Source organism: Kitasatospora sp. NPDC051164 (genome assembly GCF_044455625.1).
Classification (GTDB): Bacteria; Actinomycetota; Actinomycetes; order Streptomycetales; family Streptomycetaceae; genus Kitasatospora.
This window is the reverse complement of record NZ_JBITFB010000037.1, coordinates 1-57671: the sequence shown is the minus strand read 5'-3', so window position 1 is coordinate 57671 and position 57671 is coordinate 1. Positions and strand designations below refer to the sequence as shown.

Annotated in this window: 43 protein-coding genes and 6 pseudogenes (1 of these 49 running past the window's edge); 24 read left to right on the top strand and 25 right to left on the bottom strand. The window is 71.7% G+C overall.

Going from position 1 to position 57671, the window contains the following annotated elements; translation table 11 throughout:
- Window positions 1–130 carry the 3' portion of a PLP-dependent aminotransferase family protein gene (locus ACIBEC_RS39170; protein ID WP_360508775.1) on the top strand. The gene continues 1319 nt to the left of window position 1, outside the view, so only the last 130 of its 1449 coding nucleotides appear in the window; the start codon falls outside the window, past its left edge; it ends in the stop codon at window positions 128–130.
- A 609-nt stretch (window positions 131–739) separates the two neighbouring features.
- On the opposite strand, the pseudogene ligA reads toward ACIBEC_RS39170, so the two are convergent.
- Window positions 740–2753: pseudogene (gene ligA, locus ACIBEC_RS39165) on the bottom strand (NAD-dependent DNA ligase LigA); the annotation flags it as partial.
- A 136-nt stretch (window positions 2754–2889) separates the two neighbouring features.
- Window positions 2890–3522, bottom strand: a complete 633-nt coding sequence (locus ACIBEC_RS39160) for a hypothetical protein (RefSeq protein WP_360508772.1) — start codon at window positions 3520–3522, stop codon at window positions 2890–2892.
- A gap of 158 nt (window positions 3523–3680) precedes the next feature.
- On the opposite strand from ACIBEC_RS39160, the gene ACIBEC_RS39155 reads away from it, so the two are divergent.
- Window positions 3681–3944 carry a hypothetical protein gene (locus tag ACIBEC_RS39155; RefSeq protein WP_360507199.1) on the top strand — a complete coding sequence of 88 codons (264 nt, stop codon included), beginning with the start codon at window positions 3681–3683 and terminating at the stop codon, window positions 3942–3944.
- A 114-nt stretch (window positions 3945–4058) separates the two neighbouring features.
- Here ACIBEC_RS39155 and ACIBEC_RS39150 read toward each other — a convergent pair whose 3' ends face one another.
- The 3 genes from ACIBEC_RS39150 to ACIBEC_RS39140 all read right to left on the bottom strand — a co-directional run bounded on the left by ACIBEC_RS39150 (window position 4059) and on the right by ACIBEC_RS39140 (window position 5447).
- Entirely contained in the window at window positions 4059–4799 is a 741-nt protein-coding gene (locus ACIBEC_RS39150; protein ID WP_360507208.1) for a ThiF family adenylyltransferase, read from the bottom strand.
- A 26-nt stretch (window positions 4800–4825) separates the two neighbouring features.
- Window positions 4826–5212 carry a hypothetical protein gene (locus ACIBEC_RS39145; RefSeq protein ID WP_360507211.1) on the bottom strand — a complete coding sequence of 129 codons (387 nt, stop codon included), beginning with the start codon at window positions 5210–5212 and terminating at the stop codon, window positions 4826–4828.
- A gap of 73 nt (window positions 5213–5285) precedes the next feature.
- Window positions 5286–5447, bottom strand: a complete 162-nt coding sequence (locus ACIBEC_RS39140) for a hypothetical protein (protein WP_360507197.1) — start codon at window positions 5445–5447, stop codon at window positions 5286–5288.
- Between ACIBEC_RS39140 and ACIBEC_RS39135 the strand changes: the two genes are divergently transcribed.
- Both ACIBEC_RS39135 and ACIBEC_RS39130 read left to right on the top strand, forming a co-directional pair.
- Window positions 5437–5985, top strand: coding sequence for a tat (twin-arginine translocation) pathway signal sequence domain-containing protein (locus tag ACIBEC_RS39135; RefSeq protein ID WP_360507194.1), 549 nt, complete (start codon window positions 5437–5439; stop codon window positions 5983–5985). The two genes, ACIBEC_RS39140 and ACIBEC_RS39135, sit on opposite strands and share 11 nt — an antisense overlap.
- A 171-nt stretch (window positions 5986–6156) precedes the next feature.
- Window positions 6157–7326 carry a protein-L-isoaspartate O-methyltransferase gene (locus ACIBEC_RS39130; protein ID WP_360507191.1) on the top strand — a complete coding sequence of 390 codons (1170 nt, stop codon included), beginning with the start codon at window positions 6157–6159 and terminating at the stop codon, window positions 7324–7326.
- 331 nt (window positions 7327–7657) lie between these two features.
- Here the strand turns inward: ACIBEC_RS39130 and ACIBEC_RS39125 are convergent, their stop codons facing one another.
- Entirely contained in the window at window positions 7658–7951 is a 294-nt protein-coding gene (locus ACIBEC_RS39125) for a hypothetical protein (protein ID WP_360507188.1), read from the bottom strand.
- Window positions 7952–8022: 71 nt separating this feature from the next.
- Entirely contained in the window at window positions 8023–8382 is a 360-nt protein-coding gene (locus tag ACIBEC_RS39120) for a hypothetical protein (RefSeq protein WP_360507185.1), read from the bottom strand.
- A 279-nt stretch (window positions 8383–8661) separates the two neighbouring features.
- Between ACIBEC_RS39120 and ACIBEC_RS39115 the strand changes: the two genes are divergently transcribed.
- Genes ACIBEC_RS39115 through ACIBEC_RS39105 form a run of 3 tightly spaced genes read left to right on the top strand, consistent with a single transcriptional unit; the run spans window position 8662 to window position 10756 of the window.
- Window positions 8662–9579: an aminoglycoside phosphotransferase family protein gene (locus ACIBEC_RS39115; RefSeq protein ID WP_360507183.1), complete on the top strand. Its 918-nt coding sequence runs from the start codon at window positions 8662–8664 to the stop codon at window positions 9577–9579.
- A gap of 41 nt (window positions 9580–9620) precedes the next feature.
- The gene (locus ACIBEC_RS39110) at window positions 9621–10127 is read left to right on the top strand and encodes a hypothetical protein (RefSeq protein ID WP_396290088.1); all 507 of its coding nucleotides are present in this window, start codon (window positions 9621–9623) and stop codon (window positions 10125–10127) included.
- The gene (locus ACIBEC_RS39105) at window positions 10112–10756 is read left to right on the top strand and encodes a dihydrofolate reductase family protein (protein WP_360507180.1); all 645 of its coding nucleotides are present in this window, start codon (window positions 10112–10114) and stop codon (window positions 10754–10756) included. The genes ACIBEC_RS39110 and ACIBEC_RS39105 overlap by 16 nt, the downstream gene beginning before the upstream one ends.
- A gap of 409 nt (window positions 10757–11165) precedes the next feature.
- Here ACIBEC_RS39105 and ACIBEC_RS39100 read toward each other — a convergent pair whose 3' ends face one another.
- Window positions 11166–12485, bottom strand: a complete 1320-nt coding sequence (locus tag ACIBEC_RS39100; protein WP_360507177.1) for a hypothetical protein — start codon at window positions 12483–12485, stop codon at window positions 11166–11168.
- A 319-nt stretch (window positions 12486–12804) separates the two neighbouring features.
- Between ACIBEC_RS39100 and ACIBEC_RS39095 the strand changes: the two genes are divergently transcribed.
- Window positions 12805–13095 carry a hypothetical protein gene (locus ACIBEC_RS39095; protein WP_360507175.1) on the top strand — a complete coding sequence of 97 codons (291 nt, stop codon included), beginning with the start codon at window positions 12805–12807 and terminating at the stop codon, window positions 13093–13095.
- Between the two features lie 54 nt (window positions 13096–13149).
- Window positions 13150–13314, top strand: coding sequence for a hypothetical protein (locus ACIBEC_RS39090; RefSeq protein ID WP_360507172.1), 165 nt, complete (start codon window positions 13150–13152; stop codon window positions 13312–13314).
- Window positions 13315–13644: 330 nt separating this feature from the next.
- On the opposite strand, the gene ACIBEC_RS39085 is transcribed toward ACIBEC_RS39090, so the two are convergent.
- The 3 genes from ACIBEC_RS39085 to ACIBEC_RS39075 all read right to left on the bottom strand — a co-directional run bounded on the left by ACIBEC_RS39085 (window position 13645) and on the right by ACIBEC_RS39075 (window position 15311).
- The gene (locus ACIBEC_RS39085) at window positions 13645–14034 is read right to left on the bottom strand and encodes a hypothetical protein (RefSeq protein ID WP_396290068.1); all 390 of its coding nucleotides are present in this window, start codon (window positions 14032–14034) and stop codon (window positions 13645–13647) included.
- A 133-nt stretch (window positions 14035–14167) separates the two neighbouring features.
- Window positions 14168–14521 (bottom strand): hypothetical protein, encoded by a 354-nt coding sequence (locus ACIBEC_RS39080; RefSeq protein WP_360507169.1) that lies wholly within the window; start codon window positions 14519–14521, stop codon window positions 14168–14170.
- Between the two features lie 337 nt (window positions 14522–14858).
- Window positions 14859–15311, bottom strand: coding sequence for a hypothetical protein (locus ACIBEC_RS39075; RefSeq protein ID WP_360507166.1), 453 nt, complete (start codon window positions 15309–15311; stop codon window positions 14859–14861).
- A gap of 239 nt (window positions 15312–15550) precedes the next feature.
- Between ACIBEC_RS39075 and ACIBEC_RS39070 the strand changes: the two genes are divergently transcribed.
- Window positions 15551–15757 (top strand): hypothetical protein, encoded by a 207-nt coding sequence (locus ACIBEC_RS39070; RefSeq protein ID WP_360507163.1) that lies wholly within the window; start codon window positions 15551–15553, stop codon window positions 15755–15757.
- Window positions 15758–16242: 485 nt separating this feature from the next.
- Complete coding sequence (locus ACIBEC_RS39065; protein WP_360507161.1) at window positions 16243–16911, top strand: hypothetical protein; 669 nt, start codon at window positions 16243–16245, stop codon at window positions 16909–16911.
- Between the two features lie 37 nt (window positions 16912–16948).
- Here ACIBEC_RS39065 and ACIBEC_RS39060 read toward each other — a convergent pair whose 3' ends face one another.
- Together ACIBEC_RS39060 and ACIBEC_RS39055 are read right to left on the bottom strand one after the other, a co-directional pair.
- Window positions 16949–17122 (bottom strand): hypothetical protein, encoded by a 174-nt coding sequence (locus ACIBEC_RS39060; RefSeq protein ID WP_360507158.1) that lies wholly within the window; start codon window positions 17120–17122, stop codon window positions 16949–16951.
- Window positions 17123–17398: 276 nt separating this feature from the next.
- A complete protein-coding gene (locus ACIBEC_RS39055) occupies window positions 17399–17779 on the bottom strand; it encodes a hypothetical protein (protein ID WP_360507155.1) in 381 nt (126 codons plus the stop codon).
- Window positions 17780–17987: 208 nt separating this feature from the next.
- Between ACIBEC_RS39055 and ACIBEC_RS39050 the strand changes: the two genes are divergently transcribed.
- Window positions 17988–18566 (top strand): hypothetical protein, encoded by a 579-nt coding sequence (locus ACIBEC_RS39050; RefSeq protein ID WP_360507152.1) that lies wholly within the window; start codon window positions 17988–17990, stop codon window positions 18564–18566.
- 636 nt (window positions 18567–19202) lie between these two features.
- Window positions 19203–19464, top strand: a pseudogene (locus ACIBEC_RS39045) (GNAT family N-acetyltransferase); the annotation flags it as partial.
- 54 nt (window positions 19465–19518) lie between these two features.
- Here the strand turns inward: ACIBEC_RS39045 and ACIBEC_RS39040 are convergent.
- A complete protein-coding gene (locus tag ACIBEC_RS39040; protein WP_360507149.1) occupies window positions 19519–20352 on the bottom strand; it encodes a hypothetical protein in 834 nt (277 codons plus the stop codon).
- A 1270-nt stretch (window positions 20353–21622) separates the two neighbouring features.
- Between ACIBEC_RS39040 and ACIBEC_RS39035 the strand changes: the two genes are divergently transcribed.
- Window positions 21623–21886 carry a hypothetical protein gene (locus ACIBEC_RS39035; RefSeq protein WP_360507147.1) on the top strand — a complete coding sequence of 88 codons (264 nt, stop codon included), beginning with the start codon at window positions 21623–21625 and terminating at the stop codon, window positions 21884–21886.
- A gap of 1565 nt (window positions 21887–23451) precedes the next feature.
- Here the strand turns inward: ACIBEC_RS39035 and ACIBEC_RS39030 are convergent.
- Together ACIBEC_RS39030 and ACIBEC_RS39025 are read right to left on the bottom strand one after the other, a co-directional pair.
- Entirely contained in the window at window positions 23452–24408 is a 957-nt protein-coding gene (locus tag ACIBEC_RS39030; RefSeq protein ID WP_360507144.1) for a helix-turn-helix domain-containing protein, read from the bottom strand.
- Between the two features lie 85 nt (window positions 24409–24493).
- Window positions 24494–27220 (bottom strand): AAA family ATPase, encoded by a 2727-nt coding sequence (locus ACIBEC_RS39025; protein WP_360507141.1) that lies wholly within the window; start codon window positions 27218–27220, stop codon window positions 24494–24496.
- A gap of 339 nt (window positions 27221–27559) precedes the next feature.
- Between ACIBEC_RS39025 and ACIBEC_RS39020 the strand changes: the two genes are divergently transcribed.
- The 6 genes from ACIBEC_RS39020 to ACIBEC_RS38995 all read left to right on the top strand — a co-directional run bounded on the left by ACIBEC_RS39020 (window position 27560) and on the right by ACIBEC_RS38995 (window position 44574).
- Entirely contained in the window at window positions 27560–27784 is a 225-nt protein-coding gene (locus tag ACIBEC_RS39020) for a hypothetical protein (protein WP_360507139.1), read from the top strand.
- 408 nt (window positions 27785–28192) lie between these two features.
- Window positions 28193–32308, top strand: coding sequence for an amino acid adenylation domain-containing protein (locus ACIBEC_RS39015; RefSeq protein WP_396290062.1), 4116 nt, complete (start codon window positions 28193–28195; stop codon window positions 32306–32308).
- Window positions 32308–41730, top strand: a complete 9423-nt coding sequence (locus ACIBEC_RS39010) for an amino acid adenylation domain-containing protein (RefSeq protein WP_360507136.1) — start codon at window positions 32308–32310, stop codon at window positions 41728–41730. The genes ACIBEC_RS39015 and ACIBEC_RS39010 overlap by 1 nt, the downstream gene beginning before the upstream one ends.
- A 210-nt stretch (window positions 41731–41940) precedes the next feature.
- Window positions 41941–42990, top strand: a complete 1050-nt coding sequence (locus tag ACIBEC_RS39005; RefSeq protein WP_360507133.1) for a GSCFA domain-containing protein — start codon at window positions 41941–41943, stop codon at window positions 42988–42990.
- A complete protein-coding gene (locus ACIBEC_RS39000) occupies window positions 42953–43648 on the top strand; it encodes a hypothetical protein (RefSeq protein ID WP_360507130.1) in 696 nt (231 codons plus the stop codon). Before ACIBEC_RS39005 ends, ACIBEC_RS39000 begins: the two co-directional genes overlap by 38 nt.
- A gap of 53 nt (window positions 43649–43701) precedes the next feature.
- A complete protein-coding gene (locus tag ACIBEC_RS38995) occupies window positions 43702–44574 on the top strand; it encodes a TauD/TfdA family dioxygenase (RefSeq protein WP_360507127.1) in 873 nt (290 codons plus the stop codon).
- Between the two features lie 78 nt (window positions 44575–44652).
- Here the strand turns inward: ACIBEC_RS38995 and ACIBEC_RS38990 are convergent, their stop codons facing one another.
- The 4 genes from ACIBEC_RS38990 to ACIBEC_RS38975 all read right to left on the bottom strand — a co-directional run bounded on the left by ACIBEC_RS38990 (window position 44653) and on the right by ACIBEC_RS38975 (window position 49438).
- Entirely contained in the window at window positions 44653–45420 is a 768-nt protein-coding gene (locus ACIBEC_RS38990) for a SpcZ (RefSeq protein ID WP_360507125.1), read from the bottom strand.
- A 310-nt stretch (window positions 45421–45730) separates the two neighbouring features.
- On the bottom strand, window positions 45731–46132 hold the full coding sequence (locus ACIBEC_RS38985; RefSeq protein WP_360507123.1) for a hypothetical protein: 402 nt from the start codon (window positions 46130–46132) through the stop codon (window positions 45731–45733).
- Between the two features lie 126 nt (window positions 46133–46258).
- A complete protein-coding gene (locus ACIBEC_RS38980; protein ID WP_360507120.1) occupies window positions 46259–47260 on the bottom strand; it encodes a pyridoxal-phosphate dependent enzyme in 1002 nt (333 codons plus the stop codon).
- A gap of 87 nt (window positions 47261–47347) precedes the next feature.
- Window positions 47348–49438: a phosphocholine-specific phospholipase C gene (locus ACIBEC_RS38975; protein WP_360507117.1), complete on the bottom strand. Its 2091-nt coding sequence runs from the start codon at window positions 49436–49438 to the stop codon at window positions 47348–47350.
- Window positions 49439–49648: 210 nt separating this feature from the next.
- On the opposite strand from ACIBEC_RS38975, the pseudogene ACIBEC_RS38970 reads away from it, so the two are divergent.
- Window positions 49649–49926: pseudogene (locus tag ACIBEC_RS38970) on the top strand (ATP/GTP-binding protein); the annotation flags it as partial.
- Between the two features lie 209 nt (window positions 49927–50135).
- Here the strand turns inward: ACIBEC_RS38970 and ACIBEC_RS38965 are convergent.
- Entirely contained in the window at window positions 50136–51101 is a 966-nt protein-coding gene (locus tag ACIBEC_RS38965; protein WP_360507114.1) for an NAD(P)-dependent alcohol dehydrogenase, read from the bottom strand.
- Between the two features lie 108 nt (window positions 51102–51209).
- On the opposite strand from ACIBEC_RS38965, the gene ACIBEC_RS38960 reads away from it, so the two are divergent.
- Both ACIBEC_RS38960 and ACIBEC_RS38955 read left to right on the top strand, forming a co-directional pair.
- The gene (locus ACIBEC_RS38960) at window positions 51210–51890 is read left to right on the top strand and encodes a helix-turn-helix domain-containing protein (RefSeq protein WP_360507112.1); all 681 of its coding nucleotides are present in this window, start codon (window positions 51210–51212) and stop codon (window positions 51888–51890) included.
- Between the two features lie 252 nt (window positions 51891–52142).
- A pseudogene (locus tag ACIBEC_RS38955) lies at window positions 52143–52253 on the top strand (IS6 family transposase); the annotation flags it as partial.
- A 170-nt stretch (window positions 52254–52423) separates the two neighbouring features.
- On the opposite strand, the gene ACIBEC_RS38950 reads toward ACIBEC_RS38955, so the two are convergent.
- From ACIBEC_RS38950 to ACIBEC_RS38940, 3 genes are read right to left on the bottom strand one after another with little or no spacing between them, the layout of a single operon-like run.
- A complete protein-coding gene (locus ACIBEC_RS38950; protein WP_360507109.1) occupies window positions 52424–52567 on the bottom strand; it encodes a hypothetical protein in 144 nt (47 codons plus the stop codon).
- Between the two features lie 60 nt (window positions 52568–52627).
- A complete protein-coding gene (locus tag ACIBEC_RS38945; protein WP_360507106.1) occupies window positions 52628–53140 on the bottom strand; it encodes a hypothetical protein in 513 nt (170 codons plus the stop codon).
- Window positions 53141–53156: 16 nt separating this feature from the next.
- On the bottom strand, window positions 53157–56675 hold the full coding sequence (locus tag ACIBEC_RS38940) for a CHAT domain-containing protein (protein WP_396290084.1): 3519 nt from the start codon (window positions 56673–56675) through the stop codon (window positions 53157–53159).
- Window positions 56676–56936: 261 nt separating this feature from the next.
- On the opposite strand from ACIBEC_RS38940, the pseudogene ACIBEC_RS38935 reads away from it, so the two are divergent.
- Window positions 56937–57032, top strand: a pseudogene (locus ACIBEC_RS38935) (hypothetical protein); the annotation flags it as partial.
- 258 nt (window positions 57033–57290) lie between these two features.
- Here the strand turns inward: ACIBEC_RS38935 and ACIBEC_RS38930 are convergent.
- Window positions 57291–57551: pseudogene (locus tag ACIBEC_RS38930) on the bottom strand (hypothetical protein); the annotation flags it as partial.
- Window positions 57552–57671 lie beyond the last annotated feature (120 nt).

Below are 57671 nucleotides of genomic sequence, written 5' to 3'. Positions count from 1 at the left end.
CCCCGGCGCCACCATGGATCCGACCGGCGCCCACGACGACCACCTCCGGCTGCCGTACTCCTTCCCTCCGGACACCGCCGCCACCCTGGTCACCCGCCTCGCCACGGCCTGGGCCGCACTCCCCCGCTGACGCGGTCGGAACGGCCGCCGGCACGGGTGAGCATGATGTGCCCCCATGAGGTCGTGGTTCTCCCAGTGCGGGCGGCCCTCCCAGATCAGGTCGGCGGCGCCGCGCTGCTGCTTCTGGAAGATCTCCAGCAGCGGCGGGTGGGCCGTGTGCTCGTAGCGCGCCTCCACCCGGGAGACCCGAAACAGCTCCATGAAGTCCGGGATGGCCTTCTTGTCCAGGCCTGCGATCGCCTGGGCGATGACTCCTCCGCTGCGCTCCAGCTCCTCTTCCCGCCTTCGGGCGATCATTCCCAGGAGGTCGTTCACAATGGCGTCCTTGCCCCGGCCCTCGCGCCTGGGGCTGTGGTGCACGGGGTGCGGGCAACCGTACGTCGCCGACCCTGACGGCAGGCTCTATCCGGTGCCCGTCATCACCAGCGGTGGTGTTCCCGAGTTCGGGGCGGTCGCCGATGGTGTCCGGCCGGACGGCGCATGCGGACCGGAGCTGAGCCGGCCCTGGCCGCACGCGCACTGGTACTCCCCTGCCGGGCTCCAGCGCCGGGGCGCCCTTCAGATTCCCCTGCTGTACCGGACCGCACCGTCGCGTCCGCCGAACTGAGGTAGGACCCGCAGCGAACTCCTCCGGGGTCGCGATCCGGATTCCCAGCTCCTCGGCCTTGGCCTTCTTGGAGCCCGCCTTCTCCCCGGCGACCAGCAGGGTGGTTCGCTTGGACACCGAGGACGAGGCCTTGCCGCCGGCCCGCTCGATCAGCTCGTTCATCTCGTTGCGGGAGAGGGCGGCGAGGGCCCCACTCATGCTGCCCGTCACGACCACGGCCTGACCGGCGAGAGGGCCGTCCCCGGCTTCGGTGTCCCCGTCCTGCGAGGCTGCCGTGGCAGCCGGGACCGTTTCGGCGGTGCCCACGCCCAGCTTCGCGAGGCGGTCCAGGAGCGGGGCGAGCTCGGCGAGCTCGGACGCGATGACGCGGGCCTTCTCGGTACCGATGCCGTCCACTGCCGCCAGCGTCTCGGCGTCCGCGGCGCGGATTGCGGCCATGGAGCCGAAGTGCGCGGCGATGCGGCGGGGCATGGTCCGCCCGGTTCCGCGGATGCCGAGCGCACAGAACACCCGGTTCAGCGGCTGCGTGCGGGCGGCCTCCAGAGCGGCCAGCAGGTTGTCGGTGCTGGTCTCGCCCATGCGCTCCAGGCCCAGGAGCTGCTCGCGGGTGAGGGTGAACAGGTCGGCCACGTCGGCGACGAGTCCAGCCTCGACCAGCTGTACGGCGCGGGTACCGCCGAGGCCTTCGATGTCGAGCTGGTCGCGCCCGGCCGCGTAGATGATGGAGGCGACGGCCTGGCAGTTTCGGCCGCGCACGCACCGCCAACGCTGTTCCTCGCGGTCAATGGCGTCGCCGCATCGTGGGCAGACCTCGGGGAAGGCGATCGGCTGCTCGTCACCGGTGCGCGCCTCGACCACCGGCGCCTCCACCCTCGGAATCACGTCACCGGCCCTGCGCACGAAGACGGCGTCCCCGATCATCAGGCCCCGGCGCTCGATGTCGGCGGGGTTGTGCAATGTCGCGAACGTGACGGTCACGCCGTCAATCACCACCGGCTCCAGCAGCGCCCGCGGGGCGATGATCCCGGTCCGGCCGACGTTCCACTCCACCCCGAGCAGCCGGGTCACCTTGTGCTCGGCGGCGAGCTTGCGGGCCACGGCCCACCGTGGGGCCCGGGAGCCGGACCCGGCGTCCTCCTGGTCGGCGGCGGCATCAGCCTTGATCACCACGCCGTCGATGCCGAACGGCAGCCGCGCAGCGCTTCGATCTCCTCGATGCGCCGCTGGACCTCGGTGATGGCGGTGCAGCGCGTCGGGTGCGCCGCGGCGGTGGCGGCGGTGTTGGCGCCGAGGACCGCCAAGCGGGCGAGGAGTTCAGCGTGGCCGAGCCCGGGAAGGCCGATGGCGTCGTAGGCGAAGAAGGTCAGCTCGATCCGGTACGGGCGGTCCTTGGCCCGCATGGTGCCGGCCGCGCCGTTGCGCGGATTCGCGAACGGTGCGGCGCCATGCTCGATGCGCACCTGGTCAGCGCGGTCGAACTGCTCCTGGGTGAGCAGCACCTCGCCGCGCAGCTCGATGTCGACCGGCTCGGTGAGGCTGGCGGGCAGGCCGAGGACGGCGTCGGCGGCGTGGGTGATGTCCTCCTCGGCGAGGCCGTCGCCCCGGGTGATCACCTGCTGCAGGCGTCCCGCCCGGTACCGGGCCGTGATCGCGAGGCCGTCGAGCTTGGGTTCCACGCACCAGGCGGCGACGGGCCGCCCGAGTCGCCGCTCCAGCCCGGCGGCCCAGGACTCCAGCTCCTCGGCCGAGAACACGTTGTCGAGCGACAGCATCGGCATGCTGTGCGGGACGTCGCCGACGACCGCGCCTCCGGCTACCTTTCCGGACGGCGAGTCGGGCAGCACCTGGTCGGGGTGCTCATCCTCGTAGGCGGTGATGGCCCGCAGCAGGGCGTCGTACTCGTCGTCCCCGAGCGGGGTGGAGCGTGCCCGTAGTACGCGGCGGCGGCCTGCACGGCGGCGGCAACAGCGTCGGCGTAGGCGGACGGGGAGGACAGCGAAGCGGCGGCGTCGATCATGCTTCCCATCGTCCCGGCCGGCACTGACAACACCGCTCCCCCGGTCCGACGGACCACGCCCACCTGCTGAACGGGATCGTGGCAGGCAAAGCGCCTGGGCGCCGGTTCAGGACTTGAGGATGGAGTGCTGGGCGACGGCCAGCACTCACGTCGACCAGTGGGCGTCGTCGATGTCCGGCCGAAGGGTCTCGGTGGGCCTGGCGAAGTCCGGGGCGTACTCGACGCCGTCGCTGCGGATGGAGAGGGTGAGGGTGAGCATCTGGTCGGGTCCCGGCACGAGGCTGACGTAGACGCTGACTCCCCCGGAGGATTCGGCGCTGAACTGGTAGTCCGTACCCTTCTCCGGCTCGCTGGGGGTCCAGATCGGCTTGACCTGCTTGTAGCCTTGCAGCCGCCACTGGTTCTCGATACCGCTCTTCAGTTCCAGGCGGTGGGACGCGCTGATCCTGGTCCGGGCGGTGAGCCGGCGGTCGACGAAGAACAGCCTGCTCAGCTCACCGTTGGGACGCGGCTGGTGCCGCTCGACGGAGTAGCCCGTATCGGTCAGCGCCAGGCCGGGGCTCAGGGTGCCGACCGTGGCCTGGAGAGCCTGCTCGCTGCGCTGGCGGAAGCCGTCCGCGGTGAAGCGAACCTGTTCGGGCCGGGGAGCGGGCGGGTGCGCTTCGTCGTAGCTGATCCACCACCACACACCCACGTGGAGCGCGAGCACGACCCCTACCAGGCCGGCGAGACCCACCGCGGCGCCGAGACAACCCTTCGCCAGCCCCTTGTCGAACACTTCGCCTCCCCTCCGTCCCGCTCCGTCCCATCACCGTAGGCATGGGACCCGGGCCTGCGCTTGAGTACCCGTACTCAAGCGCAGGCCCGGACGGGGCGGGTCCCCCCGTGGCGCACCCACGGCCTGAGCACCTTGGGTGTGACGGCAGGGAAGGGCAGTTGAACGACGAGCTGCGCTACGACCTCGCCGTCGGCCTGGTGGCCGGCAACCCCTACGCCGGTGGCCTGCCGGTGCTGGATGCCGGTGAGCGGGTTACGCCGGCGGCGGTGTGCGCGCCGGTCGCGGCGATGCCCGTCACCGTGCTGAACGACCCCGTGCGGGAGTTGCCCGTGCTATGCGCGGTGATCGACGACCCGCTGGCCCTGGTCGCGCAGGGGTCACGGGGCGGGGGGAAGCCCGCAGTCGGGAAGTTCTTCAAGTAGACCTCGCCGCCGGTGATCCCGACTCCTGCGGCCTCGAGCGCGGACCGCCAGCATCATCGCGGTGACCGTGACACCAAGGCCGTTGCCCCAGCGCAGTGAGCCGGTCACAAGGCGTCACCGCCCCGACTTGACAGCATCATTGGGAATCTCCGTTCGTGTGGTGGTCGTGCTGCAGGAGGGGCAGTGGGGGTTGCGAGGGTGGGTGAGGGGGGTGAGCGGCTGGCCGGTGGGGGCGATGAGGCTGTGCCGGTGGACGGTGGAGGGCGCGAACTCGCGGGTGCCAGTGAGGTGGGTGATCACGGTGTGGGCGGCGTAGGTCCCGGCGAGGCCGGCGGTGACGGCGGTGACGGGGTGTCCGATCGTGCGGGGCAGGGCGACGGTCGGTACGTCGGCGTGGATGCCGGGCAGGCCGTGGGCGATGGCGTCGCCGTGGCGCAGGCACTCCCAGCACGGCCGGCCCTGGCCCGGGACGAACAGGGTGGTGCTGATCACGGGGCCGTGGTAGCCGGGGTCGACCCAGGCGCAGCCGGCTTCGAGGGCGGCGCGGTTGGCGGTCAGGCGCAGGCCTTGGGGTTCGTCGGCGACGAGGATGAGGAGGTCGCAGTCGCGCATCAGGCGGGTGAACTGGGGTCGGCGGGTGATCTGTTCGGGGATCGCGACGATGTCGAGTTCGGGGTGGCGTTCTTTCAGCCGGTCCCACGCGGCGTCGACTTTGGGGCGGCCGATGTCGGTGGTGGTGTGGAGGTGTTGGCGGCTCAGGTTCGATTCCTCGACGCGGTTGTGGTCGGCCAGGACGAGGCGGCCGATTCCGGCGGCGGCGAGGGCGGCCGCGGCGACCAGGCCAGTGCCGCCGATGCCGACGACGGTGACTACGGAGCGGGTCAGGATGCGCTGGAGGTCCCAGCCGGTGCGCCGGCCTTCTGGTCGACCATGTCCAGGTACTCGGCGGTGCGCCGGCGGCGCTGGACGGCGCCGGGCTCGAGGTCGGTGTGCGGGCCTGCGGTGGCCGCGTCCTGAAGGTGCCCGGCCCGGATGAGGTCGGTGAGCAGGCGGCCGATGCGGGCGGAGGGTATGTCGGGGTGGGTGGTCTGCATGGCGCTGAGGACGTCGGCGGTGGTTCGGGTGCCGTCCAGCAGGCGTAGCAGCGGCAGGCGCCATCCGTCGGGGTCGGGCAGGGTGCTCGCGATCCCGGGGAGCGAGCCGATCTGCAGGCGGCCGTCAGGGCGGGTGCTGGGCTGGCGTTCGGTGCGCAGGCGGGGGTTGCCCACGGTGGCTCCTGGGGTCGGGGGGCGGAGCGGGCCCGGCACGAGGGCCGGGCCCGCGGCTCGCTGGCGGCGGTGGCTACTGGCCGGAGACGGTCAGGCCCAGGAGCTCGGAGTCGGCGGCCGGGCGCAGCCCGGTGTCCTCCTCCTCGGTGCTCTCCGGCTCGGCGGCCAGGACGAAGGCGTTCCTGCGCCGCTCCACCGGCCGAGTCGACGCCCAGACCCGGGCTATGCTGCTCATCACCAGCGCCCGCGCCTACGGCGCGACCAAGCAGGGCAGCAGGGCCGCGGACGCGCTGCTGTCCGCCGAGGACGAGCTGACCCGCGGCACGGACCCGGTCGCCGACTACGCCCTGGCCGCCGGGCCGGCCGGCGCCACCATCAGCTCCCACACCGGGAAGACGCTCTCCGAGCTCGGCGACCACAAGAACACCGAGAAGCACCGCCGTGCCGCGCTCACCGGCCGTGACCCGGAGAAGTTCCGGCGCATCCACGCACTGACCCTGGACGAGCTGGCCGGCACCCTCGACAAGCAGAACCACATGGACGAAGCCGTGAGCACCTGGGGACAGGCGCTGACCCTGATGGACGGCATCACCTCGAAGCGCAACACGGAGTCGATCAAGAAGATGCGCGAGACGATGCGGCGCTACCAGGCACGCGGAGTACCCGGTGCGGCCGCCCTATCCGAGCGGGCACGGCTGGCCCTGACGGGCCGAACGGCGGACGCGGAACCGTTCGCACCCCCTTGCCGCTCCTTCACGCCCTCTACCGCGTGATGGGGGCGTGCACGAGGATGGGTGGCCGATCGTTGCACCCGACCGAAGGGGAACCGCGATGGGTGAGCACGAGAAGCCGGCGCCGGATCCCGGGCAGGGGACGCCTCCGCCCGGCAACGCCGATGGGCAGGTCCCGCCGGAGCCGGAGTCCGACGGCAAGCACCGCAAGTAGTGGCCTCCGACGAGGACCTGGCCGGACGCCGGACGTGCCTGGACGCGGAGATGGAGCGGTGCGGGGCGTGGCCGGCCGGGGCGCCGTGGCTGCGCGAGGCCTTCGCCGCGCTGCCTCGGGACCGGTTCGCACCGGACCGGTTGTGGCGCTGGGACGGCCGAGCCTACGTGGCCCTCGACCGCGGGGCGGATCCGGGCGGCTGGACGGACGAGCTGTACTCAGGAATCTACTCCGCGGCCGTCACCCAGCTCGACGACGGCCGACCGTCCTCGTCGCTGTCCGCGCCCTCCGTGGTGGCGGACATGCTGGACAGCCTCCAGGTGGCCCCGGGGCACCGGGTGTGGGACATCGGCACCGGCCAGGGCTGGACGGCGGCGCTGACCTCCTGGCGGACCGGCCCCGGCCTGGTGGTGTCCACCGAGGTGGACGAGCACCTGGCCGCCTTCGCCCGCACCCGGCTCTCCGCCGCCGGACTCGACCCCGTGGTCACGGTCGCCAACGGCACCGCCGGCGGGCCGCCCGGCGGCGGGATGGTCGACCGGATCCACGCCACCTACGCCGTCGAGGCCGTGCCCTGGTCCTGGGTGGAAGCGGTACGGCCGGGCGGCCGAATCGTCTACCCCTGGGGACGGCTCGGGCACGTCGCCCTCACCGTCGCCGACGACGGCCGCAGCGCCCAGGGATGGGTGCAGGGCCTGGCCCAGTTCATGGGCGACCGCCACGGCCCGACCCAGGCCCGCACCGGCAGCGCCGCCTACGCCGCAGTGCGCGGAACGGCCGAACCGCAGGCCCGCCAAAGCGTCGACCGCGACCTGAACCCGCTGGACACCTGGGACCTACGCTTCGCTCTGCGGGTGGCCGTCCCGGACGCGGTGCTGCTCACCGACCGGGACGCCGACGGCCTCAACGCCTGGATCCACGACGGTGACCAGTCGTGGGCCACGCTCGTCGCACGGGGCTCCGGTGAGCCGTCCCTGCTCCTCCAGGGCGGACCGCGCCGGCTCGGTGACGAGGTGCTGGCCGCCTGGACGCAGTGGGAAGAGCTCGGCCGGCCGGTGCGGTACGACTACGGCATCACCGTCACCCCGCACTCCCAGTGGGCGTGGCACGGCGATCCGGACGTCGGTCCGCGGTGGCCGATCGGCCGGCTGCGATCCACCCTGCGGTGACGGCCAGGCACGAGAGGCGGCGCCGGGCCCCGGGCAGGAGACGCCTCCGCCCAGCACGCACAGCTGCCCGCCGACGGATTCGTCGGCGGGCAGCGTGCTGTCAGTCGATGGCGGCGCTGGTCCCGGCCCGAGCTGCGCCTCGTCGTGACGATCCCGAGCCCGATGCCACCAGGGGCTCCATCAGCAGCCCCCTGTGGGGCTCCCCAACTCCGGTACCCGGGCTGTCGCGGCGTCCTGTGGTGACTGGACCGTCTCGGTTCGTCAGCAGGAAGACAGCCAGCACCGCGCCTGCCTTCCCTGGAAGCACGCGCGGACGGGCGGGCTCGCGCCCTCAGAGGTGGACTACCTGCCCTGCGGTGTCCAGCCAGCACCAGTTGACCGGCGCGTGCTGCTTCTTCAGCGCGAGGCGCCCGGTCCCGAAGGCCTTGAGAGCGGCCTCGACGGCGGCGGGCAGAGTGTCGAAGTCCTGCGGCACGGGGACGCGGAGCAGCAGGCGTTGCTTGCGGTGGAGGAGGAGGATCTCGCCGGCCGGGGTGCACTCCAGCAGCTCGAAGTGCTTCAGGGCGAAGGTGCCCGCCAGAGCGCAGGCCCGCAGGATGCCGGACGGCAACTGGCGGATCAGCACCTACAACACCGGTCCGGGGAAGAACTGTTGACGGCTGGTCTGAGCGACGGCTCGGCGAGACCGGTTTAGGGTCAAGGGCATCTCCGAAGTAGGCCCCCAGGCCCGATCCCGTACCGACCTGCTTCCCGCCCCAGCAGGATGGTCGCCGTCCGGCCCCGGTCAGACGACCTGTTCGGCATGGCAGCGCACCGATACCTGCCCTGCCGGAACGCGGTGACCGCCTCGATGGCGGTGACCGCGGTGAACACGGTCAGGGCTGCCGCGAGCCCCTGCCGTGCCGAGATCCGGTTGGTCACCGTCGCCAGCAGGTCGTAGCAGACGTGGGCGATCATGAGCGGCAGGATCGCACCCGACCTGCGGTACAGGAGCACGCATGCGATCGCCCAGGGCGCGACCTGCAGCACGGCCAGGCCGTACTCGATGGAAGCCAACGGGTTCGCGCATTCTCAGAGGGGAATTCCCGGGAACCCACGTGCCTGTGAGCGGTCTTGGAAGGGGAAGCACTCGGGTTCCGACCGCTCGCCCTTGGGAGCGGGTTCTTCCCGTCCCCGGTCAGGGTGCTTTCGGCAAGGTGATTGGGTCTGAGTGAGAGCCAGTTGTGCGCTTGTGAATCCAGCGAAAGCGGGCGAGCCCCCACAGGCGAGGCAGATTTTCGATCGCTCGATCGAGTGACCCACGGGCGGACCGCTGCCCGACTACCGTTGATCCGCATGACCCACACCCAGTTCGAGATCACGGCGGAGCTGGTCCGCCACCTGTTGCGTGACCAGCATCCCGACCTGGCCGATCGCCCGGTGAGGCTCGGCGCGCGTGGTTGGGACAACCAGCTGTGGCGGCTCGGCGACGACCTCGCCGTCCGGTTGCCCTGGGCGACACAGTCCGCCGATGCGCTGCTGCTCAAGGAGCACGCCTGGCTGCCCGCCCTCGCCCCGCACCTTCCGCTGCCGGTCCCCGTCCCGCAGCGCCTCGGCGAGCCCTCCGAGCGGTTCCCGCGGCCCTGGATCGTCACCACCTGGGTACCGGGCGAGCCCGCCGACCGCGCCCCCGTCACGCGCGCTGCAGAGGCGGCCGACACCTTGGCCGACTTCCTGACGGCCCTTCACCGACCTGCCCCCGACGGGGCACCCGCCGGCCGTGACCGCGGAGGACCGCTGGCCGACCATGCCGAAGGCTTCGCCAAGCAGCTCGCCTCGGCCACCGACATGGGGCTGATCCCCGACCCGGACGCCGTCCGCGCCGTCTGGGAAGACGCCGCCGCCGCGCCCGAATGGGAAGGCCCGGCACTGTGGCTCCATGGCGACCTGCACCCAGCCAACGCCCTCACCGCGGACGGCACCATCTGCGGCGTGATCGACTTCGGCGACCTCTTCGCAGGCGACCCGGCCATCGACCTCGCCGCCCCTTGGATACTGCTCCCGGACGGCGCCGCCGACCGCTTCTACGGGGCCTACCAGCCGACCCCGGACGCCGCGACCCTGCGCCGCGCCCGCGGCTGGGCGGTGTGGCGCGCCCTCGCCGGCATCCTCATCGGAGAGGCCGGCGCCCACGGGCGCCCCGGCGGCAAGGCCACCTGGGGCCCACCCGCCCACGCCGCGTTGCGACGACTCGTCGCAACGGTCCGCGCCTGAGCCCGAGCCGCCGAGCGGTAGATGTGACGGAGCGTCACCCCGTGCACAGAAGCACGATCGACTTCACGAAATCCGTGCCTGAAGCGGAACAGCCTTCCCAATACAGCTCAGGGGCGCGTCGGAGCCTTGATGAAGAGTTCAGGGTGGGCGGCGTGGACGTACTTCATCGCGGTGGTGCCCGAGACCCCGAAGGGCCGTTTCGCCATGACCTCCAGCACCTCACGCACAACGCCGTCAACACCAATCCGCACGCGGCCCCGGAGAACAGCCTTCTGCTGCCCAGGGCCATCGCCCTCCTCCACCACCGAGGACTGCGAGAAGCCGCCGAGCAGACCGCTCTCGCGCTGGGCGAACCGGACACCAGCCCGCCGGCTGAGAACCCGTCTTTGAGCCGCCGAGCAGCAGCAGGGCTGCTTCTTGACGCGCCTTGGAAAAAAGTTGTGGGCCGCTGTCGATCCGATCGCGTCCCGTTCGACGTCATGATGTGCGGCGGCTCGCCGCACGGTGACACGACAACCCGACGAGGAACCACGTGGATCAACTGCTGAGAGTCATGAACTTCAACGTCTCGAGTGACGGAATCGGTGCCGGTGCGCACCAGAGTCTTGAGAGTCCGTTCGGCCACGACCATCCCGAGAGGCTGTTCGCCTGGGCCGGAGCCACGGCGAGCTGGCCCATGCGCACCGACCCTGGGGGAAGCCGGGGCCTCGACGACTACTTCACGCGAGACTTCGCACGCAACATCGGTGCCGAGATCATGGGCCGCAACAAGTTCGGGCCCCAGCGCGGGCCTTGGCAGGACGATGAGTGGCGCGGCTGGTGGGGGGAGGAGCCCCCGTTCCGCACGCCGGTGTTCGTCATGACCCACCACACGCGTCCGTCGTTCACGCTCTCCGACACCACCTTCCACTTCGTCGACGGCGCCCCGGCCGCGGTCCTCGAACAGGCGCGGGAAGCGGCACAGGGCCAGGACGTCCGTCTCGGCGGCGGTGTCACCACCATCCGACAGTTCCTCGACGCCGACCTCGTCGACACCATGCACGTGGCGGTCTCACCGGTGAAACTCGGGTCCGGACTACGCCTCTGGGAGTGCCCCGACGAGCTGCTCGACCGGTTCCACCTGGAGGTCGTGCCCAGCCCGAGCGGCGTGACGCACCACCTGTTCTGGCGAAGGTGACGCGAGGACCCACTCGGGGTCGGCTGAAACGGCTGGCCAAGCTGACACCTGCAGGCCCCCGCCTCGATGGCCGCCGCCCTCACGGGTGGCGGCCATCCCACGAAGTGACGTCGTTTCTCACGCATTCACGGCCCCGCTGACCGCCCATCGACGCTCAAACCGATGGACAAACGGCTGCTGCTTGAAGCTCACAAAACGCGGCCCCGCGGGTCAGGTCAGCTGCTGGTTGCGGGGCGGGTCAGCCCATCACGGTCTCGGCATGGCTCGTGAGCGCGTCCAGGAGCGCGGTCTGCTGCTCGGTCAGCTTCCCGTCGGCGCGGGCCCCGCCTGCTCGCGGCCCCAGGCACGGGTGCTTCGGAGGTCGCGGAGTTGACCGTTACTCGGTCTTGTATGCGGAACCGAGTAACGGTCAGGTGTTCCGGGTCCACAGGGTGGCGGTAACGGTCATCCCCTGCTGGTCGCTGCCGGGCTTGGCTATGACTTTGAACCACGCCACCGAGTCCTTCGCGGTGATCGCGCAGTAGGCGGAGCGACGGTGACTTTGCTGAGCGGCGCCGGGGTTGGGCATTCCCTGGCGCATGGCGTCCTCGCGGCACTGGTCCGGACCGGGTTCCTGCGCCGAGGACGTCCCCCAGGCCTTGAGGTTCGGGTAGACCATGGTGACCGAGTTGAGGGTGTAGCAGGGCTGCCGGATCGTCAGGTCCGCCGGGGAGTTCACGACATTCATGACGTCATCCGGGTCCAACGCGGCCCCGCGAGCCGGATTGAAGTCCATGATGGCTTGCTGGCACATCCCCCCTGGCGGCGGAACGTTGATGGTCGAGTCCCGGCACCGGGCTGTCCGTCCCGGTGCATCGGCTTGCGAAGCGGCCGGGGGCTGGGACAAGGGCAGGGACGGGGTCGGGTTGCCGGTCGGGGTTGCCGGGGTGGTCACGGCTGGCTGCGGGGCGGTGGTGGCGTTGCCGGAGGGAGCCGGCTGGCCGGTAGGTGGGGCGGCCTGAACGGTACCGGGCGTACCCATGCCGTGAAGAAGCAGGGTGATCCAGATTCCCGCCGCGCCGAGCAGGCCGAGCAGCACGCCGATCAGGATCCACGGAGCCCGCCTGGAAGCCGTCGCGGACCCGGGCCAGGTGATGCGGCCCGTTTCGTGCTGGGGGAACCGTGCCGTGGGGGTGGCCGGCACGGGCTGCGGCCACCACGGAGGCACCTGTTCCCGGGCGGGAACCCGCAGGTCAGGGTCGTCGAGAAACCTGAGTTCTCGAGGCAGCAGTTGCTCTGCCTGCGCGGCCTGTGCCCGGATCAGGTGCCGTTCGGCCCCGAGACGCTCGGCCGCCGGTTCCGCGGTGCGCAGTCGTTGGTGGGCTGCGGTCGGCGTCGTCTGCCCGGACCGGTCCAGCCGCTCGAGATGGCTTTTCAATATCCAGATCTCGTAGTAGGCGTGGGACAGCGCGGCGTCTTTGCCCAGGCCTTGTCTCACCAGGTCGAAGATCTCGCGTAACTCGGCGTTGTTGCTCACCTCCATCACGGCGCCGTACAGGCTGAGGGTGATTTCGCGGACGTCGAACGTCAGCGGTCCGCCGGCGGCTTTCTCCACATCGGTCATCAGGAGTTCCATGAACCGCCACGGCCAGGTGCGCCCGCCGTTGGCGTAGCGGGACGCGGTGGACTTGGGGATCCCGTGCCTCTTGTTGAACTCGGAGCGCGTTTTCATGCCGGCCTGTTGCAGCATCTGCTCGATGTGCGTGTTCAGGGCCCGCTGCGCTTTGGCATGCGGCGTCGCAACGATTTCGCTTCCGGCCGGTCCTCTCCTTGGACGTCGCTACTGTGGTTTTCCGGTTGCACCGCGTTCCTCCCCATCGGTGGCCCGGGCAGGCCACGAACCCGGGTTCCCGGTCGGCAACCCGCTGGCGCAGCAGCCCACTTGGGTACACCGAATGTCTCCGGAGCGGTTCCCCTTCCGCAACCGCCCCTCTGGCACCCAGGCTCGGTGAAGGTCCCGCCGGTCAGCGCCGGGACGTTCACCGAGCACGTTTCCGGGAGGAATGTTCATGCTGCCCGTGTCCCTGTCGCGAGCCCTGTTCGGGCCCGCTCGCACGACCACCATCCTGGCGAGCGCGATGCTGCTGCTTGTCGTGCTGCTGGCCAGCGCGCCATCCCTGCTCGTGCTCTCCTTCAACAGCGCGGGGCCCGCACGTGTCCAGAAACTGGTCGAGCTGATCACCGACTGGACTCGTGTCCTGATCGCCACCGACGCCACCACCCGGCGACCCCACACCCCGCCCCCCACGAAGCGCCGACGGCGCCGGGCCGGCGGCCCGTCCTGCCGCGCCAGGTCCTGATCCGTCTTCGGGCGAGTGGTGCGGTTCACAACGGCGGGATGAAGGAGCACTTTCGTGTACGGGGATCTGGAGACCGACCACGACGTCCTGGTGACGCTCCACCGCTTCGCGCTGGCGACCGCCGAGCAGCTCCACCAGCTGCAAGGCGGCGCAGCCGGGATCAAGCAGACCCAGAAGCGCATGGCCCGGCTCCAGCCGAGGGCCTGGCCGAGTTCGTGACCCTGCCGCAGGCCGGCCGGGCGAAGACCTGGCACCTCACTGCGGCCGGCTCCGCCGTCACCGCCACCTTCCCCGAAGCCCTGCGCCCGACCGCCCCGGTGTCCGGCTCGGAGAAGCCGACGGTGCGGCACGGACGCGAGCACCTGCTGGACGTCGGCCGGATCCACGCCGCCTTCGTCACCGACGCCCGCACCCACGGCGAGGCCTGCGGCCCACTCGACCTCCTCCCCCACCCGGAACTGCCCGCCGGCGAGGGCGGGGTGTACCGGCCCGCCGCCCACCTCGCCTACACCACAGGCCGAGGCGACGACCGGCACCGCCTGCGCGCCTTCATCGAACGCCACCGCCCCGGCACCGGCGACGAACAGACCGCGGCGCAGCCGGCGGCCTGCGCCCGGGGCTGGGAGCAGACCGGCGAGGACGGTTCAGGTCGGGCATGGGAGCGGCGCTGGCGCTCCTTTCCGCGACGGCGGCCGGCCACCGGGCCTCGTCCTCGACCCGGGCCGCCTCCAGCAGCGGGGCCGCCGTGTGGCCGAGGTAGACGACCGGCAGAGGGTCCGCCACGACCGCCTCCTGCCCGGGCGGGGCGTCGGCGACTGGCTGGTACAGCGCCTGCGCCGCCGAAGCGCAGGCCCCGACCGTTGCAGTCAGGGCGGCGATCAGCCGGGCGTGGCGGCGTCGGCGTGCGGGCAGGTCCAGGCGGGCGGGAGTCGCAGTCACGCACGCCGCGGTGCACAACGCAAATGCGCGCGACGGCCCGGTGAACGACGCCGACCGGCACACCGGGCGCCAGCACCACCCGGTTCCTTCTGGCGTGCGACCAGCCCGGACCGGCGGCAGGTGTCGCCGCCGCTCAGGGCCGGTCGTCATGGTGGCCACACAACCAGGCCAGCGCCGTGTAGGAGCCCAGCATCCGCTCCGCATCCGCCACCCGCGCCTCCTCCGTCCGAGCCGCTCCGGTCCGCAGCGCCACGGCCGCGGCCTGGCACTCGGGCAGCAGCTGCGCCCGGCACGGCCCCGATGGGCCTGTCATGGAGGCGGTCGTCACCGGCACGGGCATCCGCGCGCCGACCGCCCACCGGTACGCCTCCAGCAGTCCCTGCTCGTACTCGGTGAACGGCCGGCACCGCGCGTCGAGCCCCTCCAGGGCGGCGAACACCTCCTGCGCCGACCGCACCCCCACCACCGCCGTGTTCTCCTCCGTCATGCTCCCGCCTGGCGAAGACGGCAGGCGGCCCGCGCGTGGGTTGCGCGGGCCGCCTGCTGCGGCGTTCGTCGGCCGTTGTCCGGAGTGCTACACGTGGGCGCGGTGGCGGCTGTAGTGGGTGATCTCCAGCACGGTGAGCCCCCAGAACAGTGCGAACATGCCGGCCACCGACTTTCGCCTCGATGCCGGACGAACCAGCGCCGAGGCAGAACACTGAGCGCCGACGCGTTCCCGATCAACAGCCGGCGAAGTGCAGGTCCGCTCGTGGAGCTGGCCCGGCAGGATGCCCGGGTGGAGATTCGAGCACCTGCGCTCTCACGGCAGTGTCCACCGCGTGCTACACGGGGCGAAGAACGGGGTCGATCTCGGCCAGGATTTCGTGCAGCTGACGAGCCCCCAGGGAAACGCGGTCGTCAGTGTCCCGCAGCATCTCCTCGCACAGCTGCATCGCGTTGTCCCGGTCCTCGGAGAAGATGCTGAACACATCGAGGACTGCGGTGTGGATCCAATCGCTGTGATTGGAGTCGGCAACTGCCAGTGCGGCGGCGACTACTGCCAGCCCAATCCTGTCCTTTCGCCGAAGCACGGCTTCCGCGGTCACCCGGGTGACGAAGGTGTCACCGGGGTCGAGCACGAGCTCCAGCAATGGCCCGGGGGCCTCCTGCATCTCGGCGAAGCCTGCCAGGCCGTGACCGGCATCCGCCCGGTCACGGTAGTCGTGGCTTCGTCCGAGCTCGCGAAGCGCCTGGACAGCTGCACGCCGCCGGTCTCTGTCCACCTGCTTTCCCACCCCTCCCGCGATTGTCAAAGTACCATCGAGACGCCCTACAGATGATCGCCCGGACCGGCCCAAGGTCGTTCCGGCGGATCAAGGCGTCATAGGCTCCAAGACATGCACAGCACCTTGACGGAACACGCGCGCTGTCTCTACGGGGACGAGTCGGACCGACACCTGAGTGCGTCCTCGACCACCGGGAGCACTACTTCGTCGAGGAACTGACTTTCGCTGACGCGGATTCGATCCTCGCCATGCTCCGGGAGCTCTGCCCGCACGTGGTCGATGGTCGTCTGCCGGTCTGGGTCCGCAACCTGTCCTACCGGTTGGTGCTCCTGCAGCGACCTGATGAGCCAGCGCTGATGCGCCAGGCTGCCGAGAACTTGTGGCTGCATGGACCTGACTGGGATCGCATCGCGGCGGACCTGACGAGGCGGGCAGACGCCATGGAGGCCGACTGAGTTGGGACGCCGTGTTCGTGGCGCGCGCTCGGGCCACGTCAGAACGCGTCATCCATGTGCTGCGTTGTCCCTGGCCCAAGGCCCCTGCTCTATTCGATCGGGGCCGCCGGCGCCCTGCCCGGGGCCACCGCGCTTGACCAGGCCCGCTCCGCAGGCCGTTTCACCCCGGTCCACGACGCCTGGTGGGCGGCCGCCCGCAAGGCCCACGGCGAGCGTGAGGGTACTCGGGCGCTGATCGAGGTCTGCTGCTGGGCCGGCACCCGCCCTCCAGACAGCGGAGGTGTCGGCGTACAGGTCAGATACAGGTGTACGCCGACAGGAGGATGCGTGCGGGCCAAATGTGAGTACGCGTACTCATGTGGCGGCCGGGCAAATCAATGGAGGATCGCTGAGGGCCGTACTACGCGGCCGCCGCCAGGCTCGCCCGCACCGACGAGGGACATCCACCTCAGCCGGGTCGACCGTGATTCTCCCGGGGGACTCCCTTGCGCTCCGCATCCGTACTCCGTTCCGCCGCCATCCCGGCCGCCGCCGCACTGGCCCTCCTTCTGACAGCCTGTGGCCCCGACAACAGCGACACCCCCGCCGGCGCGACGCCCACCGCCACCGTGAGCCCGGGCACCGCCTCGCCGTCGACGGCGGCCACCGTGCTGCCCACCATCACCCCCGCGGCGCCCACCGCCACCCCGACAGCCCCGAGCCGCTTCGCCGACGCCCTCCCGCCGGCCGCGCCCGCGACCGGCACGTACACCGACAGCGCGAAGGGCGACATCTCCCTCACCATCGGCCCCACCAGCGTGGTCAAGGGCGACATCGCCGACCTCGCCAATTTCCTCAAGCCGGAGGACATGGCCGGCAAGACGCCGTACTACGTACACGTCACCTACACCCACACCGGCGGCAACGGGATCTACGAGCCCTACTTCAACCTGCGGCTGCGCGCCATGGTCAGCGACACCGCCCAGGCCCGCAAGGTCGACCTGCTCAGCGCGTTCCCGAAGTGCGAGAGCGACGTCCCCCACGGCGGCAAGGACTTCGTCAAGGGCCAGAGCGAGAACGAGTGCGCCATCTACCTCGCGCCGGCCGACAAGCCCCTCCAGTACATCGTGTGGCTCGACAAGGACAACAAGCCCCTCGCCTGGAAGACCAGCTGAGCCAGACCCGTCCGGGCAGGGAAGCCGCGGGGCACGGTCAGCGGCTGCGGCGCACGAGGACCTTGAGAACCTCCCTGGCGTCGCGGCGGCGGGCGTCGCTGCGGGCGGTGACCGCGGTGATGGCGGTGATAGCGGCGGCAAAGACGGCGAGGGCCGCCCAGGCGGCGCCGGCCGCGGTGATGAGGACGGCATGCTGCAGGACGGTGGGCATCGAGGCTCCGCGGGTGTGGCGACCGGGCAGGGGCTGAAGGCGGACGCAGCATCGGCGGGAGGTGACGGCGGGCGGGCACGACGCTCGCCCGTGCCAAGCGTGCAGGCGGCTCTGCTTCAGCGCTCGTCCGGCCCGCCCAGGCTCCAGCCGCTGACCGACGCGAGCGGCCCGCGCCAGGCGGGCGGGAGGAAAAGAACAGCGTGGCCATCGCCTCGAACGAGTCGTTCGGCAAAGCGCACATGTTCCGGCGAACTCGTGCCAGGTGGCACCGAAACCTCACGGGTTCGACCTGCGTACGGCCCGGAAGTCTTGGTACTCGTCGCAGACGACGCCATCGTTGACCCAGCGTTGGGGGTCGGCAGCGAGTTCATGCTCTGCCAGGTGCAAGGCCTCCTCGGGGGTGGGCAGGACGGCGACCTCCCGGCCCCACGTCTCCTCGTCGGGGTCCAGAGGCGGGAACTCGGTGATGTCGAGGAAGGTGTCGGTGCCGACATCCTCGACCTCGCTCAGGTAAATGGTGACGCCCGTGCGGCTGGGACTGAGGGCGATCCAGCGGAGCCCGGGCCGGCCGTCGGTTTCGATGGCGCCGAGGAACTGCTCGATCTGCTTCCCGCGCTGGAGGGCGCCGAGGGCGAAGGCGGGGGTGAGGTGCAGCATGTCAGTTCCTTTGCTGGTCGAGCAGGCGTCCGGGCCGGAACGCGAGACTGGGGGAAGCCCTCTGCAGCCGTCTCGACCACGATCGGCACTACCTCGGGACGGGAGACCCAGCTGCACGAAACTGGCTGTCTTCGAACCGGAGTTTGCTCCATGATCGCGAGACGGAGTCCGAGCTGCCGCCTCAGCTCCTCAACCACCAGGAGTCCGCATGTCGATGTTGGTCGCTCTCGACCACCCGGAATTTCCCTATGCGGAGCCTGCCCACGGGATCACCTGCTGGCAGAAGCCCTGGAACGGTGTCCTCGTCAGGGTGGACCAGATCCCCTTCAAGGCCGGAGACGAGCTCACCTTCGACGTCACGGTCTGCAGCGACTTCCACGGGCCAACCCCGGCCGCGACGATCAAGGGCGTCGTGAGCATCACCGCTGACACCACCACGGTCGACTACACCATCCCCTGGGATGGCGTCCTGGACGCCGTCACCGAGGGTTCCCTCACGGTCTCCTACACCCTGACCCCCTCCGACGGCAGCGAGCCGACGACCTCGGAGGGCGCCATGGTCCGGTACTCCCGCCGGCAGCGCGTCGGCGCCGTCTGCGGCCCGGACAGCCGAACAACCACCAGCCGGCACGTCGGTGAGCAGCCACCATCCGTGCCGGCCTTCGCCGTGACTGACAGCCAAGCAACGGCGCCCGGCACCGCGGCCCGGGCCTGCTGCACCGGCTTGGCGGGTGGGGCGGTGCTGACGAGCCGTCCCCTGGGCCCTTTCTCCCCGGACGCCGGTTAGGCCGTAACCACCCCCGCGCAGACCGGGAGGTCTGCCGTTTCCGTCTCCAGCGCTGGACACTCCGGTACCCACCCCACCCACGACTGCACCGTAGACGCCCCCACCGACAAGCGCCGAGGCGCAGCGTGGCAGCAGCGTCAACCCCCGGCAATCGGACGGCCCCGGACCAGAGCCCGCAGAACGGCCAGGACCGGCAACCCGCACAGGAGCCCCGGGGCCATCAGGTCCGAGCTGGGCAACGACCTGGGGACCGATCAAGATCAAGTGGCAGAAACCTACTGTCCGTCAAGATCATTTGTCGCAGGACACTGGACGGGCACTGCCCTACAGGCCACACAGCCCCACAGGCCGCCCTACAGGCAGGCGCCCCTACCAGAGCAAACGCGGGCCCTGCCTCACAACCACCACAGGGCATACCGGACAAGACAGGCCATGTCAGCTCACTGGGCCACAGCCCGCCCCCGCATGACCTTTGACAGCGAAGCCGGGACGGTTGTCACCGAAGTTGGGACAACGCTGGTTTGTGACATCGGAGTTGGGACTGGTCGCTCTCGTCGACCGATGCCGGTCAGGAGCGGCTGCCGCTCTCGGTCGTCTGAAGCTCCTGCTCGGTGGGCGTGCGATAGGTTGACCGCCATGGCTGAACTCGGACCCGTTGCCTGACCGGCCGGCCCCGATCAGGACCGAGCGGCTCGTGCTCCGCGACCCCGAGGCGCGGGACCGTGCGGCGTTCATCGAGTTGCTGGCGTCGCCGGAGGTGCACACCTACCTCGGCGGCCCCCGGCCGTGTGACGAGCTCGAGCGCGAGCTGCCCGAGGTACCCAAGCGGTGGCCCGGGAGTTTCGTCGTCGATCTCGACGGGGCGATGATCGGCCAGATCCTGCTCCGGAGCGTTACCGCCCGGCTGCCGCTCTGAGACCGGGGAGTTCGGGGAGTGTGGGCAGGGCTGGGCTCACCCACTCGGAATCATGTCGGTCAGCGGAAATGCCGTCACGTCTTCAGGCGGGCGCGACAAGTGCAGCATGGTGTGGAAGTAGCCGTCGGTCTCCTTCCCCTGCGGGTCATCGCCGGTCGTGGTCACCGCTTGGATGGCGTATTGCTGTTCATCCGCGCTGGTGAAGCGTCGTTGCCGGAACGTGTGCGCGGTGGCCTTCTCTGTGACCAGGCCGTGTGAAGCCAGGCATGCGGCGATGGACGTGTACGGGGTGGTGCGCAGTACGAAGGCCGCGACCCACACCGGGTCCTGGGCACAGGTCAGGATCGGCTGGAAGCTGTGGGCGGTCAGGAAGGTCGTCCCTCCGGTGATCGTGATCAGACGGGCGTGCCGTGCGGCGCGGAGCAGGGGCTGCGAGGGGGGCGCTGTTTCGAGGTTCTCGGCGAAGCCCTCTTCCAGCAGGCCGACCTCGCATGCGTAGGAGATGGCGTTCGTGGCCATGTCGAGTCCGATTACCCGGGCTGGGTCATGGCGCCGACGAGCCGCGTAGTAGCTGCGGTCCCATTCGATCAGTTCGGCTGTGGTGAGGGCGGTGGCCTGTGGCGACGTGTAGTGGGCGTACAGGTCGTCCAGTGTCACCTCATGGTTGAGGAGGGCGGCGTTGATGCCATACGAGCAGCAGATGTCCAGCACGGTCACCGGTTCCGCCGTGCGGGCTGTCCGCCTGCGGGCCGCGAGCGCCCGCCGGAAGACGCTCTGTCCGTGATGGGGCGTCTGGTATTCCAGCGGGCCCAACGCCTGGAAGTAGGCCCGAGGATCCGGTTGATCGTAGATGTCGTCGAACAGCGTCATGCCCGCTGGGCCGGGGGCCTCCGACGCTTGCCGATCACCGCCGGCGCTCCCACGCCCCCTGTTCCGAATACCGCTCATACCGGTTCTCCTCACAGAGCTCAGGTCCGCTGTCCGGTCAGAGTCGGTCATCCCGCTTCGGTACCGGAAGAAGGCGGGGAAGAAACCAGCCACGCGCCGCAACCGGGGATGGCTGGTGCTCACCCGGAGCCTGCTCCGCTTCCGGTGGGGTTTCACACTCCTGACCTGCGGTGGTCCACCTTCGCTGTCGCGAAATCGCGTGGGTCCACCTTCGATGGCAATCGGTCCGGGTCCGCTGTCACCGGACACGAACCCCCTCCCCGCGCTGCCGAGCACCAGCCACCGAACCCCACCACCAGGAGAACGCCGGCCCCGACAGCGGACGCCGTCCCCGCCGTACCCGGCGGCCCTTGGGCGGCGGCCCGGCCCCGCGGCTGTCGCGCCCGCCTGTCGCGCCCCCACCATGCCCAGCGGAACCTGGCATCCGCCCACGTCACAGGGCACGACAGCACCCCACGTGACAGGGCGACGCGACAGCACCCACGCCCCGGGAATCAACCCCAGCAACAGCCCTCCCGCCCCCGGCGGCCTGACGGCCACCCAGCCCTTCGGGCCGCTCTCAGGACCCAGCAGGCCCCCTCGCGGAACTCCGCGCCGGTACACCACCGATCGCGGCTGCACCTGCTCACAGAACGACAGGGCCGGCTGCGGCGAAGCACCCGCCGACCACCCGGATGACGCCCACACGCTTACGGCCTGCCCACGGATCCGCGGCCAGAACGCGGTCACTCCGGGTGAGCCAGGCCGCTCTCAGTCAGAAGAAGTCGTGTGAAGTGATGCTGTGGCCGCAGCCGTGTCTTGCGCAGTCGAGCCCTCTGGTCGGAGTGCTTGGAAATTCGAAGTCCGGACACCTGTGGCAGACGTGGCAGGGGAAGACGTCGGGGCCGGGATCGGAGTCACCGTCTGACAGCAGGGATCGTGCCTCGCCATGGAGCGACTGGAGCCGCTCCCTGACTTGACCGAGGTCGCCCGCAATCCGCTCCAGGGCCTTCTTCTGGGAATCTGTCAGGTCGTCAGCAGAATGCATGGCCACGCTCCGTTGCCATCGACGGCCTCTCAATGGCCGCCAGGGGATGCCCTCATAGTGACTCCAGATACGCATGTGTGCACTTTGAAGCAGCATGAGACAGGGGCGTGACAGAGGTTGTTCACAGTCCGGCAGGACCTGCTCCCGCAACTGTGGGAAAAGCACATGAAGGCGGAGTTCCCTGGGCACCTTCGCGGTCGAGAAGTCGAGGGCGAAGACCTGGTGCAGCTGGATGCGGACGTCGCCGGCTGCGTCTCCTCGTCCCTGTCGAGCGTTCTCGACGAGCGGCGCCGCGGAAGTCTTCGGAAGTGCATCGAGGTCCTTGAGAAGGTTCTACCGTGGATCGGGGACGGGGACGGGACCAGGTACTACGAGCGGCTGCACGAGATGGCCGTGTTGGCAGTCGGACTTGGGAACGTGAGCGACTGACCGCGCGCCCTGGGTCGAAACGGCGACACCGAACCAGATCAACTGAGACACCACTCCGCGTCCAGTCACCCGGGACCAGGTGACATGAGATTCTCGACCGCCTGGCGTCTCAACTGATCTGGTCGCCGCAGGCCACAGCCCTACCAGCAGACCAGATCATTCGAGACGGGACCAAGCCGGTGCAACGCGCCACTGCAACACGCCCGCCCCACGCCCCTCCCGGCCACATAGCACCTGGTCAGACCCGCAAAACGGCCCCGTGTTGCACCCCGCGCAACACCGCGTTGCACCCCCACGTTGCACCCGCCACCAGGCAACCGACCACCACCACCAGAACAAGGCCGGCCCCGACAGCGGCCCGCCGCCCCGCCCGCACCCGACCACCCCGGACGGCCTCGCCTGACGCGTGGTCAACCGCCCGGGACGATGTATCCAGAACAGACGGCATTGGTCGGGCAGGAAAGGGGCGGCGCCTGCTTGACAGGTGATGTCGGAACAGTAGGCGGGCCTGCGGGCCGCGGATCATCGGTCGTGTCTCCGAGAAGGACAGTCATGGCACACCCGCCCACCACCAGCACCGCCCAAGCGGCCACCGCACGGCGTTGCCATCGCTTCACGTCGTCCCCCTCGCCTGCACCGTGGCAGCGGCCACTGCATCCAGCGCAGCCCCGCCCAAGCAGAACCGCCCAGCAGCGGCAGACCCCGGACGCAGCGAGCGCGCCCCGAACGGCAGTCACGGCAGCGAAGCGCGGAACAAGCCAGACCAGACGGGGCCAGGCCGGATCCGCAGCGACCAAGGGTGGCACCGCCTGGACCTCGGGCCGGGCGCAGCACCAGGACAGCGGCGCCGGGACGGGCCTGGACGGCGGCCAGCACACGGCACCATGACGGGGCGGCACGACCCCGGACGACGGCCCCGGACACACCTCGGGCAGCGGCGAGCGACGGCGACGGCCACCCCAGCGCCCCGACCGCCGCCGACCCGGCCCAACCCCGGGCAGAAGCCGAACACCGACACCCACCAATACCCCGCACTCGGCCATTCCAACCCGAATTCAGAACACCACCGGGAAACCAGCCGACAAACCAAAAACGAGAAATTCACGCCCGAGCCACCGGGCGAAACACCCACCAACCCGCCGAGCATCCCCACACCACCCCCGACTCCACCAACCATCACACACAGTCACCAAACACCGCCGACCACCCACCCGGCCAAGCACCTCCCAAAGGTCCAACCAAAGGTCCAGATAACACCGCACAAGATGCGATTTCACGGCCCAAGCTCGCAACAGGTCACACCCTCAGGCGCTCGTATGGGTGAACGGCTCCGCCACGCACCGGGCACCCCGGGGCACCACGGCCGAAGAGCGATGGGATGGACAGCGCTCCACCACTCCGGCCGGAGCACCACTCGCAGACGGGAGTCGTGGCCCGTGGCGGCGGGAATCCGGTCAGGACGGAGCGAGCCGGTACGGGCAGACCTCACCGAGTCGCCGCCGTCATGGCGCCGGGGGACGACGCGGGTTTGCTGCGGGCTCACGCATCGTGGGGACGGGCCGTCCTCAGGTCATGGCCTGCCATTCGCGCGGGGACATGCCGTAGGCGGCGCGGAAGGAGCGGCTGAAGTGGGAGGGGCTCACGAAGCCCCAGCGGTGGGCCACTCCCGAGATGGTCGGTGCCGTCCTGGCCGGGCGGGACAGTTCGCGCCGGCAGCGTTCCAGTCGCTGGCGCTGGATCCAGCGGCTGACCGTCGTCCCCTGGGTGTGGAACAGCTTGTGCAGGTAGCGCACCGAGATGTGGTTCGCATGGGCGATCCGGGCGGGCGAGAGGTCGGGCTCGTCCAGGTGGCGCAGGACGTAGTCCTCGACCCGGGCGAGCATGCTCCGGGTGCCCTCCGGCGGCTGCCGGGCCGACAGTCCACGGCGCTCGTGGACCAGTGCTGCCAGGAGGTCGGCGGCGGTCAGGGAGAGCCGGTGTGCGGTGCCGGGGTCGAGGTCCGCCGGCTGTGCCGCGAGCTGCTTCAGGTAGCCGGCGACGAGCCCGGCGGTTGGCGAACCACCGTCGAACGCCGTGCCCGTGACGGTGCGAAGTTCGTCGTCCGTCACCCCGAGCGCCGCCTTGGACAGCCGGAACGCGGTGAAGCGGAAGTGTTCACGGTGTTCCCGCAGGTAGGGGCGGCCCGCGTCCGCGAGGGTGAAGCCGCCCGGGCCCACCAGCGCCTGCCGGCCGTCCTGCGTGAGCCGCGCGGTGCCGCGGTGCTGGAGGGTGACCGTCAGGAACTCCGCACCGCCCTGGGAGATGTGGCGCCGGCTACGGGACACGGTCTGCGGGCCCGCCTCGACCTCGGCGATCCGGAGCCGGCCGAGCTGTCGGCTGGTGATCGTCCCCGCCGGGGAGGCGTCCTCGTGCACGATCACGTCTAGCGGGACGAACGTGCCGGACACCAGCGCGTGCCAGTGCCCGGCACGGTCGTGGGGTGACGCCGTGGCGGAGGTGGGCTCGGTCGGGGTGACGGACATGGAGGGCTCCGGGTGCTGTGCGGGTGGTTCTCCTCCACTCTCGGACCGGTCCGCGCCTGGGCCATCCGTCACATGACTGGCGTCGTCACCGGCCCGGACCGGCGCCGTCCTCCCGCTCCACCACGTCGCGCAGCTGGCCGCGCGAGGTCACGCCGAGGGCCGGGAAGGCCTGGTAGAGGTGGGTCCCGACGGTCCTGGGCGACAGGAACAGGCGCTGGCCGATCTGCCGGTTCGTCAAGCCCTGGGCCGCGAGCCGTACGATGCGCTGCCGCTGCGGGGTCAGCGAGCGCAGCGCGCTGTGCCGGGCGGCGTCGACGCTGACGCCGGCCGCCCGCAGTTCCGCCTCGGCACGCTGCGTCCAGTGGACGGAGCCCAGACCGCCGAAGATCTCGCGGGCCTTCGTCAGGGCTGCGCGGGCGTCAGCGATCTGCCGCTGGCGCCGCAGCCACTCGCCGTACTCCAGCCAGACCTGGCCCCGTTCGAACGGCCAGCGCTGTCCGGCCGGGTCCTCCAGCGCTTCGCGGAAGTGCGCACCGGCCGCGTCCGGTTCGGCCAGCAGCGCGGTGGCCCGGAGCAGGATCTGTCGCAGCCGCGCCGACGCTCCCGCACCGACGGCGGCGGTCACCTCCTTCAGGGCGGCCCGCGCCTGTTCGGCGTGGCCGGTGAGGACGGCGGCCGCCGCGTGGTCGGCGACCGCGTAGCACGACAGGTGGTAGTGCACCGGTACTCCCGAGCCGCTGAAGAGGGAGCTCGCGTGCAGGTGGGCGGCGTGGTGGTCGCCGAGGGCGGTGGCGGCCAGGGCGGCCGCGCGGCCGGCCCGGACCACGGTGGCGAGCGCTTGGGCCGGCTCGGTGACGGCCAGCGCCGCCGAGGCGTGGCGCAGCGCCGTCCCGGGCTCGCCGGTCACGGCGCACACGGTGGCGAGTGCGGTGAGCGCCCGTACCGAGCCGAGGTTGCGGTGTCCGGCCAGGAAGCGTTCGGCGAGCCGCTCGACGCCCAGGCGTGCGTCGGCCCAGCGGCCGCAGTCGAGGTTCGCCCAGGCGAGGTCCACGGCAGTCATCCCCCCGTGGAAGTCGGCCGCGTCCTCCCATTGCGGGTTGACCACTTCCCCGAGCAGGCTCACCGCCGTCTCGGTCTCGTCCAGGAGCATGCTGAGGACTCCGAGGGTGTGGGTCTCGGTCGGGACGAGGCCGGGCCTGGCGGTGAGGGAGGGCAGCAGGGCTCGCACGGTGTTCCCGTGGACGAAGGGGTCGGTGACTCCGATGTCCCACAGGTGGAAGGGCCGGCCGACGGCATCGTCGTCCTGCGCCCCGCGGGCCGCGAGCATCGGCCGGATCCGTTCCCGCTGCGCGGTCAGGCCCGAGTGGTACACGATCCCGGTCGCGATCGTGGACACGTCCTCGGCGAGCTGCGGCACGGGCAGCGGGTCCTCACCGACGACGAGGGCGAACGCCCGCTCCAGACGCAGCATCAGCATGGCGATCAGGCCGTTCAGGGCGCTGATCCAGCCCGTCGCGGCCGGGTCGGGATCGAGGTGGGACGCCTCTGCGCCCAGGGTCTCGGCCCGGTCCAGGTCCCCGACCAGGACGGCGGCGTAGGCCGCGGTCGACAGGAGCCTGGCTCGTTCGCCCGCGTCCGGGTGGAGCTGGGCGGCCCGTTCCAGTCCGGCCAGGGCTTCGGCGACGGCGCCGCGCCCGAAGGTGCGCATGGCGGTGGCTTCGAGGGCGACGGCAACCGCGGTGTCGGGGGCCACGGTCGCCGCCGACAGCTGCCAGGCCTGCCGGTCGGGGTCTTCGCCGAGCGCGGCCGCCAGTGCCAGATGCGCGCGCCGTCGCTCGGTGAAGGGCGCGGCGCCGTAGACAGCGGAACGGACCAAGGGGTGGCGGAACTCGACCCGGTCGGCCCGCACGTGCACCAGGCCCGCCTGCTCGGCCGGCAGCCACACCTCCGTGTCCGAGCCCGGCGGCAGGGCCGCCAGGACGACCGACAGGGCCGCGCCCTCCGCCGCGGCCGCGATCAGCAGTGCCTCACGGGTGGCCTGCGGCAATCCGCCCGCCTGGGCGGCGAAGGTTCCCTCCAGCAGGTCGGTGAGCGGCACGGGCCCCACGGGCGGGAGCCGGCCGTCCCGTGCGGCCTGCCGGGCGAGCTCGATGAGGGCGAGGGGGTTGCCGGCGGCGGCGGCCAGGACCTGGCGCCGGGTCAGGCCGACGGGCGGATCGGGTTGGGCACCGAGCAGTTCCTCCGCTTCGGCCGGGGACAGCGGAGCCACCACCACCTGCGACACCGCCGAGTCGAGCCAGTCGGGCCGGCGGGTGCCGCGCACCGCGACGACCAGCCCGATCGACTCGCCCGCGAGCCGCCGGGCGAGGAAGCCCAGGACCTGGCAGGTGCCGCGGTCGAGCCACTGGGCGTCGTCGACGACGAGCAGCACCCGGCGCGCGGACGCGAACTGCGAGGCCAGGGTCAGCACGGCCAGGCTCACCATCATCGGGTCCGGCGGAGCGGGGTCCTCACCGAGTCCGAAGGCGCCGAGCAGGGCCGCCCTTTGGCGGGCGGGCAGGGCGTCGGCCGCGCCGTCGAGGACGGGCAGCAGAAGCTGGTGGAGGCCGGCGAACGCGAGCTCGCTCTCGGCGACGCTGCCCCGCACCCTCAGGACGCGGGAGCCTGCGTGTTCCGCCTCCTCGACCGCGGTGTCCAGCAGCAGGGTCTTGCCCACCCCCGCCTCCCCGAGCAAGAGCGCTGCGGGCGACGCCGATCGGGGGGAGAGTGCTTCGGCGATGATCGCCCGCTCCCGTTGACGACCGATCACCATGAAAATCCTGAGACTCCGTTCCGAAAACCGAGACCGTCGGCCGTTCGGAAGAACGGCCGACGTACGTCACCGCCGGAGCATATCCGCTGCTCGGTCGGGGTCCGGCACGGGCAGTGGCGCGCTGGAAGGCGGGCGGCGGCACCGGGACCGCCGCCGCACCGGTTGCGTCGAACCCCGCGCCGCACACCTGCGGATCGAGGACCTGGCGAGAACAACTGTCTGGTCCGGCCGAGTGAAGCCAGGGTGAAGCGCCTACATCAACGGCATGCAGGAGGACTACGACCAGTTCAAGGCCGAGCTTGACCAGGTCACCGAGTACGTCCGGTCCAAGGCGGCGTGATGCACCTGGAACGGGTGCGGCCCCTGGTGCTGCGAGGCGCCTTCCACGCGTACGAGCTGGCCGCCCCGGCGGCGGCCGCTCGTTACGTGGTCGAGGCCGCACCCCCCGACATCCCCGCCGAGGCCCTGGACCAGCTGGGGCAGCTGCTGTCCGAGTACGACGAGCAGGTGCGGAACCTGTCAAATCCCGCGTCGCGACAGGACGAGGCCGGCACGCCCTCCTGACGGCTCGCCGGCTATATGGTCCAGGCCACTTGGCCTTCAGGTCGAACAGCGGGGTGTGCCGACCCTTCCTGGTCCGCACCCGGAGACGAACAGGGGAAGAAGCTCCAGGCTCTTGCCTCCGGCGGAGTTAGTCATCTTAACTATGCATCCATGGTCGAAGATCCACCGCGCTTCGTCGCCGCTGACCTCGACGGCACCCCCATGCACCGCCCCGGTTCGCCTGTCCCCTCAGTTCCGCTGACCGCCTGTCACCCCACTGTCATGCGCTCGGTCGAAGCGATCTGATCGGGGCGTCCGATCGAGGCGATCCGGCCCGTACCACCGGGGTCACCGGCCACTCCCGCCACGTGCCGCCACCCCGCCGTCGATCCCTGCAATGACGCTCCCCCCACAGGAAAAGGTCTGGCTTTGTCGGAGACGCACCACCCCCACAGCACCACCACCGACCAGGCCGATGCGCCTCCCGCGCGGAAGGTCGACACCCCGACGGCCGCCGGCCCGCAGCTCCCGGAGCTGGCGTCAGGACAGCAACGGCTCTGGGTGCTGTCACAGTTGGACGGCGCCAACGAGGCGTACAACGAGACCATGGCCTTCACCCTGTGCGGCCCGCTGGACCGCGCGGTGCTCGCCCGTGCGCTCGACGAGCTGGTCTCCCGGCACGAGGTCCTGCGTACCCGGCTGGTCGCCACCGGGGGCGGTGTCCACCAGCTGATCGGTCCGCCCGACTGCGGCTACACCCTTGCGACGGACGACCTGACCGGGCTCCCGGACGCCGCAGCGCGCGTCACCGCCCTGCAGCGTGCGGAGTCCGACACGCCCTTCGACCTGAGCCGCGGCCCGCTGGCACGTGGCCGTCTGATCGTCCTGGCCGAGCAGCGCCACGTGCTGCTGCTGACACTGCACCACGCGGTCTTCGACGGCTGGTCCATGAACGTGATGCTGCGCGAACTCGGAACGCTGTACACGGCCTTCCGGGACGGCGCGGACTCCCCGCTGACACCGCTGTCCCTGCAGTACGCCGACTACACCCGCTGGCAGCAGGAGTGGGCGTCCGGGAACGAACCGGCGGCGCAGGCCGCCCACTGGAGGGAAGCCCTCGCCGGCGCGCCGTCCCTGCTCGAACTGCCCACCGACCGCCCTCGCCCGCCGGAGCAGGACTACCGCGGCGGCCGGGTGCCGGTCTCCTTCGACAGGGAACTCGGCGCCGCCCTCAAGGCGCTCGCGCGGCAGCAGGGCGGAACCCTGTTCGTGGCCGTCCTGGCCGGCTGGTCCGTGGTGCTGTCACAGCTGACGGGTCAGACCGACATCGTCGTCGGCGTCCCGACCGCGAACCGCCGCCGCGGCACCTTCTCGGACCTGATCGGATTCTTCGTCAACTCCCTCGCCGTGCGGGTCGACCTGTCGGACTCGCCGACCGGGTCGGCCGTACTGAAGCAGGTGCGCGGTGCGCTGCGGGCCGCCCTGAAGCATCAGGACCTGCCGTTCGAGCAGGTGGTGGAGCTGGTCAACCCGCCGCGCAGCACCGCCCACACACCGCTGTTCCAGACCATGTTCGCCTGGCATCCCTCCAGGAAGGGTCTCCTGGCCCTGCCCGAGATCGAGGTCGAGCCGCTCGGCATCCCCTACGCCGGGGCCAAGTTCGACCTGGCCCTGTCGCTGGCCGAGGAGGACGACGGCCGGGTGGTCGGCCACCTGGACTACGCCAGCGCGCTGTTCGACCACCAGACGGCCGAGCGCTACGCGGGCTATCTACGCCGGGTGCTGACCCAGCTGGTCGACCGGCCCGACCTGGGCGTGGACGATCTGGCACTCATGGACGAGGAGGAGCGCCGGCGGGTGCTGTCGGACTGGAGCGGCGCCGACCGTGCCCGCCGGGACGAGCGCGCCGACGAGCTCGAAGCGCCTGCCGCTGCCGCCCCGATCGGATTGGTCGAGCGCTTCCAGGCCCAGGTCCGCACCCGCCCCGCCGGTCCGGCCCTGGTCTGCGAGGGGGAGCGGCTCGACTACACCGCGCTCGACCAGCGGGCCAACCGGCTGGCGCACGCGCTGATCGCCCGCGGCGTCCGCCCGGACCAGGTGGTCGGTCTGCACTCCGGGCGCTCGACCGAGCTGGTGGTGGGTGTCCTCGGCATCCTCAAGGCGGGCGCCGCCTATCTGCCGCTCGATCCGGGGCAGCCGGTCGAGCGGCTGGCCGCGATGGTCGAGGACGCCGTACCGGCCCTGGTGCTCAGCGACGCCGACGTCCCGCCCGAGGGCTGGCAGTCCCTGAGGGCGGTCGAGGCCGAGGCGGAGCGTGACGACGCGCCGGGGATCACCGTCGGACCGTCGCACCTGGCCTACGTCATCTACACCTCGGGCTCCACCGGCCGCCCCAAGGGCGTGGCGGTGACCCACGGCAGCGTCACCAACCTCTTCGACACCTGGCTGGCGCGGTTCGGGGCCACCCCCGGCGAGGCTGCCTCCGCCTGGTCGAGCATCGGATTCGACGCCTCGGTGCACGAGTTGCTGATGCCGCTCACCACCGGCGCCGTGCTGCACCTGGTCCCCGACGACCTGCGCGGCGACCCCGAGGAACTGCTGGGCTGGATGCGCGAGCACCGCATCGTGCAGGCGTTCCTTCCGCCGTCCTACGTCAAGTGGATCGACGAGGACCCCGAGGCACGCCTGGACGGGCTGATGCTGCGTCAGCTGCTGACCGGGGTGGAGTCCCTCCCGGAGAGGGCGCTGCACCGCATCCGGCAGGCGCTGCCGGGCCTGCGCATCTGCTACGGCTACGGGCCGACCGAGGCCACCCTCTACAGCACCGCCTACACCGACCCGCAGCCACTGGACCGGCAGTGCCCGATCGGCCGCCCCCTGGACAACACCCGCCTCTACCTGCTCGACCGGCGGCTCCGGCCGGTTCCGACCGGGGTGGCCGGCGAGGTCTACCTCGGCGGGGCGAGCCTGGCCCGGGGCTATCTGCACCGCCCGGACCTGACCGCCGAGCGGTTCGTCGACGATCCCTTCGTGCCCGGCGAACGCCTGTACCGCACCGGCGACCTGGCTCGCTGGCTTCCGGACGGCAATGCCCAGTACCTCGGCCGCAGTGACGACCAGGTCAAACTGCGCGGCTTCCGGATCGAGCCGGGGGAGATCGAGGCCGCGCTGCTGGCCCTCCCCGGCGTGCAGGAGGCGGCGGTGTTGGCCGATCGCGACGCCACGGGCGAACTGCGCCTGGTGGCGGGCCTGGGCCGGGGGGACGCGGAGCCGCGCCGACCGCACGAGTGGCGTGCCGCACTGGCGCGGCGGCTGCCGGACTACATGATCCCCGCGCTCTTCGTGGAACTGCCGCAGCTGCCGCTCAACCGCAGCGGCAAGCTGGACCGCGCCGCGCTGCTGGCCGCGGCCCGCTCCGCGACCCGTGCCCAGGTCAACACCGCGAGCCCGCGGGACCACGTGGAGATGGCGCTGCACACCATCTGGCGGCGGGTGCTGATCCATCCCGGCATCGGAATATCCGACAATTTCTTCGATCTGGGTGGTACCTCCATATCCGCCATCAAGGTGGCCCTGGCCGTCCGCGAGGAGTTCGGCGAGACGCTGCCGATCCGCGACATCGTGCAGAACCCGACCATCGAGGCCCTGGCCGAACGGCTTCGGACGGGGGCGTCGGGAGCACCGGACGGCAACCTCGTCGAGTTCCGCGAGGGGGACGGACAGCAGCGGGTGGTCTGCATCCACCCGGCCGGCGGCACCGCCTTCTGCTACCTGCCGCTGGCCGCGGCGCTGCCCGACCACGTCGGCGTCCTCGGCGTGCAGTCGCCCGGGATCAATCCCGGGGAGACGCCGCTGCCCACGGTCGAGGCCATGGCGGAGCAGTACCTGTCCCTGGTCGACCCCCGGCCGGACGAGTCGCTGGTGCTGTGCGGGCTCTCCTACGGCGGCCTGGTCGCCCACGAGATGGGGCGCCGACTGGCCCTGGCCGGGCACACCCGGCTCAGCGTGGTGCTGCTCGACACCCACGGAACCGAGGACGCGGAGCAGCTCGCCGCGATCGCGCCCGTGGAGATGTCGGACTTCCGCGACAAGCTCATCAGGTTCAACGGAATGTACCCGGGCATCGAGGACGAGCAGATCGACCGGTACTTCCGCATCTACAACCACAACCGGATGACCGCCCGCGGCTACCGGGCGCTGCCCTCACCGGCCCGGCTGGTGCTGGTCGAGGCCGCCGGGGAGAGCATCGGCGACGGCACCGGGGAAGGGCTCCGGGAACAGGAAGAGCAGCAGGCCCAGGAGCAGGCGCGTGCCGTGCGCACGTTCTGGCAGCGGCGCGCCGGCGGGGGCCTGCTGGTCGAGCCGGTCGCCTGCGGCCACTGGGACCTGTTGGAGAGCGAGGAGGTGCCCCGGATAGCCGAGCTGATCGCAGCCGAACTGGCCCGGTTCCCGGCTCCCCCGCCGCCGTCCCCGGCTCCCCCGCCGCCGTCCCCGGCTGCTCCCGCAACCGGACAGCCGGCCGCCGCGTCCGCCGTGGAGGCCTGATGCGTACCGAGAGCGCCGTACCCGTCACGCCCTCGGCCACCGGCCTGGCCCAAGCCGTGCACGAGCAGGCCCTACGCATCCCGCATGCCGTCGCGCTGGTCGACGGCGGCGTCCGGCTGGACTACACCGGCCTCGACACCGCCGCGGCGGCGGTGGCCCACGGGCTGCGCCGGGCCGGCGTGCGCCCCGGCCAGGCGGTGGCGGTCTGCCTGCCGCGCTCGTGGCAGCTCGTCTGCACCATGCTGGGCATCCTGCGGCTCGGCGCCCAGGTCGTCCCGCTGGACGCGCAGAGTCCGGCGGACCGCCGGCGCCACATCCTGACCGACTCGTCCAGCGTGGCACTGATCCACGGCGGGACGGCACCTGATGACCTGCCGGGCCGGGTGCGCCCGCTGGAGGCGGCGGCGCTGCTCGCGGCCGGACCCGGCGACCCCGCGGCGGTCTTCACCGGGGCACCGGTCTCCTTCCTCTTCTACACCTCGGGCACGACGGGCCGTCCCAAGGGCGTCGAGGTACGGGACGCCGGCATCCTGCGGCTGGCAAGGCCGGGGTACCTCCGCATCGAGGAGGGCGCCCGCTACGCCTGCCTGTCCAATCCGGCGTTCGACGCCCTCAGCTTCGAGGTCTGGGTACCGCTGCTGACCGGCGGCTGCTGCGTCGTCCTCGGCGACGAAGCCGTCCAGACACCGCATCAGCTGGCGGCCGCCCTGCTGCGGGAGCGCATCGACACGGCGTTCGTCACGGTGGCCCTGTTCAACGCGGTGGTGGACACGGAGCCGTCCTGCTTCGCCGGGGTCGGACAGCTGCTGGTCGGCGGCGAGCAGCTCAACGCCCGGATGATCCGCCGCTGGTACCGGCACAACGCGACGGCCCCCACCCGGCTGCACAACGTCTACGGCCCCACCGAGGCCACCACCTTCGCGTTGTGCCACCCCATCCCGCGCGACTTCGACGGCGACGTGGTCCCGATCGGACGGGTGCTGCCGGAGACCGAGGCCGTGCTGGTGGTCCCGGGCGGCGACCGGGCTGCGGCGAGCGGCGAGGTGGCCGAACTCCACCTGGCCGGTGCCGCTCTCGCGGCCGGGTACCGCAACCTGCCCGAGGAGACGGAGAGCCGCTTCGTCCGGCTGACCTGGTACGACGACGGCCGCACGACGCACTACCGCACCGGCGACCTGGTGCGCGCCGATGCCGACGGCCGGATCGAGTACGTCGGACGTGCCGACCGCCAGGTGAAGGTCCGCGGCTTCCGGATCGAGCCCGGCGAGCTGGAGCGGCAGATCGTCACGCATCCGGCGGTGCGGCAGGCGTACGTCTGCACCCGCAGGGCCGGGGAGCACGGTCCGAACGAGCTGCTGGCGTACGTCGTGCTCGGGGATGAGGTCCCGTTCGAGGAGTTCGACCGCCATCTGGCGGCGGGGCTGCCCGGCTACATGAGGCCGCATCACATCTATCTCGTGGACTCGCTCCCGCTGAACGCCAACGGCAAGGTCGACCAGGCCGCACTGCTGCGCCGGGACGACCGGCCCTGGCGCCGCCCGGAAGGCGACCGCCCGGACGCCGCGGCCACCACCGCCCGGCAGCGTGAGGTGCTGGACCTGGCGGCCGAGCTGCTCGGGGTACCGGACCTGCGGCTGGACGACCGCTGGATCGCCTCCGGCGGCGACTCGCTCAAGGCCCTGCGGCTGCGCTTCGAGGTGCGCCGGCGCTGGGGCTGTGAACTGCCCCAGGCGCGCGTGCTGACCGGGGACATGGCCGAGATCGCCCAGGCCGTGGCGGAAGCCGGATCCGCCGCCGACTCGCCCTACCCGGTGCCGCCCGCTCCCACCCGGGCCCGCTCGGCGCCCGCCACCAGCGAGCAGCAGCGCCTTTGGCTGCTGCAGCAGCGGGCGCCGCGGTCCCGTGCCTACGCCGTGGAGCTGGCCTTCCGGCTGGACGGCACGGTCGACGCCGACGCGCTGCGCAGTTCGCTGCGGGCACTGGTGCGGCACCACGCGGCCCTGCGCACCGGCTTCGAGGCCGCGACGGAGGGCCTGCGCCAGGTGGTCGGGCACGCCTACGACCCGTGGACCGACCCCGGCCCGGAGGCGGCCGGCGCCGACGGCGAGGACGGCGCGCGCGCCGTGGCCGACCGCTTCTTCGCCGTGCCGTTCGACCTGGCACACCCCCGGATGCTGCGCGCCTGCTGGCTGCCGCAGGGCGGCGGAGGGGTGCTCCTGCTCCATCTGCACCACATCGCGGTCGACGGCTGGTCGCTCAACGTCCTGCTGGACGACCTGTCGTCCGGCTACCGGCACGCGCACGACGGCGCCGCCGAGGCTACGTGGCGGACGGACACCACCCCGGTGCCCACCCCGCTGGACTACGCCGCCTGGCAGGCCGACTGGTTCGGCAGCCCTGCCTATCTGGCCCAGCGAGCCGAGCTGCGGGCCCACTACGCCCGGTCGGACGAGGCGGCGGACCGGGACCCGGGGGACCCGGCCGGAGCTCCCCCCTTCTCCGGGGCCCGCCTGCTGCACACCTCGCTCGACGTCGTGCGGCGCGCCGCCGTGGACCGGCTCTGTGCCGAACTGGGCATGACCCGCTTCGAGTTGCTGCTCGGCGTCTTCGCCTGGAGCCTGTACGGCGGGACCGGCGGGACCCGGCTGCGGATCGCCGCTCCGGTGGCCAACCGGCCGGTCCAGGAGTTCGAGGGCAGCGTCGGCATGTTCGCCAACACCGTGCTGCTGCCGCAGGCCGTCGCGCCCCGCGAGGACCTGCGCAGCCAGCTGCTGCGCCAGAGCGCCGGGGCCCGCCAGGTGCTGGACCGTCAGGACGTGGCGCTGGCCGATGTCCTGGCCGACCGGGAGCCGGCCGGGGGCGACTCCCCGTTCGACTACCTGTTCGTCCTGGAGAACACCGACTTCGGTGCGCTGGCCCTGCCCGACTGCGCCTCCCGCCCGCTGTGGTGGGCCCCGGCCGAGGCCAAGTGCCCGATGACGCTGTCCGTGGTCGAGCACGCGGGTGGGCTCGACTGCCTGTGGGAGTACGCCGACGACCGCTTCGACGCCTCCGAGGTGGCGGCCATGGCGGGCCTGTTCCGGCGGGGCCTGGACCTGCTCGCCGACGGCGGGACGGCGACCCCGGCCGAGCTCGTGGCACCCTACCGCCGCGGACTGCCGAAGCCCGGTCGCGGCGCCTCGACGGCGCCGACCTGGACGACGGTGGCCGAGGGCTTCGCCCTGCAGGTCGCGCGCACACCCGACGCACCGGCCCTGATGTCCGAAGGCCGGTCGGTGAGCTACGCCGCTCTCGACGCCCACGCGGCGGCGCTGGCCGCCGAGCTGCGGGCCGACCACCCGCTGCCGGAGGGGGACGACGACCGTCCGTGCTGCGTCGCGCTGCACCTGCGTCCGTCGGTCGAGCACGTGGTGGCGCTGCTGGCACTGGCCCGGCTCAACGTGACCATCGTGCCGCTGGACCCGTCCTATCCGCCGGCCCTGCGCCGGCAGGTGCTGGACCAGGTGGAGCCGCTGTGCGTGCTGCTCCCACCAGGCGGTGACCCGGAGTTCGACGCCGTCGACCCGGGCCGCATCGTGCGCCACCCGGTGGTGCTGTCACCTGCCACCACGGCGGCCGCACCCACTGCCGCCGACCCGGCCGGCCCGGCGCACAGCGGCGCCCGCCCGCTCTACACCCTGTTCACCTCGGGCTCCACCGGTGTCCCGAAGGGTGTGCAGGTGTCCGACCGCACCCTGTGCAACCTGCTGCAGTGGCAGGCGGAGTCGGGAGGACTGGCGGCCGCGTCGGCCACCCAGCAGTTCTCCATGCTCTCCTTCGACGTGTCCTTCCAGGAGGTCTTCGGGACGCTGTGCGGCGGCGGCTGCCTGCACCTGGTGCAGCCCGGCTGGCGGCAGGACGCCCCCGCGCTGCTGGAGCAGCTGGAGACGGCCGGTGTGGAGCGCGTCTTCATGCCCTACGTGGCACTCCAGCTCCTCGCCGAGCACGGCGTTCACCTGGGCCGCTACCCCTCGCGGCTGCGGGAGGTGGTCACCGCCGGCGAACAGCTGGTGTGCACCGAGGCGATCCGCCGCTGGTTCGCGGGCCTCGCGGGCGCACGGCTGTTCAACCACTACGGCCCGACCGAGACGCACGTGGTGAGCAGCCTGTGCCTGGACGGTGATCCGGCCCGGTGGCCGGAGCGTCCGGCCATCGGCCGACCGGTGGCCAACGCGGTGCTGACGGTGGTCGACGAGGCCGACGAGCCCGTTCCCCCCGGCCGCGTCGGCGCCCTGCTGATCGGCGGCACGATGGCGGCGCGCTGCTACCTGGGAGACACGGCGCTCGACGACGAGCGCTTCGTCGAGCTGCCCGGCCTCGGCCTGTGCTACCGAAGCGGCGACCGGGCCCGTTTCGACCGGCAGGGTCTGCTGCACTTCCTGGGCCGGGACGACGACCAGATCAAGCTGAGCGGACACCGGCTCGAGCTGGGACAGGTCGAGGCGGCCCTGCTGCGGCACCCGGACGTCGTCAACGCCGTGGTGGTCCGCGACGGTGAGGAACTGGTGGCCTGCCTGCAGTGCCGTGGGAAGGCGCCCACGGCCCAGGACCTCACCGCGCACCTGGCGCCGCTGCTGCCCGGCCACGTCCGGATCGCCCGCTTCCGGCTGGTGGGGGAGCTGCCCAGGACCCCTAGCGGCAAGCTGGACCGCCGGGGCGCCCTGAGCGCTGCCGGGCGGGAACTGCGCCGGCCGACGGCCCGCAGCACCGGCCTGTCGGCGCGCGAAGCCCTGCTGACCGAGGCGTTCGAGGCGGTCACCGGTGCGGCGATCGACCCGGGGCAGAGCTTCTTCGACGCCGGAGCCTCAAGCCTGGGACTGATGCGCTTCCAGCTCCGCTGCACCACCGAACTGGGCCTGCGCTTCACCGTCGCCGACCTGTTCGAACACGTCACCGTACGGGCGCTGGCCGACTTCCTGGACCGGTCGGCACCGGCCACGGACGACGACGCCCCACGCGCCGCAACCGTCGTCCCCACCGCTGCGCCGGCCGACGCCGCCGGGCAGATCGCCGTAGCCGAACCGATCGCTGTAGCCGAACCCGTCGCGGTCGACGAGCCGATCGCGATCGTCGGCATGGCGGTACGACTTCCGGGCGCGTCCGATCTCTCCGCGTTCTGGCGGATGGTCACCACCGGCAGCATCGGCATCGAGCACTTCGACGCCGCCGACGGCCTGGTCGGGGCGCGCAGCCAGTTGGACGGCCCACTGGCCTTCGACCCGGATCACTTCGGCATCAGCCGGCAGGAGGCCCGGCTGATGGACCCCCAGCAACGGCACCTGCTGATGAGCTGTGTCGAGGCACTGGCACACGCCGGGATCGCCGACCCGTCGGGTCTGCGCGTCGGCCTGGTCGCCGGAGCCGGTGAGAACACCTACTTCCAGTCCATGCTTCGCGAGGCCGACCCCGAACGCCTGCCCGACGGCTTCCAACTGGCCCTGCACCACGACAAGGACTTCCTCGCCACCAAGGCGGCCTATCACCTGGGGCTGACAGGTCCCGCCTTCACCACCCAGGCGGCCTGCGCCAGTTCGCTGGTGGCCGTCCATGTCGCCGCCGGCCTGCTGCGTCAGGGCGATGCCGAGGTGATGCTGGCGGGCGGAGTCCTGGTCGACCCGACCCTGACCGACGGATACCGCCACCAGGCGCAGCACATCTTCTCCGTGGACGGTCTCTGCCGACCCTTCAGCGACGACGCGAGCGGCACCATCGGCGCGAGCGGCGTCGGCATGGTGGTGCTCAAGCCGCTACGCCTGGCCCAACGCGACGGCGACACCGTCTATGCCCTGATCACCGGCTCGGCGTTGAACAACGACGGCTCCGACAAGCTCAGTTACAGCGCCCCCTCGCTCGCCGGGCAACGCGAGGTGATTCGCGCCGCTCTGCGCCGCAGCGGTCGCAGCGGCGCCGACCTCGGCTATGTCGAGGCCCACGGCACCGCCACCCGGCTCGGCGACCCGGTCGAGGTCGGCGCACTGCGCCAGGCCTTCGACCTGGACCGGTCCGGCCACTGCGCGCTGACCTCGGTCAAGAGCCAGATAGGACACCTGGGCGCGGCGGCCGGAGTCGTCGGGCTGGTGCGGGCCGCGCTCGCGGTCCACCACGGCGTCATCCCGCCCAACGTCGGCTTCCGCGCCCTCAATCCGCAGCTCGGCGCCGACCCCACGCCGTTCTACATACCCACCGAGGCCCGGCCCTGGCCCACGGACCGGGACAGGATCGCGGCGGTGAGCAGCTTCGGGATCGGCGGCACCAACGCCCATCTGGTGCTCGAGGCCGACAGGCCGGCCGCGGGGACGGGGGGCGACGCGGGCCTGGCGGCAGGCGAAGCGGCCCCGGACACCTCCGTGCTCCCCTGTCTGGTGCTCTCCAGCAGCAGCGAAGCGAGCCTGCGCGCCGACGCCGCCCGGATCGCCGACTACCTGGAGGCCCGGCCCTCCGCCTATCCGCAGGTGCTGCGCCACCTCCAGGCGGGCCGTCCCGCACGTCGCCGACGGCTGGCAGCGGTGTGCCCCGACGTCTCCGCCGCCGTGGCCTGGCTGCGCACTGCGGACCAGAGCACGGACGCGGGAGCGGTGGAGACCCGTACCGGGGCGCCGGTTCCGATCGAAGGTCTCACCGCGGATGAGGCGGCCGCCGCCTGGCTGTCCGGCGAGCGGATCGTCCGGCCCGCCGGTCCCGCCCAGGCACCGTGGGACTTCCCGCCGCCCGCCTTCGAGCTGGCGGAGTTCGACTTCCCCCGCGCCGCGGCGGCACCGGACCGGACCGGTCCAGCCGCCGCCGACGTTCCGCAGCGCCTTCCGGAGGACGCCTGGCTGCACCAGCCGCACTGGGCACGGCTGCGCCGCGCGGGTACGGCGATCGGCTCGCGCACCTCCCGGCTGCTGGTGCTGCTCACGGACGGACCGGCGCACCCGGACGCGGTCCGCGCCTTCGAAGCCGCCTACGCCCGGGTGGTGCGCGTCAGCGCCGCCGAGGCGTTCGCCCGGCGGGGCGACGACGTCTTCGAGGTCGACCCGGCCGACCCCGCCTCGGTCGGTCGGCTGCTCGACGCACTGGCGGGCACGGGCACGGGCGACGACGGCATCGACTGGTTGCACGCGCTGCCGCTGGGGATCGGCGGCCCGGTCGGTCGGGACAGCCTGGCCCGGGCCCGCTGGGCCTGTCTGGACACCCCGGCCGCCCTGGTGCGGGCCATGGCCGACACCGCCGGGCCACTTCGGCTGAGGCCGTGGTGGCTGTCGTACCGGGCGAGGCCGGTGGACGGACCGGTCCAGCGGCCGGAGGCGGGCCTGCTGGCCGGTGCCGCCGAGGTGGCACCCCAGGAGGGAGCTGCGGAGGGCCACTGGCTCGACCTCCCCGACGCAGACCCGGCCCACTGGGCCGCACCGCTGGCGGCGCTGCTGGCCGAGGCTGCCACCACGGCGGACGCCGCCGGACTTCCGCGCCGGCTGGCTCTCCGCCGGGGCCACTGGTGGGAACAGGTCACGCTGCCGGTGTCCACGGTCGGCCCCGGCCCCGTCGGGCTGCCCGCCGAAGGCGTGCACCTGATCCTGGGCGGCACCGGCGGGATCGGCCGCAGCATCGCCGCCTGGCTGCTGGGACACGGCGGCGCCCAGGTCCTGCTGCTGGCCAGACGTCCTCGGCTGCCGGAGGAGCTGACGCCCTGGGCCGACCGGGTCGAGCTGGTCGAAGCCGATCTCGCCGAGTCGACACCCGAGGAGGTCATGGCCCGTATCGGCCGTCGCACCGGCCGCCTCGACAGCGTGATCCACGCCGCCGGGGTGGCGAGCGGCGGCATGATCGCCCGGCGCGACGCCGAGGCGATGCGGCGTGCCTCTGCCGCCAAGCTGCAGGGTGCCCTGCTGGTCGAGCAGTTGATCGAGCGCTACCGGCCGGAGGTGGCGGTCTACTGCTCGTCGATGTCCGCGGAACTGGGCGGCGTCGGCCAGCTCGACTACGCGGCCGCCAACAGCCTGCTCGACGGCTTCGCCCAGTACCGGTCCGGCGACGCCGAGACCACGGTCCGGCTCAGCGTGAACTGGGACGTGTGGAGCGAGACCGGCATGGCGCTGCGCGCGCCGCTGACCGACGCACGCCACCGGGCCCACTTGTCGGTCGGGCTGACCGTGGCCGAGGGAAAGCGGGTGTTCGCGCACGCCATGGGACTGCAACTGCCGCAGGTGCTGGTCTCCACCACCGACATCCACGAGTCCCGCGTGTTCTACGCGGCGCCCGGCGCCCAGGCCCTCGTGCCCATCGGGACCACCGTGCCCACGCTGGTGTCTGCCGAGGGCATCACGCCGGTGTCCGTCGAAGGCACCACGGCGGCCGACGCGGCAGGCGGGACCGCGGACGTCCTGCTCGGCGAGTGGCTGTGCGCCTGGCTGGATCTCGACCACATCGATCCCGACGCCTCGCTCTACGACCTGGGCGTCGACTCGCTGACCCTGCTCGACCTGATCGGCGTGGTGAAACGTCACTTCGACGTCGAGCTGGAACTGTCACGGCTCAGCCACCGGGTCTCCCTCACCGAGATCCTGACCCGGCTGGCCGAGGCGGCACCCGCCGGGGCGGTCGATTCGGAGGACGTGGTTCCGGAAGTCTGGCAACAGGGCACCGGACGCGACGTGCTGTGCCTCGTGCACCCGGTCGGCGGCGACATCCAGGCCTACCGGTCCCTGGTGTCGGCGCTGGGCCCCCGGCTGACCGTCTGTCTGATCGCCGATCCCGCGCTGGGACGGCCCGGGACCGCGGACTGGCCCCTGGCCGAGCGGGCACGCCGCTACGCCGCCGCCCTGCGAACGCGCTTCGCGGACGACACCCGGCGGCTGCACCTGGCCGGTTGGTCCTTCGGCGCCTGGGCGGCGATGGGGATGGCCGCGGAGGCGGAGGCGATCGGCCGACCGGTCCACGGCATCCACCTGATCGATCCGCCGCCGCCCGGTGCCGGCGCGCTCTTCCAGGACTACGACGAGGCACAGCTCCAGGCGGTGTTCGCGCATGAGCTGAGCCAGGGCGGGTCCGCTTCGGCCGGTCCCGAGGCGCACGGCTACGCCGAACGCCTGGTCCGGTGTTGCCGGGCCAACCTGCGGAGCATGGCCGAGTACCGGATGCCGCTGCTGAGCGCCACCCCCAGTCAACTGTGGCTGGCCGAGCGGTCGGTGAACGGCCTGCCCTCGCTGGGCTCACCGGAGAAGCAGCGGGAGCTGTGGCGCCCGCACCTCCCGGAACCCAGCACCTGGCATCGGCTCGACACGACGCACTACGGCATCGTCCGCCCGCCTCATGTGCACGCGGTGGCCGCAGCGATCAACGAGGAAGTGAGCGACGCGGCGTCGGACGACACGCCCGGAGATCGCATCGACCGCGCCTGGACGTGATCCCGGCGCGCTCTGCGCACCGGCGATCCGGGCGGCTCCGGGCCCCGTCCCCGGCGCCGCCCGGGCTCCCGGCCACCCGTCCCGGGCGACACCGCGGCACCGGCCTCCGGCCCGCACCAGTCTCCCAGCCGTCCCACACCGACGTCCCGTCCCCCATACCGACGTTCCGTCCGACCTCCGCCGCCGTTCGACCATCGGAGACCATCCCTCGTGAACCCCTACCAGTCACTACCGGCGCGCTCGTTCTGGCGCTCCGCCGTGGCCGAGCCGGACCCGCTCGCCATCGACGACCTGTGGACGCCCGCGTTCGCGATCGGGCAGGACGACCCGGTCCTCACCGCCGGGTCCTGCTTCGCCGCACACATCGGCCGCGCCCTGCTGGAGCGGGGCATGAACTGGTACGACGCGGAGCCGGCCCCGCCGGGGCTGACCGAGGAGGAGCGCAGGGCGCGCCACTACGGGTGGTTCTCGTTCCGCACCGGAACCATCTACACCGCCGCCGTGCTACGGCAGTGGCTCTCCTGGGCCTTCGGCCGCACGACCCCGCCGACCGAGGCGTGGCTGGAGGACGGCAGGTACCACGACCCGTATCGCCCGTCCGTCGAACCCGGCGGCTACGCCTCGGCCGAGGAGATGCTGACAGCCCGCGGGGTGACCCTCGCCGCCATCCGCGACGCCGTCACCGAGGCCGGCTGCCTGATCTTCACCCTGGGTCTGACCGAGGCGTGGCGGGACGACGCCCACGGCACCGTCTTCCCGTCCTGCCCCGGGACCGTGCGCGGCACCTTCGACCCGGACCGCCACGTCTTCCACCAGTTCACCTTCGAAGAGGTCTACCGCGACCTGGCGGACGCCATCGCACTGGCCCGCGAGGCCAATCCGCGGCTGCGGGTCCTGCTGACCGTCTCACCGAACCCGCTGACCGCGACCGCGACCGGCGGCCATGTGCTCACCGCCAACACCTACTCCAAGTCGCTGCTGCGGACGGTGGCCGGGCAGCTGGCCCAGGACCTCGACGACGTCGACTACTTCCCCTCGTACGAACTCATCACCGGTCTCCCGTTCCGGAGCAGGTTCTACGCGCCGAACCTGCGTGAAGTGGCGCCCGAGGGCGTCGACTTCGTCATGCGCCACTTCATGACCGCGCTGTCGGGGCCCCCTGCCGCTGCGCCACCGGTGCGAACCGGCAAGCCGGCGGCGGAGCTGAAGGGAGGCGACAGCTGTGACGACGCCGTCCTCGACTACTACCGCCCCCGCTAGGTTCCTGCTGCTGGGCGACTCGCACGCAGGTCCGATCGGACGAGCCGCGAAGGCGGCCCGGATCCCGTTCCAGGGCGGTCCGATCGGTGCCGGGCGCGAGTTCACCGACGACTTCTTCGAGCCGCGCGAGCACGACGTGGTGTTCCGCAAGGCCGAGGCCGACGAGTACTACCGGGGCTTCCTGACCGACATGGGCGTCGACGGCCTCGGGCGTCTCGCGGTCCCGCTGGTGTCCACCTTCGGTCTCAGCGCGCACTACGTCGCCACCAGCGAGAACTGGCGCATCTACCGCCACCGCGACGGCGGTTTCGCCCCGGGCTTCCTGTCCGGGCCGCTGTTCGAGGCCATCGTCCGCGCCACCGTCCGCGACGCGCTGGCCTTCTACCGCCACGCACTCGGTCTGGGCCTGCGGGCGCTGGCCGTGCTGCCGCCGCAGCGGGTACCGGAACAGTCCGACCCGGCGGTGTTCATGGCCGCGCAGGAGACGGTCCGAAGCGCGCTCGACGCGCTCGGCGTGGAGATCGTCGACCTCCGCGCCCGCACCACCGGACCGGACGGCTTCCAGCGCCCCGAGTTGTGCGAGGCCGACGACTCCATCCACGGCAACCTGGCCTTCGGTCGGCTGGTCCTTGCGGATCTGCTGGCCCGCGGGCTGTGACGACACCCGATCCGCAGGCTCTGCCACCGACCCCTACACCACAGGAGCACGTCATGGAGCAGTACGAACTGGACGCCGTCAAGGCCGTCACCACCCGACCCGCCAAGGAGTACCGGACCATCACCGTCGACTCGGTCACCCCGGTGATCGGTGCCGAGATCTCCGGCGTCGACCTCTCGCAGGAGCTGTCGGACGAGCAACTGGCCGAACTGAAGCAGGCGTTCCTCCACCACCACGTCCTCGTCTTCCGTGACCAGGACTTGACGGACGAGGACCACAAGCGCTTCGCCGGGCACTTCGGCGAACTGCGCCCGGTCAACCCGCCCCCGGTCGACGCGGATCCGTACATCCTGGAGATCAGCACCAGCGCCGAGGCGGCGAACGTCGCCGGCAACGGCTGGCACGCCGACGGCACCGCCGACGCCGAACCCTCGCTCGGGTCGATGCTCTACCTCACCCGCGTGCCGGAGCCGGGCAGCGGCGGCGACACCCTGTTCGCCAACATGCACCTGGCGTACGAGATGCTGTCTCCGAGGATGCGCGAGCTGCTCGACGGCCTGACCGCGGTACACGACGGCCTTGTCGCCTTCCAGGGCTACACCCCGCCCAAGGGGTACGTGATACCCAAGAGCGAGCACCCGCTGGTGGTGCGTCACCCCGAGACCGACCGCAGGATCCTTTACGTCAACAAGGCCTACACCGCCCGCATCCCCCAGCTGTCGGCCGACGAGAGCCGGGCCCTGCTCGACCTGCTCTTCGCCCTGCCGGCCCAGCGGCCCATGCTGACCTGCCGCATCCGTTGGAGCCCCAACACCCTGGTGTTCTGGGACAACCGCTGCGTTCAGCACCACGCCACGTACGACTACTACCCGCACACCCGCTACGGGCGCCGGGTCGCCATCAACGGCGGGCCGCTCAAGGGCTGAGCCGGCTCGGACCCGGACCCGAAACCCGAAACCCGAACCCGGGCTCGGACCCGAGCCCGGGTGCCGGGTCGATCCGGCTCAGGCCGCGTCTGCGCGGGCCAGGCCGGCGGCGAGGCCGTCGGCCAGGCGCGCCCAGGTGGCGTGCTCGCCGCGCTCGTCCTGCCGGTCGGCATGCACCCGCACCACTGCGCGGATCCGGGCAGACGGATAGGTCGCGGCATAGGCGGCCGAGTCCGCCGCCGCGTACGCCGCCGCCACGGCGGCCGCGTTGGCCAAGGCGTTCGCGTCGGCATGGGAACGCACGTTGGCTGCGGTGTTGAGCTCCGCGTAGGTCTCGCCGTACCGGGCAGCCTCGGCCTCGCTGTAGCCGTTCGCCAGCGCATAGGAGCCCGCGGCAGCAGCGGCCGTGGCGTAGGCCTCGGCGTAGGGGTACGCGTCGCGGAAGAGCTCCCGCAGCTCCGGTTCGAGCGCAGTGCGCCACGTGCTCTCGTCGATCGGACCGTCGTCCATGGCCCGTGCGTGCAAAGCCAGTACGGCTTGGTGCTGCGCGGCGGACCCGCCACGCCGTGCACTCGCCTCGGTCAGTATCGGGCCGACGGCGGAGCAGTACCAGTCATGGACCACACTGAACGGCACCCTGCCGTTCAACCGCTCCAACTCCCGGTGCACACGGCGCGCCCAAGCCGTCGCCGTGCCGGCGTCCATTCCGTCGAACAGCACCTCCGACACCTGCGCCAGCCAGGGCGGCATGGCCGGCCCCTCCCCTGATACCCCCGCTCCGCCGGGGGCCCGTGCAGCGGCGCCGAGTGACGAATAGAAGGCCGAGAAGGTCTCGGATGAGGTCATCTGATCTCCTGAGCTGTCTGTATGCTTCGGGCCGTGCCGTGCCGTGTCGAGTCGTACGGCTGCGGGTCACCTCGGCCCTGGGTGGTGGGCAGTTCGGACCCCCGGCCTACCAATGCTGACGATTTACCGGCAGGGATGGTTCACCAGGCCCCTGGCCTGGGCGAAAACTCCGAATCGGTAGCCCGCGCCACCCTTGCACCCGTTGCGGAAGACGGGCGCGGATGGTCGCGGATCACCGTGAGGCCCCTCCGCCCGGCCACTCGCAGCGGCAGGCCGACGGGAGGCGCGCTGAACCGCCGGGCTCGCCGGCTCAGGACCGGCAGTCGGGACAGCAGCGCGATGCCGTGCGAGGGAGCCTCTCCGTGGTGCCCGGCGCCCGGGGCGCGTACACCCGCAGCCCTGGTTCGGACCGGTCGAGGACCCAGGTCCGGCCCGGTACGGACCGGGCGTGGAACGCCGAGGCGTAGCGCCAGTCCGCGGCACCGGTCGCCTCGGCGATCGCCCGCGCCTGGTCCACCCGGCCCGACCGCTCCTGGAAGCGGTCGAGCTCCTGCAGCGCCACCACGTCGGCGTCCAGGGACGCGACGGCCTCGACGAGCGGGTGCACGGTGGTGGTGTCGGAGGCCGTCGTCGGCGGGCGGCCGTCGTCCAGGAGCTGCCGCCCGTGCAGGACGTTGAAGGTCGCAAGGCGCACCAGCGCGGAGCCGATCATGGTTGGACGGTACAACAGCGGTCCGGGCCGCGAACGGTGGAGGGCCGCAGCCGCCTCGCTCGGTCCGGCAGGCGATCGAGCTGCTGCTGAGGGCCGTCACCAAGACCGGGACGTCAGCCGACTCGGTCACCGGGGGCCGAAGGTGTTGAGGAACACCACCGGCCCGTCGGCGAAGCGTCCGGCCGCGTCGAGGTCGAGCAGCGCGGCCATCGCCTTGGCGGTGTAGGTGAGTTCCAGCTCCAAGCCGGCCTCGGACGCCGCCCGGTCGAGGACGGCCCGGGCACGCGCGGTCGGGTGCGCGTAGCCGGGGCCGAGCCAGCCGCGCTCGGCGACGACGTCGTCCGCACGGAGCTGTATGCGGGGCAGTCGAGCGCCCCGAGCCCGCAGGAGCGCCTGGGACTTGGCCGCCAGACGGGTGTGCGCGGCGCTGTCGAGGCGGAGGGTGTCGTTGACCACGACCCCCAGGACGCGGGTGCGCAGGCCGGCCAGCCGCAGGCCCAGGGCCAGCCCGGCCGCGGTGCCTCCGGAGCCCACCGCCGTCACGACCCAGCCGGGCTCCGGCAGCAGTCCCCGCACCACCTGCTCGGCCAGTTCGAGCGCGCACTCGACGTACCCGAGCGCGCCGAGCGGCGAGGACCCGCCGGGCGGCAGGTAGCGGGGCAGGGCCAGGCCGCGGGTGTGCCGGGCGAACAGCCAGGGCGCGGCCAGCAGCAGCCGGGCCTTGGTGTGGGCGAAGTGGAGGGTGGCTCCGGAGTCGTGCAGCCGTCGCAGCTGGGCGCGGACGTGGTCGTCCACCGGGTGGTCGACCAGCGCGAGTGCGACGTCGAGACCCTGCTCCCGGGCGTAGAGCGCGGTTGCCAGGCCCCAGTTGGTGCCGAGGCCGCCGACGGTCAGGACGGTCCGCGGGCGCCCGCGTCGGAGCTCGGGCAGTAGCCACTCCAGCTTGCGGACCTTGTTCCCGCCCCAACCCCCGTGCCCGTAGCCGCTCTCGTCCTTGAGCCACAGCTCGGACCGGCAGCCCAGGCCCGTCAGCGGGCGCACGGGCGTCGGGGCGTCGCCCAGCGGGAGGTGGGGCAGTGACGCGGCGACCTCCGGCCAACGCCGGTGGATGAACGGACGGCGTGTCATGGGCCGACCGTACGGCCGAACGCGGGTGAGCGCGAGGCCGTCGGCCCGGGCGGGCCGACGGTACGGACCGGGCCGGCTGTTGTGCGCTCAGCCGGTGATGCTGGTCCCGCCGGTCTCGACGTGGCCCGCGAAGCGGCGGGACCAGGCGGGGTCGAGGTCGACGGTGACGGTGAAGTCGTACCAGCCGTGGGTGTAGGCGACGGCGTTGAAGTAGTCGGAGACGCTGCCGCCGGCGGGCACCCTGTAGATCCAGGGGCCGTCGGAGCGGTACTGGTTGGTGGTGATGGTGAAGGTCGCGGTGCGGCCGGAGGCGGCCTGGTTGGTCAGGGTGAACCAGATCGCCTGCTTGCCGGTGTCGGGAGCCGCGGCGTAGGAGCTGGTGGCCTCGGCGTACCGGCCGGCGCCGGTGGCGTTGCCGACGACCCGGCGCAGGAAGCGGTTGGGGCCGAAGAGGCTGAGATCGTACGCGCCGTCGCCGAAGCCCGAGCCGATGTTGAAGTAGTCCTGGGCGGTGCCGTCGGTACCGCTCGCCGGATCGTGGGCGGGGACCGTGTACTGCCAGGGGCCGCCGCCGCGGTGGGCGTTGGCGTAGGCGGAGAAGTGGGCGGGCCTGGTGGCGTGCCGGCCCTCGTTGGACATCCGCAGCCAGAGCAGGATCTTGCCGTTCGGGCCGTACTCGATCCGGTCCACCGAGCCGTTGGGCTGGTATGGCACGGCGCGGGCGGACTTGGTGCCGGGCTCCTGGGCGGGCATGGTGTTGTTGGTCGGGATGGGGTTGGGCAGGAAGGTGCAGCCGGACCGACCGATCACCGCGCTGGTGTCGGGCAGTGGCGGCAGCCCGTACACCGGGTTGGTGAAGTCGAGGGTGCCGGTGAGGTCGCCGCAGACCTGCCGCCGCCAGTCGGAGATGTTGGTGCAGTGGGCGGGTGTGCCGAGTGCGGTGGTCCACGTCTCCAGGAAGCGCAGCACGGAGGTGTGGTCGAAGACCTCGGAGCTGACCCAGCCGCCGCGGCTCCACGGTGACACCACGATCATCGGGACGCGGAAGCCGAGGCCGATGTTGGTCCCGTTGTAGAACTCCCCCGGGGTGCCGGCGGGCGCGGTGGGCGGCGGGACGTGGTCGAAGAAGCCGTCGTTCTCGTCGTAGTTGAGGAACAGGATGGTGGAGTCGAGCACGTCGGGGTCGGCGGCGAGGGCCTGGAGGACCAGGTTGACGAAGTGTGCGCCGTCGTTCGGCGGGGCGTCCGGGTGCTCGGAGGAGTTCTGGTCGGGGACGATCCAGGAGACCTGGGGCAGGGTGCCGTTGACGGCGTCGGCCCGGATGGCGGCGGCGATGTCGTCGGGGGTGCGGCCGGTCGCCTTGGGGACGGAGGCCATGCCCCGGTCGTGCAGCGGGCTGCCGGCCGGGGCGTTGGCGAACTGGGTGAAGTAGGCGAGGGCGTTGTCGCCGAAGTTGTCGTCCGCGTTCTGGTAGACCTTCCAGCTCACGCCGGCGTTCTGCAGTGCCTCGGCGTAGGTCTGCCAGCGCAGGCCCTTTTCCTCTCCGCCGTCGTACGCGGCGCCGCCCGCGCCGGCGGACGGGTCGATCGTGCCGCTCCACAGGTAGGTGCGGTTGGGGCCGGTGGCGCTGAGGATCGAGCAGTGGTAGGCGTCGCAGACGGTGTAGGCGTCGGCCAGGGCGTAGTGGAAGGGTATGTCGGACCGGTTCATGAAGCCCATGGCGCGGTCGGACAGCTTGGCGGAGATCCAGCTGTCCATCCGGCCGTTGTTCCACGCCTTGTGCTGGCTGGACCAGCCGTGGTCGAGCGACTGGTCGCACTGCGCGAACTTCTCGGAGCTGGTGAAGACCGTCGAGGGCGTGGTGCTCAGCTGCCACGGGTACTGGTGGCCCCACAGCAGCCCGGGCTGGGCGAACACCGGGGTGCCGTTGCCGCCGATGGTGACGGCGCTGCGGTCGCCGAAGCCGCGCACGCCCTTCAACGAGCCGAAGTAGTGGTCGAAGCTGCGGTTCTCCTGCATCAGGACGACGACATGGCGCACGTCGCGGATGGTGCCGGTGCCGGTGGCGGAGGTCGCGGCCGCGGCCTTCGGGGCCGCGTCGGGGAGGGCGTCGATGCCCAGCGCGGCGCCGAGGGCGGCGGCCGAGCCGAGGAAGGTGCGACGGGTCAGCGGGGACAAGGGGGGAGCCTCCGGATCGGGGGTGGACAGGGGAGCACAACCAAGTGGACAGAATGTCAGCAGCGGGGGCGGCATGAACAGGTCTGATGCCGGGGATTCGCTCAGCCCGCCTGGTTGTTCGAGAGGGGGAGCACCCATCGGCTGGAAATACGGCAGATTTGCCCAGTGATCGCGCGGCCGCCCGTGGGCGATCCGAGGCGAAGAGGAGCCGGCGCCCTACCCGCCCGGCAGGGCAACCGTCGCCCGTTCACCGACCTGATCACCGACCTCGAACAAGCCCTCGACCTCAAACGCCACCACACCGGCAGCCTTCCCCGCCACGCCCCGTATCTCCACCAGCGCACCGCCGGACGTATCGGAAGCCTCACACGCCTGATCCGCGAAGCCGCCCTGACCGCGATCCTCGACGGCACCGAACGCATCACCAAAACCACCTCGACAAAGTACGACTGGACCACCTCGCGGAAACCCATCCCCGACAACGCTGACCAGCCGCCCGTCTTCGCGGTCGTGCCACACACCGGCTGAGAACAGCCCGCCCCACCCCACCACCACAACAACACCGCCCTCATGTCACCCTCGGCAGGAACGCGCTGGTGGGCTTCCTGCTGCTCAGTGGGCGCCGGCGAGTTCTCCGGAGAGCCCGCCGTGGCGGTCGGCGCTGGGCGCGGCTGTGACCAGCGCTTCCCAACGAACCCTAGTCGACCCTGACCACGTACTTGCCCCGCACCCCGCCCGCCTCCAGCGCCCGGTGCGCCGCCGCTGTCTCTTCCAGCGGGAAGACCGTGTCCACCGCCGGCCGCAGCTTCCCCTCCGTCACCTGGCGGGCGAGGTCGTCGAAGAGCGCACGTTCGGGGTTGCCGCTGAAGAAGCGCACCCGGCCGCGTCCGTGGACGGCGCTGGCCGCGATGTAGCCCAGCGAGGCGACGGGCCGCGTCAGGTCGAGGGCGATGGTGACCATGCGCCCGCCGGGCTTCAGCAGCCGCCGTAGGCTACGCAGGTCGGTGCCCGCCGTGTCCAGGACCACGTCGAACAGTCCCAGTTCCACGGGGGACACGGCCCGGTGGTCGACGGCGTGGTAGGCGCCGAGCGTGCGGACGAAGTCGAGGTTGGCAGCGCGGGCCAGGGCCGTGACCTCGGCGCCGTACGCCTGTCCGAGCTGGACGGCGGCGTTGCCGACGCCGCCCGCCGCGCCCCGTACGAGCAGCCGTTCGCCTGGGCGCAGTGCGGCCTTGTCGCGCAGGGCCGTGATGGCCGTGGTGGCCACCGGCAGCGCGGCGGCGGCCACGAGGTCCAGTCCGTCCGGGACCCGGCCGAGCCGCTCGGGCCGTACCGTCACGTACTCGGCAGCGCTGCCGAATCCGGAGCTGCGGCCCAGGACGCCCCACACCTGGTCGCCGACCGCTACGCCGGTCGCGCCGGTGCCGAGTGCGGCGATCTCGCCGGTGAAGTCCAGCCCGATGCGCTGCGGGAACTTCCGGCCGGTGAGGAGGCGGGCCCGACCGGAACGGGCCGCCAGTTCGCCGCCGTTCACGCTGAACGCGCGCACGCGCACGAGGACCTCGCCGGGTGCCGGTCCGGGACGTGGCACCCGGCCCACATACAGCACCTCGGGGCCGCCGAAGCGGTCGAACAGTACGGCTTTCATCGTGCGGTCGTCCATCGTTGGGTTCTCACCTTCGCCACCAGTGGCCGTGCGGGGGATCGTGGCGCCGAGCGTAGGCTGGCAAGCGGACGAGATCGTCCATTTGACCGAAGGTGAGAGAGAGCGGTGGGGGAATCCTCTCGGATCGCGGGGCAGGACATTCTGCGGGCGGACGCCCGGCGCAACCGGCTGCGCATCCTCGCGGCTGCCCGCGTGGTCTTCGCCCAGCACGGCATCGACGCGCCCATGGCGACCGTGGCCCGACGGGCGGGAGTCGGCGTGGCGACGCTGTACCGGCGTTTCCCGACGCGGGACGCCCTGGTGCGGGCCGCGTTCGCGCACCAGATGGACACCTGTGCCCGGGCGCTCACCGAGGCGCTGGCCGACCCCGATCCGTGGCAGGGCTTCCAGCGGCTGGTCGAGACGGTCTGCGAACTACAACGGGAGGAACGGGGCTTCCCGGCCGCGTTCGTCGCGGCCTTTCCGGACAGCACGCGAGAACACGCGCGGCTACGGGAACAGGCCGAGCGGGACTTCATGACCCTGGTCCGCAGGGCTCAGGCAGCGGGCGCGCTGCGGGCCGACTTCCACCCCTCCGACTTTGCCGTAGCCATGTTGTCCCACTGCGGTCTGGTCACCGCACTGCCAGGTGACCGTGCGGCGTCCCGGCGTCTGGTGGCGTACTTGCTCCAGTCGTTCCGCGCCGAGGCGGCCCACGGAGCGCTGCCAGCGCCGAGCGCACTGTCGCTGCGCAATCTTCCGCTTGCGGCCGACGGCTCCCAGGGACAGCGGCCCTCCAGAGCCTGAGAAGCGATCCGCAAACCCCACACGGGGCTGGGGGCAGCACAAGTGTTCGCGGGTTCCCGGTTCCAGTGGCGTCATCGACGAGACCGAGACGGGAGGGGCCGACCCGGCAGAGCCGTCGGTTCCGGCGCCGGACAGGATCGAGGGGGGCGTCTCGGGGGAGCGCCTGGTGCTTTTCACCGACGCGGTGACCGCGATCTCCGTCACCCTGCTGATCCTGCCTGGTGGACCTCGTCCCAGAAGTCGCATCCGCCCAGACCTCGCCGCCCCCTGATGGCCGCCACCGGCTACCGAGCCGAGATGACCGTCCGCTTCGCGATCTGGGAGCAGGTCACCGGAACCGCCGGCCCGCCCACCGCGGCCTGAACACACAGCTGCAACCCGGCCCCACCACACCCCGACACACCCTCAGGCACTCTCGCACCTAATAACGTGACAACGCCCTTTCGCGGCCTGGAAGCATTCCTCAATGCACCACCTGGTCCCGGCCGTACGTGCTCGACAAGGGAATCGCCCACACGTACAGCAAGCCGGCATCACCGCACCTCAACGGCAAGGTCGAACGCTCGCACCGCATCGACGTCGAGGAGTTCTATCGCATGCTCGCCGGTGTCGTCATCGACGACACCGGCGCCCTGAACGACAAACTCCGAGAATGGGAGGACTACTGCAACTTCCACACGAACGCCTCAAGCAGAAGACCGAGACCCAGGTGTAATCAAGCTCCGGCAGATGCACATCTAGGGCTGTCGGAAGGTGCCCAGGAACTTGGCCAGTGCGCGGACCAGTCCACTGCCCGAGGTGTACACGACCTCCCGCTCATAGCGCAGCTTCCCGTTCTCGTCCAGCTCCATCGTGGTCCGCTCCTCGGCCTTGCCCCGGGCGAGCACCACCGCCAGGCCGGCGACCGCGAGGGCGCCGACGGCGACGATCTCCAGTCCGCCGAACACGAAGGCCTTCCGACCGGCCGAACCCACGGCGTCCGTGACCGGGGTACGCCACTCCTCGGTACCGGCCGCTGTCAGCAACAGAATCCTCGCCAGATCCTCCACGTCGGGGAGCATGGCGTACGGGTTCCGTTCGACCTCTGCCATCAGGTCGGACAGCGCCTCCTGCTCGGGGGTGTCCTCGGTCAGCAGGTCGCCGAGGGCGAGGACAGCCTCGAAGACCTCCTCGCGGTTGAGTGCGGCGATCGAGGCGGCGAGTTCCGGGATGTCGGCAGCGTCGGACGGCAGGGCGGAGTCGGTGGTCATCGGCATTCTCCTCGGGTCACAGCCAGCTCCCCCTGAGCGCGAACGGCGCCCAGTGGAAGGGGTGTTCGTATCGGTCCCGGTTCTCCAGGACCGCGGCGCGGTAGTGCTGGGCGAGCGGTTGTCCGGGTTCCCGGCTCCAACGGGTGTAGAGGGATTCGACGAAGCCCAGGGCGGAGACGTGGTCGACGTCCCAGAGCGGGGCGATCAATGACCGGGTGCCGCCCGCGAACAGGGCTCTCTCAAGCCCGATCCGGGTACCTCCCGCCCCGGGCCGGTTCCGGCCGGAGGAGCAGGCGATCGAGACGACCACCTCGGGGCAGACCGTGGCGCCGGCCAGGTCGGCCGAGTCCACCAGGAACCGCCGCAGCTCGGGCGCCTGCTCGACCGGCAGCGGCGCCGGCGGCAGCACCTTGCCGTCCGCGACGCAGATGCCCCGACCACGGGCGGGGAGGGAGTTGGCGCCGTGGGCCAGGACCAGGAGATGCCGGACGGCGGGGAGTACCTCGAGCAGGGCGGCCTTGTCGGCCCGGACGCCGTCGAGCCGGCGGGTGGACGGTCCGAGCAGGCCGGCCAACCGGTGGGCTGAGTTCCGGAGCCGCTCGGCGAACTCCTCGCGGTCGCCCTCCTTGGGCACGGTGAGCACGGCCGAGGGGTGGATGCCCGGTGGGGGGAGCGGGCCGGTGGCGAGCACGGACTCGATGACGCCGAGATTGGGGCCGTAGCCGATCGAGTTGCGTTCCAGGAGCAGTCGGCCGCCGGGCAGGGTGGCCGCGTGCAACGGGATGCCAAGCAACTCGGCACTGGGCAGCAGCAGGAGGTGCTGCTCCCCCGCCAGATGGTCGGCGATGGATTCGCCGACCAGGCGCAGGAACTCCGCGAGCGGGGCGAGGGCCGCACGCTGCTGGCGTGTCGTCACACAACCGGTGCCGGCGCTGACGTCGAAGGCGGCCCGCAGGGTACGGAGTTCGCGCGGCAGGACAGGCAGCGTGACGGCCCGCATCACTCCGGCCGGGTCGGCGGTGACCAGCCGCAGCCCGTCCGGGGCCTCCAGGAACGTGACCAGGGCGGCGGGCACACCGTGGCTGCGGCTGAGTTCGAGGACCGCCGCCACGCGGTCGGCCATGCCCGACGGCGTCCGGTCGGGTCGCGGGAGGCGGCTGCGGACCTCGCGGCCCCCGACGAACTCCGCGACCCGCAGGAGCGCGGCCGGTCCGGCGGTGTGCCGGGCGACGGCTTCGGTGGCGCAGGTGACGAGCTCCCGCTGCACCTCCTCCTTGTCGGTGAGCCAGGACCCGACCAGGTCCGTTCCGGCGGCTGGGGCGACGATCCTGTCGTCGAGGGCGTCCAGCAGCAGGAGGGCGGCGGGCCAACGCACCTCGGGTCCGGTCGCGTCGAGCAGCCGAAACCGTTCCCAGAGCAATTCCCAAGGCATGCCGACGCGGCCGACGAACGGCTCGTACCGCCCCGCTGCCGCGCGGGCACCGGCCAGGTCGCCCCGGGCCCGCCGGTACTGGACCAGGCGGAGCAGGCCGAACGGATCGATCCGGCCGTTCTGCACCGAGGTGTCCAGGTGTGACTGTGCCTTCGAGACCAGGTCGGCGTCCACCGCGGTCCGGCAGGCGCAGAAGAGGATCGCTCCGGCCACCAGGGCCCGCGGGTGCCACAGGTTCTCGGTCAGGTCCCAGGCTTCCTGGAGCCCTGCCAGGTCGGGTTGGTCCTCCACCACGGCCGACAGCTCGCAGTACTGGACCAGGATCTGGACCCGCTCACCGGTGTGGTTGCGCGAGAGGGCGATCCCGGCCGCTTTCCGCACCACCTGGAGCGCCTCCTGGTGCCGGTTCACCGCCAGATGGCACAGGGCGAGACTCACCGAGTACTTGACACGGATCACGGAGTCGGGGTCCTCCTCGGCCAGTGCGTCCGTCAGCAGGTCGATGGCCAGGTCGACCCGTCCGGTGTCACGCAGGACGATCGCCCGGTTGGTGCGCAGGGTCTGAAGGCCGTGCGGGCTCGGCCCACCGGGTGCCCGGCCCGCTTCCGCCTCGGCGGACTCGTACGCTGCCAGGGCCTCGTCCAGCCGACCGCCGTAGCGGAGGATGTTGCCGCGTTCGTTCTCAAGGGCGCAGCGGAGGCCCGGGGACGGATCGCCGCGCAGGACCCGCGGCCTGAAGCGGATCAGCAGGCGGCGGCCGGTCCCGTACTCCCGGACCCAGGCGAAGGCCGAGATGGCGCGGATGACCGCCCAGCCGAGCGTCTCCACGGCTCCCTCGGCCTCCAGCCGATTGCAGACCGTCCAGGCGAACAGCTCAGCCGCCTGCTGCCGACCGGCGGCGAGCAGTGAGCGGCACGTCGCCTCCACATGGCCTGACTCCGCCCCCCGGACATCGGCACCGGATTCCGAATCCTCCGGGCCGGTGCGCGGCTCCGGGAAGACCATCCCGAGCAGCGCGTCGACCAACTCGGTGTCGTCCGGTATCTGCTGGAAGAACCAGACGGGCCACCCGCCACTCATCTCCTGAACGAATCGCTCGGCCATCCCGATGTGGTCGAACCAGTCGGCAAGGTGCCGCCGAACGTCAGGATCGCGCCACTCCTGGAAGGCCACGTCCCAGGCGCTCGCGAAGGTGATCGTACGCCGCAGGGTCGTCGCGTCCAGCAGATCGCCCGGGTCGAGGAGGCCGGGCACCCGGGACAGTCGGAAGTACAGGAAGCACAGCGAAGTCCAGATCTCGGAGCGGGGGTTGGGGACATCGGCCAAGGCGTGGGCCAGAGCATTCAGGTACTCCCACCGGACGGCCCGGTCCGCGGTCGGGGGATCGAGGAGATTCTCGGCGTCCAGCGGTGGACACCGGTCCGCAAGGGCCGCCAGCACCTCCGGTCGGCGCAGGCACCTCACCGGGATCCGCGCCGTCATCACCCGGGCCGCCGCATCGGGGCCGCCGTGGTGGTAGGCGTAGGTGAAGCACCGGTCGACGGCCTCGACCACCGAACGGGTGAGGAGTTCGGCCGCCAGGGCCAGGCGCTCGGCGGCCTCCTGCGCAGACTCACCAGGAGCGACTAACCCCGACCCGATCTCGTGGTCGATGAGCAGGAGGGCCAGCGGCGTCTGCAACAGCGGGACCCGCTCGGAGGCATAAGGGACCTGCTCATCGGCCGACAGCTCGGACATTCCGCGCTTCAGGAGGTCATCGGCCCAGGCTCGAACGGTGTTGGCCAGATCTTCCGGGCTCTCGCACCGGACGAAGCGGGGAGGCCGACCACCTGGTGGGGTGATCAGCTGTTCCAGCGTGTCCATGATGTCCTGTGGCACGCTCCAGGAGGCGAACTCGCGGTCGTCCTCCCGGACGACTACCAGCGGAGTGGCCGGCCGGCTAACGGCGCCGCACACCGGGCAGCGGTGCACGTTCAGTCGGCCGGTGAGCAGATCGAGCACGGCTCGGGCATCGCCGGGGAAATGCATCACCAACCGCGACCGGGCCTTCGACCGCACCGAGCAGCGCCGGCACGCGACCTCGAACTCCCGCCACGTTCTCATGGTCACGGACGAGTTGCCCCCTTGTTCTGACGTCACATCAAACTCTAGTGGGAGCGACGGTGTCGCGTCTCCCGCAGTGGCCGGACGGCAGAAGGTCAACTGGTGTCCCGACCGGAGGCATCGGTAGATCGCTGATAGAGGCAGGACCACCAGCGTGCTGGGAGGCTCTTCGTAACGTGGATGCCGGCGACTGGTGCCACGCCAACGAGGCCGGGACAGCACGACCCCCCGTAAAGGACCAAGCCGACGCTTGCCGGGCAGATGATCGCGGCAGCACTGGACGCGGGGATCGGCGCCTCCTGGGTGACCGGCGACGAGGCCTACGGCCAAGACCCCCACCTGCGCGCCCTGTTGGAGTCCCGTGGCATCGGCTACGTCCTGGCCGTCGCCTGCAGCACGCGGGTGCGGATCAACCAGGGGCGGACCGCTGCCCGCGCGGATGCCGTCGCCGACCGCTTGCCCGCCTCGGCCTGGTACCGGCAGAGCGCCGGCTCCGGAGCGAAGGGGCCGCACTACGTCGGCCGGCTCCTCGTCGGCCAGCGCCGGGTCGGTGCTCTTCACCTTGGTGCGGAACAGCTCGCGATAGGCGGTGAACTTCGCGGCCACCCGCTCCGGCGCCATCGTCGAGCGGTCGACCTCCACCATCAGCACCGGCACCCCGATCTCCAGGGCGGCCTGCCACACCGCGTCCGGGCGTACCTTGCGCCGCCCGCCCGGCAGCAGGAACTCGGTCTCGGTCGACCAGGAGCGCACGGTGCCCACCCCGCCCGCGGCCCCGGGCGCGCTGCCGCCGAGGACGAACGCGGCGATCGTCTCGTTGACGGCCATCGCGTGCTGGGCGCCGGAGCGGCCCGCGCCCCGGGCGGTGCCACCCATCTCCGAGCGGACCATCCCGAGCTCCTGCCCGGCGGCGTCCAGTCCGGCGGCGCCTTCGAGTCGCCAGGTCTTGTGCCGGTCCTTGGGGTTGCCGTCGGAGGCGACCAGGCCGTGCAGCGC

What these genes read in the sequence shown, in the direction of transcription:
- ACIBEC_RS39080 (WP_360507169.1), bottom strand. Translation starts at nt 14,521, where the DNA reads ATGACGGAGGAGAACACGGCGGTGGTGGGGGTGCGGTCGGCGCAGGAG.
- ACIBEC_RS39070 (WP_360507163.1), top strand. Translation starts at nt 15,551, where the DNA reads ATGCTCCGGGAGCTCTGCCCGCACGTGGTCGATGGTCGTCTGCCGGTC.
- ACIBEC_RS39050 (WP_360507152.1), top strand. Translation starts at nt 17,988, where the DNA reads ATGTCGATGTTGGTCGCTCTCGACCACCCGGAATTTCCCTATGCGGAG.
- ACIBEC_RS39035 (WP_360507147.1), top strand. Translation starts at nt 21,623, where the DNA reads ATGAAGGCGGAGTTCCCTGGGCACCTTCGCGGTCGAGAAGTCGAGGGC.
- ACIBEC_RS39115 (WP_360507183.1), top strand. Translation starts at nt 8,662, where the DNA reads ATGACCCACACCCAGTTCGAGATCACGGCGGAGCTGGTCCGCCACCTG.
- ACIBEC_RS39100 (WP_360507177.1), bottom strand. Translation starts at nt 12,485, where the DNA reads ATGCTGCAACAGGCCGGCATGAAAACGCGCTCCGAGTTCAACAAGAGG.
- ACIBEC_RS39055 (WP_360507155.1), bottom strand. Translation starts at nt 17,779, where the DNA reads ATGCTGCACCTCACCCCCGCCTTCGCCCTCGGCGCCCTCCAGCGCGGG.
- ACIBEC_RS39060 (WP_360507158.1), bottom strand. Translation starts at nt 17,122, where the DNA reads ATGCCCACCGTCCTGCAGCATGCCGTCCTCATCACCGCGGCCGGCGCC.
- ACIBEC_RS38940 (WP_396290084.1), bottom strand. Translation starts at nt 56,675, where the DNA reads ATGAGAACGTGGCGGGAGTTCGAGGTCGCGTGCCGGCGCTGCTCGGTG.
- ACIBEC_RS38995 (WP_360507127.1), top strand. Translation starts at nt 43,702, where the DNA reads ATGGAGCAGTACGAACTGGACGCCGTCAAGGCCGTCACCACCCGACCC.
- ACIBEC_RS38990 (WP_360507125.1), bottom strand. Translation starts at nt 45,420, where the DNA reads ATGACCTCATCCGAGACCTTCTCGGCCTTCTATTCGTCACTCGGCGCC.
- ACIBEC_RS39140 (WP_360507197.1), bottom strand. Translation starts at nt 5,447, where the DNA reads ATGAGCAGCATAGCCCGGGTCTGGGCGTCGACTCGGCCGGTGGAGCGG.
- ACIBEC_RS38965 (WP_360507114.1), bottom strand. Translation starts at nt 51,101, where the DNA reads ATGGACGACCGCACGATGAAAGCCGTACTGTTCGACCGCTTCGGCGGC.
- ACIBEC_RS38945 (WP_360507106.1), bottom strand. Translation starts at nt 53,140, where the DNA reads ATGACCACCGACTCCGCCCTGCCGTCCGACGCTGCCGACATCCCGGAA.
- ACIBEC_RS38985 (WP_360507123.1), bottom strand. Translation starts at nt 46,132, where the DNA reads ATGATCGGCTCCGCGCTGGTGCGCCTTGCGACCTTCAACGTCCTGCAC.
- ACIBEC_RS39020 (WP_360507139.1), top strand. Translation starts at nt 27,560, where the DNA reads ATGCACCTGGAACGGGTGCGGCCCCTGGTGCTGCGAGGCGCCTTCCAC.
- ACIBEC_RS39010 (WP_360507136.1), top strand. Translation starts at nt 32,308, where the DNA reads ATGCGTACCGAGAGCGCCGTACCCGTCACGCCCTCGGCCACCGGCCTG.
- ACIBEC_RS39025 (WP_360507141.1), bottom strand. Translation starts at nt 27,220, where the DNA reads ATGGTGATCGGTCGTCAACGGGAGCGGGCGATCATCGCCGAAGCACTC.
- ACIBEC_RS39040 (WP_360507149.1), bottom strand. Translation starts at nt 20,352, where the DNA reads ATGACGCTGTTCGACGACATCTACGATCAACCGGATCCTCGGGCCTAC.
- ACIBEC_RS39095 (WP_360507175.1), top strand. Translation starts at nt 12,805, where the DNA reads ATGCTGCCCGTGTCCCTGTCGCGAGCCCTGTTCGGGCCCGCTCGCACG.
- ACIBEC_RS39135 (WP_360507194.1), top strand. Translation starts at nt 5,437, where the DNA reads ATGCTGCTCATCACCAGCGCCCGCGCCTACGGCGCGACCAAGCAGGGC.
- ACIBEC_RS38980 (WP_360507120.1), bottom strand. Translation starts at nt 47,260, where the DNA reads ATGACACGCCGTCCGTTCATCCACCGGCGTTGGCCGGAGGTCGCCGCG.
- ACIBEC_RS39030 (WP_360507144.1), bottom strand. Translation starts at nt 24,408, where the DNA reads ATGTCCGTCACCCCGACCGAGCCCACCTCCGCCACGGCGTCACCCCAC.